Raw genomic sequence first — 47228 nt, 5'->3', positions numbered from 1 at the left:
GAGAGGGGAGTGGGAGGGGTGGGGGGGGGGTGGGGGGAGCGGGGGGGGGGGTTGGGGGAGGGGGGGACGACCTGCCGGGGGGGGGGCCCCCCCCCCCCCCGGCCCCCCCCCCCCCCCCCACCCCGCGGAACCCGCCGCCCCGGCGGGGGGCACCGGGCCGTCTGCCCCGCCGCCCGGGAAGCCCCCTTTCCGGGCAAGGGTGAAGATGGGGACAAGAGGTGGTAGACCACTCTCAGCGACAGAGAGGTCGGCCGTGGGCGGACACAAGGAGCAGGACGTTGCCCGGCAGGGGTTCGACGTGGCCGACGCCGCTCCCCTGCTGCTCGATCCGCGGGGCGTGGTGTCGGGCTGGACCGGTCAGGCCGAGCGGCTGCTGGGGCACTCCGTGGCCGAGGCGGTGGGCAGGAAGTTCGCCGAGCTGCTGACCCCGCGGGACGCCGAGCGGGTGCCGGACCTGGTCGAGCGGTGCCGGGAGGACGGCGGCTGGGCGGGACTGATGACGGCCCTGCGCCGGGACGGGCGGCCGGTCGCGGTCATGGTCCGGATCGTCCCGGCGGTGGAGCCGCGGGGTCGTTCGTCGCTGCTGGTGCTGCTGTCGGAGCTGGCCGGCGCTCCCGGCTGGGACATGAGCCGGACGGTGCTGGAGCAGATGGTCGCCGGGTCGCCGATCGGCATCGCGATCGTGGACACGGAGCTGCGTTTCGTGTGGTCCAACGCCGCGTTGGAGCAGTTCGGCGGCGGTCCGGCCGAGCGGCGCCTGGGGCTGCGGCTCGCGGACGTCCAGCCGGGCGTGGACGTCGAGTCCGTCGAGGCGCAGATGCGGCACGTGCTGGAGACCGGCGAACGCGTGGTCGGCCACGTGCACACCGGCCACGCCCGCTCGGCTCCGCTGCGCGAAGCCACGCACATGCTGTCGTTCACCCGGCTCGACGACGAGCACGGCCGCCCGATGGGCGTGTACTACACCGTCGTGGACATCACCGAGTGGCATCGCGCCCGGCAGCGCCTCGCCCTGCTCGACCGGGCCGGCCGGTGCATCGGCCGCACCCTGGACATCACGCGCACCGCGCAGGAACTGGCCGACGTCGCCGTGCCGGGGCTCGCGGAGTTCGTCGTCGTCGACCTGCTGGAGAGGGTGCTGCGGGGTGCCGAGCTGCCGCCCGGACCGTTCGCCGGGACCACCCGGGAGCCACTGCGCCGCGCGGGTCACCGGTCGCTGTACGAGGACCTGCCGCGGACGGCCGTGGAGACCGGCGGGGCGGTGGCCTACCTGGCCGGCTCACCTCCGCTGCGCTGCCTGGCCACGGGCCGGTCCTGGCGCCGGGAGCAGCTCGACCCGCTCGCCACGGGGTGGGTCGCAAGGCCACGGGGCGACCACGTCCCCACCTTCCTGGAGCTGGGCCTGCAGAGCGTGATGATCGTGCCGCTCCGGGCCCGGGGCGTCACCCTGGGCATCACCGGGTTCTTCCGGCGCCGCCGCGAGCGCCCCTTCGACGAGGACGACCTGAGCCTGGCCGAGGACCTCGTCTCCCGCGCCGCCGTCTGCGTGGACAACGCCCGGCGCTACACCCGCGAGCGGGACGCCGCGCTCGTGCTGCAGCGCAGTCTGCTCCCGCGCAGGCTGCCCGAACAGGACGCCGTCGAGGCGTCCGTGTGCTACCGCCCGGCCGACGAGCTGACCGGTCTGGGCGGCGACTGGTACGACCTCGTCCCGCTGTCCGGAGCCCGCGTCGCGCTCGTCGTCGGCGAGGTGCCCGGGCACGGCATCGACGCCGCCGCGGCCATGGGCCGGCTGCGGACCGCGGTGCGGACCCTGGCCGCGCTGGACCTGCCGCCCGAGGAGGTGCTCGCCCACCTCGACGACCTGGTGGGCCGGCCGGGGCGGGACGACGACGGCGAACCGGAGGCCGGGCCCACGGAGGGCCTGGCCCGGGGGGCCTGCTGCCTGTACGTGGTCTACGACCCGGTGGACGGCCGGTGCGCGGTGTCCGCCGCCGGTCATCCCCCGCCCGCGGTGGTGGCGCCCGACGGCACGGTCACCTTCGTGGAGCTCCCCCGGGGCCCGGCGCTCGGCGCGGGCGGCCCGCCGTTCGAGTCGGTGGAGCTGTCCCTGGCCGAGGGCAGCACGCTCGCCCTGTACACCGACGGCCTTCTGCTGCCCCCCACCAGGGACGGGACCGTCGACACCGACCGGGAGCGGCTGCGGCGCGCCCTGGAGGGGGAGCCGCCCTCGCGGGAGCCGGACTGCCGGGCCGTGGTGGAGAAGCTGGTCCCGACCCGTCCGCACGACGACGTGACCCTGCTGATGGCCCGCACCCGGCGCCTCGCCCCCGGACGAGTGGCGACCTGGGCCCTGCCGGCGGATCCGGCCGTCGTGGCCGAGGCCCGCAGGTCCGCCCTGCGGCAGCTGACCCGCTGGGGGCTGGACGAGCTGGCCTTCACCACCGAGCTGGTCGTCAGCGAACTCGTCACCAACGCCATCCGGCACGCCGGCGGCCCCGTCCGGCTCCGGCTGATCCGCGAGCGCTCACTGGTGTGCGAGGTGTTCGACGGCGGCATGACGACGCCCCACGTGCGGCACCCCCGTGCGACGGACGAGGGCGGACGCGGGCTGCTGCTGGTCTCCCAGATCGCCCGGCGGTGGGGCACCCGTTTCGTTCCCGAGGGGAAGATCATCTGGGCCGAGCAGTCACTGGACGCGCCGGACCTGTGACGCCGGCGGGCGCGGCACCGCGCCCCTCGGGCGCCGCGGCTCCCGCGCCGCGGCGTCGGAACCCCCGGGCGGTCCGGGCCGCTCAGGCGCCCGGGCGTTCCCCGTCGAGGCGGCGCACCCGGTCCACGTTCCGCAGGTCCTCCGCGTCGTCGCTGGGCGCACCGGCGAACCAGGCGTCGAGGATCTCCTTCAGCAGCGGCTCCGACGTCAGCCGCAGGCTGAGCGCCAGCACGTTGGCGTCGTTCCAGCGGCGCGCGCCGTCCGCCGTGACCGCGTCCGTGCACAGGGCGGCCCGGACGCCCGGCACCTTGTTCGCGGCGATCGAGGCGCCCGTGCCGGTCCAGCAGCACACCACCGCCTGGTCCGCCGTCCCGTCGGCGACCTCGCGGGCCGCCGCCTCGGAGCAGACCGCCCACCGCGGGTCGTCCCCGGGGCTCAGGGCACCGTGCGCGCGCACCTCGTGACCGCGCTCGCGCAGCTCGGCGAGGAGGACGCGGGCCACGGGTTCGTCCATGTCGGAGGAGACGGAGATCCGCATGCTCCGGAGCCTACTCGGCCGGACGGCGGCGGGGCACCTCACGGGGGCGTTCCCGGTGCGGTGCGATCCGGTCACGTCCGCCGACCGGGTTGCCGCCGGGCGGTGACCGGCAGCAGGCTGGGGTGGCGGTCCTCCCCGGCCGCGCCGTCCCCCCGCGGGCCCTGCCGCCGACGGGTGGTCAGCCGTCCGGCGCGGCCGCGTCCGGTCGCGTCGGGCAGGGTGCCGGGCGGCTCCGCCCGGACCTGGACCGGCACCCCCACGACGTGCCGGCCGACCTGCTGGAACACGGCGGCCCCGCCCGTCCGCCGGAGTCGAGGAGCGTGCGCTTGTTCTACTACCTTCTCAAGTACGTGCTGCTGGGCCCGCTGCTGAGGCTGCTCTTCCGGCCCCGGACGGAGGGCCTGCGGCACGTGCCGTCGTCCGGCGCCGCCATCATCGCGGGGAACCACCTGTCGTTCTCGGACCACTTCCTGATGCCGGCCGTGCTCAAGCGGCGCATCACCTTCCTCGCGAAGGCCGAGTACTTCACCGGCCCCGGCCTCAAGGGCCGGCTGACGGCCTTCTTCTTCCGCAGCGCGGGGCAGATCCCGGTCGACCGCTCCGGCAAGGAGGCCGGCCGGGCCGCCATCCGGGAGGGCCTCGGAGTGCTCGGCAGGGGTGAACTGCTCGGCATCTACCCGGAGGGCACGCGGTCGCACGACGGCCGCCTCTACAAGGGCAAGGTCGGCGTCGCGGTGATGGCCCTCGAGGCGGGCGTCCCGGTGGTCCCCTGCGCGATGATCGGCACCTTCGAGGCGCAGCCGCCCGGCAGGACCGTCCCCCGCGTCCGCCCCGTGGTCATCCGCTTCGGCGAGCCCCTCGACTTCTCGCGCTACGCCGGCATGGAGGGCGAGAAGGCGGTCCTGCGCGCCGTCACCGACGAGATCATGTACGCCATCCTCACCCTGTCCGAGCAGGAGTACGTCGACCGGTACGCGGCCGTCGTCAAGGCCGAGGAGGCGGCGCGCAGGGCGCAGGACAAGCGCCGGTTCCCGCGCCTGCCGCTGCGCTGACCGTCCCCGGGCGCACCGGCGCCGGGTGACCCGGAGCCCTCCGGCCGCCCGGTGCCCCGGCGAAGGCGGCCGCCGGCCGGGACGGGCAGCGCGCGGCCCCGGTGCCGCGGAGGCCGTCCGGAGAGGGAGTGACCCCGGGCCGCGGGCGGTCCGGGGTCCGGGGCCGCCCTCGGCCGGTTCCCCCTGGAGGTGCACGGCGCAGCCGTCGCGGTCGCCCCGTGCGGCGTTCCGGAGGCGTTCGGCCGTGCCGCGGTCCGGGGCTACGGGCCGTCCGGCCGCCGGTGCTCCGCGGCGATGCCGAACCGCTGCCGTTCGCGGGGAGCGGACGCCGTCTCGCGGACACCGGCGACCGTGCTGATCACCTGCTCCTGCGCGGGCTCCGCGGCCCCTTCGAGTTCTTCGAGCCGTCGCAGGTCGTCGGCGGACACGAGGGCGACGAGGGGCTTCCCGTGCCGGGTCACGACGACGCGTTCCCCGCCGTACACCACCCGGTTGATCAGGTCGGCGAGCTCAGCCCTGGCTTGCGTCACCGGAATCTCGTAGGCCATGGACCCATCATAACTTCATGTACCTCCTGTACATTTTTTACAGAAGCCGCAGCGACAGCGACGCGCGTGCCGGAAACGGCCGCGCCCTGCCACAGGAGGGGTTCACATGACCCGACCGTCCGCCCGTCACGTCCTGCCCGAGTTCACCCGGCGCACGGCGTCCGGGCACCGGACGACGGACCCGTACACCGAGCTGCTCCAGGCCCGGATCGTCCTGCTCGGCACCCGGATCGACGAGGCCTGCGCGAACGACGTGACGGTCCAGCTCCTGCACCTGGAGCACCAGAACCCGGACCGGGACGTCTCGCTCTACATCAACTCCCCGGGCGGCTCGTTCCACGCCATGGCGGCGATCCACGACACGCTGCGCTTCGTCTCCTGCGACGTGGAGACGGTCTGCCTCGGCCGGGCCGAGGGGGCCGCCGCGCTGCTGCTCGCCGCCGGCACCCCGGGCAAGCGGTGTGTCCTGCCGGGCTCCCGCCTGGTGCTCCGTCAGCCCGCCTCGCCCGGCCCGCTGGAGGGCCGGGCGAGCGACCTCGCGGTCCAGGCGGGGGAACTGGCCCGCGTCCGGTCCCGGATGGAGGACATGCTCGTCCGGTACACCGGCCGCACCCCGGAGCAGGTCCGGTCGGACATCGAGCGGGACACGGTCCTCGACGCACGGGCGGCGGTGGACCACGGCCTGGCGGACCGGATCGTGTCCGACCGCGAGGGCTCCCACCCCGCCGCCGGAGCGAGGTGAGCCCCCGGTGCTGCCGGAACTCCCCCCGCTGCCCGCCCTGACCCGGGCGGAGGCCGAGCTGATCGACCGTTACCTCGAGGTCGTCGACCTGCTCGGCCGCATCAACCCCGCCTCGGACGGTGACACCTACCGCGGGCTGCGCGCCGCACAGGCACTGGTCGGCAGGGCCGTCGCGCTGCGCGACGCGCTGACCGTGATGCACCGGCGCGGCGAGACCGAACTGCACTCCGCCACGCTGGCCCGGGCACTGCGGGTCCTGGACGGCGAACGGCGCACGGCCCGGCTCACCCTGCCGCGGTCCCCCGGCAGTTGACCCCGGACCGGTCCGGACGGCCGTCCCCGGCGGCGGCGCGTCCGGACCGGGGCCGGAACGGACCAAACGGCGTACCCCCATCCGGCGGAGATGAACCTGCTGTTCCCGGGCCGCCGAAGTTGCGCAACACGCGCGCCCGACGGGCGGAATGGGGCGCTCCGACGCTGGTCCGGGGCCCTTCGGCACCCTTGACAGCAATCCGAACAGGAGGGTGTCCACCCGAACGGGTGAGTGGTGAGTAACAACACAAATCCCCTGTCCCGTTGGGACTTCGGGCCTGCCGTGGGACAAGATCCGTGACTGACGACAAGACCCCGCCGCCGCGGCGGGGCGATCCGGGCGGACGCCGAGTCCTGCCGCCGCCCGGATGACCGGTCGACAAGGAGTGGATCGGCAGGAGTGGAGGACCCGAGCACGACGGGTCGCCGGAACACCTGTTCCGAGCAGCCCTTGGGGTGAAGCCGCACTCGTGCGGCCGGGCAACTTCGCCAGCCCGAATCCGACAGGTCATCCTTCACAGGCGGCTGACGAAGGGTTGCGCATGACCGCGCTCAATCGTGTCCCGTCTCTCATGGCCCGGGCCGGCACGGCCTCGGCCCTCACCCTGGCCGCCGTGGGCGGCTCGATCGTGGTCCCGGGTGCCGCCTCGGAGGCGGCAGCCGCGACCACGGCCACCAAGGCTCTGAACATCGCCGCTTCCAAGAAGGGATCGCCGTACCGGTGGGGCGCCACCGGACCGTACCGGTTCGACTGCTCCGGGCTCACCCTGTACGCGTTCAAGAAGGCGGGCAAGCAACTGCCGCGCACCGCCGCCCAGCAGTACAACAAGACGCGCCACATCTCCGCCAAGAACCGCAAGGCCGGGGACCTGGTGTTCTTCCACTCGGGCCGCAGCGTCTACCACGTCGGCATCTACGCCGGCGGCGGCAAGATCTGGCACGCCCCGAAGACCGGGGACGTGGTGCGCCTGCAGAAGATCTGGACCAGCAGCGTCTCGTACGGCCGGGTCAACTGACCCGCGGGGGCGGCGGCGTCCCCGACGCGCCGCCGCCCCCGCCGGGCGTGACACGGCCCGGCCCGTCGTCCGTCGCGGTACGGCCGGCACCGCCCCCGTACCGCACGGAACCGGGAGTCCGCGGCAACGGACCGGCCGCGCTTCGCCGGACCGTTCCGGGAACCGCGGGTCACCCGGACAGGCGCGCCCACCCTCTTGGCCTCCCGCTGCCGCTCGCCCCCACCCGCGCTTCGACGCGCCCGCCGCGCTTCGACCCGCCGCCCGCGCCACCACCCCGCTGCCGGCCGTGTTCGCCGCCGCGCCGCTCACCGCGCCCGCCGCGCCGCACCGTTCGCCGTTCCGGCAGGGCACCGAGCCGCACGTCGTGCGGGACCGCTTCCCGGCCGAAGCGGCCCCGACCGTCCGGGCGCGCCGGCGCACCGCCCGCCGTCCCCGCGCCGTGACGGCCCCTACGGCTCCTGCCGGCCCGCCGCCGTGGCCGGTTCCGCGGCGGGTTCCGCGGCGGCGGGCAGGGCCCACGGCAGTTCGACGGAGACGGTCTTGCCCCCCTCACGCGTGGGACGGATCCTGAGCCTCCCCCCGCATTCCGCGGTCAGACAGCGGATGATGACCAGTCCGCGGCCGTTGTCCTGCTGGACGGCGGCGGGCAGTCGCCTGGGGAGACGCGGGTGGCTGTCGGTGACACCGACGTGCAGCCGCCCGTCGCGCCGGAGGACCATGTCCACGGTGAAGGTGGGCGACTGCCCCAGGGTGTGCTGCACGGCGTTGGTGGCGAGTTCGGAGACGATCAGCCGGACGGTGTCGGACACGTCCGCGTCCGCGGGCATGCCCCACTCCGCCAGCACGTCCACCACATGGGCGCGGGCGGCGCGGACCGAGGCGGGATCGCTCGGCAGAGTGATGGATGCTTCCAGGTGGTCTGCCATGGCGATGTCGTCCCTTTCCCACGGGACCGCAGTCCGACACGGAGCGGATGGTTCGAGTACGGTCCCGCACTGGTGCTTCGCCGCCAGAGTGCCATCACCGCACGGCGCGGGACGGCGATCCACCGAGATATGCATATATCTGTCGCCCGAAGCGGTGAACCCTGCGACGGAAGACCGTATCCGGGCGGCCCGGGAGGAGTAGGGAGAGTCCATGCAGCACGGTCCCGCGGTGCGCCGCCGGAAACTGGGTGCCGAACTGCGCACGCTGCGCACTTCGGCGGGGTTCACCAGCGGCGAGGCGGCCCGGCTGGTGGGCTGGCACCAGTCGAAGGTGAGCCGGATCGAGACCGGCACGAGCGGAGCGAAACCGGCCGACGTCCGGTTACTGCTCGACGCCTACGGCGTGACCGATCCGCAGCTGCGGGAACTGCTGCTGGTGCTCTCGGGCTCCGGCGACGGCGACGGCCGGCACCACTGGTGGCACGCCTACCGCGGCGTACTGCCGCCGACCTACCGGGACTTCATCAGCCTGGAGTCCCAGGCGAGCGCGATGCGCACCCTGGAGACCACGGTGGTCCCCGGACTGCTGCAGACGCCGGAGTACGCGCGGGCGGTGACCCGGGCCGCGCTGGAGGGTGCCTCGGAGGAGCGGCTGGACGCCCTGGTGGAGGTGCGTCTGGCCCGGCAGGACGTGCTGCGGGCGGACCCCCCGCTGGAGTTGAGCGCGGTCCTGGACGAGGCGGTGCTGCGCCGGGAGGTCGGGGGCCCCGATGTGATGGCCCGTCAGCTGGAGCAGCTGGTCGAGGCGGCCCGGCTGCCCCAAGTGCGGCTGCAGGTCCTGCCGTTCGCCGCGGGGGCACACATCGGCGTCACCGGCCCTTTCGTTATTTTCTCATTTTCGCGCACTTCTGATCTTGACGTGGTGGTTCTCGACCACTTGACGAGTAGCTTCCATCTGGAGCGGAAAGAAGACCTCCGGGCCTACTCGGAGGCCTTCGAGGCCCTTTCGATCCACGCCCTTTCCCCCGAGGACTCGTTGGACTTCATCGCCGGTGCCGCCACCGGCGCGTAAGGAGGCACGATGACCGCACCGCCTCGGACCCCCCGCTCCGCTCCCGACCTGCACGGTGTGCGGTGGCTGCGCAGCAGCTACAGCACGGGCGCGAACAACTGCGTCGAGACGGCCCGGCCGGCCTCCGGCCCCCGGGCCGGACTGCTCGCCGTGCGCGACTCCAAGACCCCGGCCGGGCCCGTGCTGCTCTTCTCCCCCGGGAGTTGGACGGAGTTCGTGACCGCCGTCCGCTGACCGCCGGACGGCCGGCCGGACCGGACGGAACCCGGCCGATCCGGCCGACCCGACTCGTCACCCGGCCGACCGGCGATCCGACCGATCACCCTCCCACCGGGCGACGCACGGCCGTGCCACGCCGACTCATGGCCGCGTTGCGCCGATCACCCGTACAGCGCGTTCGATCTCCGCCCCGGACAGGTCCGCGCGGGCGGTCAGTCTGAGCCGTGAGATGCCGTCGGGCACGGAAGGAGGACGGAAGCAGCCCACGGACAGACCGGCCGCCCGGCAGTCGGCCGCCCACCGCACGGCCTGCTCCGGGGAGGGAGCGCGCACGGAGACGACCGCGGCGTGCGGCCGGACCGCCTCCAGGCCCGCGGCCGTCAGCCGGGCGTGCAGCTCGCGCGCCACCTCGCCCGCCCGGGCCGCGCGCCCGGGTTCGCGGCGCAGCAGCCGGAGCGCCGCGAGGGCCGCCCCCGCCGCCGCGGGGGCCAGCCCCGTGTCGAAGATGAACGTCCGTGCCGCGTTGACCAGGTGCTCGATCACCCGGGCCGGTCCGAGCACCGCCCCGCCCTGGCTGCCGAGCGACTTGGACAGCGTGACCGTCACGACGACGTCGTCGGCGCCCGCGAGTCCCGCCGCGTGCGGGGCACCCCGGCCGCCGTCGCCCAGCACGCCGAGGCCGTGGGCGTCGTCGAGCACCAGACCCGCGCCGTGCTCCCGGCACGCCTCGGCCAGCGCGGCGAGCGGGGCGGCGTCGCCGTCCACCGAGAACACCGTGTCGGACACCGCCACGGCGGGTCCGTCGTGCGCCCTCAGCGCCTTGCGCACCGCGTCGGGGTCGGCGTGCGCGGCGACCTGCGCCGTACCGCGGGCCAGTCGGCAGCCGTCGATGAGCGAGGCGTGGTTGCCCGCGTCGGAGACGATCAGGGAGCCGTGCGGGGCCAGCGCGGTGACCGCGGCGAGGTTAGCCGCGTAGCCGGAGGAGAAGACCAGGGCCGCCTCGAAGCCGCAGAAACCGGCCAGTTCGCGTTCCAGCTCGGCGTGGAGCTCGGTGGTGCCGGTGACGAGCCGTGAGCCGGTCGCGCCGCCGCCCCAGGTCCGCGCGGCCCGTGCCGCGCCCTCGGTGACCTCGGGGTGACGGGCCAGGCCCAGGTAGTCGTTGCTCGCCAGGTCGAGGAGGGGCGCGCCGGCCGCCCGCGGGCGCAGGGTCCGCACCAGTCCGGCGCGCCGGCGCAGCTCCGCCTGTTCGTCGAGCCAGCCGAACGCCATGGGTCCTCCGTGCTTCCGCGGTCGGTGCACCGACCCTAGCGGGACGGCCGCGGGGCCACGGTGTGGCCATGCCCACACCTCGAAGCGCCACTGTTGTACGAACCTTCCTTGGCCCGGCGGGCCGAGTAGGACAGGATCGTCTCCCATGGACCTGCTGAACACGCTGGTGGACAAGGGGCTGCGGCGCGAGACGCCGACCCGCGGGGAAGCACTGGCCGTCCTCGCGACGTCCGACGACGACCTGCTCGACGTGGTGGCCGCGGCCGGGAAGGTGCGGCGGCACTGGTTCGGCCGCCGGGTGAAACTCAACTACCTGGTCAACCTCAAGTCCGGCCTGTGCCCGGAGGACTGCTCCTACTGTTCCCAGCGGCTGGGCTCCAAGGCCGACATCCTCAAGTACACCTGGCTCAAGCCGGACGAGGCGTCGAAGGCCGCCGCCGCCGGACTGGCGGGCGGCGCGAAGCGGGTGTGCCTGGTGGCCAGCGGGCGCGGTCCGACCGACCGCGACGTGGACCGGGTGTCCGACACCATCAAGGCGATCAAGGAGCAGCACGAGGGCGTCGAGGTGTGCGCCTGTCTCGGGCTGCTCTCCGACGGCCAGGCGGAGCGGCTGCGCGAGGCGGGCGCGGACGCCTACAACCACAACCTCAACACCTCCGAGTCCACCTACGGGGATATCACCACCACGCACACCTACGCCGACCGCGTGGACACCGTGCGGAGGGCGCACGCGGCGGGCCTGTCCGCCTGCTCCGGGCTGATCGCCGGCATGGGCGAGAGCGACGAGGACCTGGTCGACGTGGTCTTCGCGCTGCGCGAGCTGGACCCGGACTCGGTCCCGGTCAACTTCCTGATCCCGTTCGAGGGCACCCCGCTCGCCGAGGAGTGGCACCTCACCCCGCAGCGGTGCCTGCGCATCCTGGCGATGGTGCGGTTCGTCTGCCCGGACGTCGAGGTGCGGATCGCGGGCGGCCGTGAGGTGCACCTGCGCACGATGCAGCCGCTCGCGCTCCACCTGGCCAACTCGATCTTCCTCGGCGACTACCTCACCAGTGAGGGCCAGGCGGGCAGGGCCGACCTGGAGATGATCGCCGACGCCGGGTTCGAGGTGGAGGGGACCGACCGGGTGACCCTGCCGGAACACCGCGCGGGCGGTGGGTGCGGCACGCACGAGGACGGCGGCCGCGGCGCGCACGAAGGCGGTGGCTGCGGGTCGCACGAGGGCGCCGGGGTGTGCGGTGCGGCGCCGGCGGGCGCGGGCTCCTGCGCGGGTGCGGCCGAGGAGACCGCGCGCCGGACCGAGGAGCCGCGCACCGACCTGGTCGCCGTCCGCCGCCGGGGCGCCGGAACGGATCTCGCGCCCAATGCCTGAGCTCTCCGTCGCCGAACTGCTGGAGCTCGACCGGCGGCACGTCTGGCATCCGTACGGGCCCATGCCGGGCCGCCGGGAACCGCTCGTCGTGGAGTCGGCGAGCGGGGTGCGGCTGCGGCTCGCCGACGGCTCGGGCGAGCTGGTCGACGCGATGGCGTCCTGGTGGTCGGCGATCCACGGCTACAACCACCCGGTGCTGAACGAGGCCGCCCGCGACCAGCTCGGCCGGATGAGCCACGTAATGTTCGGCGGGCTCACCCACGAGCCCGCCGTCCGGCTGGCGAAGCTCCTCGTCGACGTGTCGCCCGACGGCCTGGAGCACGTCTTCCTCGCCGACTCGGGATCGGTGTCGGTCGAGGTCGCGGTCAAGATGTGCCTGCAGTACTGGCGTTCGCTGGGCCGGCCGGGGAAACGGCGGCTGCTGACCTGGCGGGGCGGGTACCACGGCGACACCTGGCAGCCGATGTCCGTGTGCGACCCCGAGGGCGGGATGCACGAGCTGTGGACCGGGGTGCTGCCGCGCCAGGTGTTCGCCGACGCCCCGCCCGCCCTGTACGAGGAGGCCTACGCCGACCACCTGCGGGAGACGATCGAGCGGCACGCCGGGGAGCTGGCCGCGGTGATCGTGGAGCCGGTGGTGCAGGGCGCGGGCGGGATGCGGTTCCACTCCCCCGCGTACCTGCGGGTGCTGCGCGAGGCGTGCGACGCGCACGACGTGCTGCTGGTGTTCGACGAGATCGCGACCGGGTTCGGGCGCACGGGCGCCCTGTTCGCGGCGGAGCACGCGTCGGTGACGCCGGACGTGATGTGCGTGGGCAAGGCGCTGACCGGCGGTTACCTGACCATGGCGGCGACGCTGTGCACCGCGCGGGTGGCGCGGGGCATCGCGCGCGGCGAGGTGCCGGTGCTGGCGCACGGTCCGACGTTCATGGGCAATCCGCTGGCGGCGGCCGTGGCCTGCGCCTCCGTCGAACTGCTGCTCGGGCAGGACTGGGCCGCGGAGGTCAAGCGCATCGAGGCGGGCCTGCGGGACGGGCTGGCTCCGGCGGCGGAGCTGCCGGGGGTCCGGGACGTGCGGGTGCTGGGCGCCGTCGGCGTCGTGCAGCTCGACCGCGCCGTGGACCTGGACGCGGCCACCCGGGCCGCGGTGCGCGAGGGGGTGTGGCTGCGGCCGTTCCGGGACCTGATCTACACCATGCCGCCGTACGTCACGGGCGACGCGGACGTGGCGCTGATCGCGCGAGCGGTGTGTGCGGCCGCGGAGGAGGGATGACATGCCGGTACTGGTGATCACGGGCACGGGCACCGAGGTCGGCAAGACGGTGGTGACGGCCGCGGTCGCGGCGACGGCGCTGTCGGCCGGCCGGTCGGTGGCCGTGCTGAAGGCGGCCCAGACGGGCGTGGGCCCCGGCGAGCCCGGGGACGCCGAGGAGGTCGCCCGGCTCGCCGGCGCCGTGACGGCGGGCGAGATCGCCCGCTACCCGGATCCGCTGGCGCCGGCCACGGCCGCCCGCCGGGCCGGCCGGGCGCCGGTGCACCCGCACGACATCGCCGAGCGGGCCGCCAAACTGGCCACCGAGCACGATCTGGTGCTGGTGGAGGGCGCGGGAGGGCTGCTCGTGCGGTTCGACCCGGCCGGCGGGACGCTGGCGGACGCGGCGGGGCTGCTGGCGGCCCCGGTGCTGGTGGTGACGTCGGCGGGCCTCGGCACCCTCAACGCCACCGAGCTGACGGCCCGTGAGCTGCGCGGGCGCGGTCTCGACCTGGCGGGCCTGGTGATCGGCAGCTGGCCCGCGGAGCCCGATCTGGCCTCCCGCTGCAACCTGCTGGACCTGCCGGACGTGACCGGGGCGCCGCTGCTGGGCGCGGTGCCGGCCGGGTCGGCGGCCCTCTCCCCCGCCGCCTTCCGGGCCGCGGCACCGCGCCTGCTGGCGCCCCGGCTGGACGGGACGTGGGACGCGGAGGCGTTCCTGGTGCGGGAAGCACCCTGACGGCGGCGGGGACGCGGGCGGTCCCCGCGGGGGAGAATCGTGGTGAGGACCCTCCCGGGGAGGCCCCGTGTCCCCCCGGGGCCCCGGCCTCGCCCCCGTGAGCAGGGAGGTACCCGCATGTCCGCCGGCTCCGCGAAAGTGGTGCGGGATCCCGTGCACCACCCGCTGTTCGCCCGTTGCTACGCCCGGGCCAGTGCCGCCGCCGAGACCCGCATGGGCCTGGCCGGGATGCGCCGGCGCCTGCTCGGCGGGCTGTCCGGGCGGGTGATCGAGGTGGGCGCGGGCAACGGCCTGAACTTCGCGCACTACCCGGGCGCCGTCTCGGAGGTCGTCGCCGTCGAACCGGAGCGGATGCTGCGCGGGCGGGCCGTCGAGGCCGCCCTGCGCGCCCGGGTGCCGGTGGACGTGGCGCCGGGCGTGGCGGAGGCGCTGCCGGTCAGGAGCGAGGCGTTCGACGCGGCGGTGGTCTGCCTGGTGCTGTGCAGCGTGCGGGACGTGCCGCGGGCGCTCGCCGAGCTCAGGCGGGTGCTGCGGCCGGGCGGCGAACTGCGCTTCTTCGAGCACGGCCGGGGCGGCGGCCGGGTCATGACCCTCACCCAGCGCGCGCTGGACCGGACGGTGTGGCCGCCGCTGGCCGGCGGGTGCCATCTGGCCCGGGACCCGGTCGGCGCGCTGCGGGAGGCGGGGTTCGAACTCGGCCCCTACCGGCGGACGCTGCTGCCCGAGAACGGTCCGAAGCTGCCCCCGTCCTACTGCGTCACCGGCGTCGCGTGGCGCCCCGGGGCCGACGCGGCGGACGCCGGGCGCTGAGTCACCCGTGCCGGCGGCGGGACGCGGACCGGCGGCCGGAGGAGGGCGGCGGGCACGGGCGGGCGGGCCGTCGTGGGCGGGCCGTCGTGGGCGGGGGCGCGGGAGCCCGGCCGGAGACCGGGTCGCCGGCGCGCCCGGGGCCGGGGCCGGCTGCGGCACGGGCCCGTCCGGCTCTTCGCCGCAGACGGCCGCCCCCGCGGGAGCCGTCGCGCACCCGCGGTCCGCATCGTGGAATTCCGCGTCGCCGGCGCCCCCGCGTGCTGTGATCACCCCATGACCGAGCTGCGCGTACGGGCCGCCGCGCCCGAGGACCTCGACACCGTGCTGGCCTTCTGGAAGGTGGCCGCGGAGGGCACGAGCATCAGCGACGACCGGGCCGGCGTCGAACGGCTGGTCGCCCGCGACCCCGAGGCGTTGATCCTCGCCGAGGCCGGCGGGGAGACGGTCGGCACGGTGATCGCCGGCTTCGACGGCTGGCGCTGCCATCTGTACCGGCTGGCGGTGCACCCGGACCACCGGCGCCGGGGGATCGCCTCCGCCCTGCTGGCCGCCGCGGAGGAGCGGTTCGTACGGCTCGGCGGGCGGCGCGCGGACGCGATGGTGCTCCGGCGCAACGAGACCGCGCACCGCGCCTGGGGCGCCGCGGGGTACGCGCCGGAGGAACAGTGGCGCCGCTGGGTGAAGCCGCTCACCGGGTGATCCGCGGCCCGGCGGCACTTCTTGGGCGATTCTTTACCCCCGCCGGGCCACTCGGTGCTCCATGAGAGGTTGTGCGCGCCCGCCCCTGTGCGGGCCCCCCGGTCCGCGACACCGCGCGTCCGTCCCCCTCCTGTCCGACCATGGGAGGGGGTGACCCGATGACCGAAGTACTCCTCCTGCTGGTGGCGATCCTGCTCTCCCTCGCCTGCGGTGCCTTCGTCGCGGCCGAGTTCTCCCTCACCACGGTCGAGCGCGGCGAGCTGGAGCGCGCCGCCGAGCGCGGCGAGCGCGGGGCTCCGGGTGCGCTCGAAGCCGTACGGAACCTGACCTTCCAGCTCTCCGGGGCGCAGCTCGGCATCACGGTCACCAACCTGGTGGTCGGCATGCTCGCCGAACCGTCGATCGCGGCACTGATCGCGGGCCCGCTGGAGGGGGTCGGCGTCTCCGGCCCCGCGGCGCGCTCCCTCTCGCTGGTGATCGGCACGGCCCTGTCGACCGTGTTCCTGATGGTGGTCGGCGAGCTGGTGCCCAAGAACTGGGCGATCTCGTCGCCGCTGGCCGTCGCCAAGCGGGTGGGCAACGCGCAGCGCTGGTTCAGCGCCGTCTTCCGGCCGTTCATCACCCACCTGAACGGCACGGCCAACCGCATCGTGCGCCGCATCGGTCTGGAGCCCGCCGAGGAACTGGCGTCCGCACGCAGCCCCCAGGAGCTCGCGGCGCTGGCCCGGCACTCCGCGAAGGAGGGCGCGCTGGAGCCGGACACCGCCGAACTGTTCGTCCGCACGCTGAACCTCGCCGACCTCACGGCGGAGAACGTGATGACCCCGCGCGTCCAGGTCGTCGCCCTGGAGGTCCGGGCGACCTGCGAGGACGTGGCGAACGTGACCCGGGCGACCGGGCTGTCGCGGTTCCCCGTCTACCGCGACACCCTCGACTCGGTGGTCGGGACCGCGCACGTCAAGGACGTGCTGGCGGTGCCCGCGGAACGCCGGGCGCGGGTCCCGGTCTCCGAGATGATGCGCGAACCGCTCCTGGTGCCCGGGTCGCTCACCGTCGACCGGTTGCTGGACCGGCTGTCCGGGCGGCGCACCATGGCCGTGGTGATCGACGAGTACGGCGGCACGGCCGGCGTGGCCACGCTGGAGGACATCGTCGAGGAGGTCGTCGGCGAGGTCCGCGACGAGCACGATCCGCACGAGACTCCCGACCTCGTCCGGACGGGCACCGACGAGGACGGCCGCCCGCTCTTCTCCGCCGACGGCTCCGCCCGCCTGGACCAGCTCGCCCGGGTCGGCCTGCGCGCGCCGGAGGGGCCCTACGAGACCCTCGCCGGGCTCGTGGCGACCGTGCTCGGCCGCATCCCGGCCGCCGGCGACCTCCTCCGGGTCGCCGGCTGGCGGCTGGAGGTCCAGGACGCCACCGGTCACCGCGCGGCACGCGTCCTGCTGCACGCCCCTCCCGGGGACCGGCACTTCGCCGACCCGGGGGCGGACGGGGCGGCGCCCGCGGCGACGCGCACCCGGCCGGACGGGACGGCCGGCGGAACGACGGACGGGACGGCGGACGGGGAGGGGGCGCGGCGATGATCGTCGTGCAGTTGCTGATCGGCCTGGCGACCCTCGTCGCCAACGCCTTCTTCGTGGGCGCGGAGTTCGCGCTGATCTCGGTCCGCCGCAGCCAGGTCGAGCCGTACGCCGATCAGGGGGACCGGCGTGCCAGGAGCGTGCTGTGGGGGCTGGAGCACGTGTCCGCGCTGATGGCGGCCGCGCAGCTCGGCATCACCCTGTGCACCCTGGTCCTCGGCGTCGTCGCCGAGCCGGCCATCGCGCACCTGCTGGAACCGGTGTTCCACGCGGTGGGCGTCCCCCCGGGGGCGGGGCACGCGGTGTCCTTCGTGATCGCGCTGGCGCTCGCGACGTACCTGCACATGCTGCTCGGCGAGATGGTGCCGAAGAACGTCGCGCTCGCCGAGCCGGTGCGCAGCGCGCTGCTGCTGGGCCCGCCCCTGGTGGCGCTGTCCCGGGCGCTGCGTCCGGTGATCTTCACGGTCAACGCCTTCGCCAACGCCCTGCTGAGGCTGTTGCGGGTCGAGGCGCGCAACGAGGTCACCGCGTCCTTCTCGGACGCCGAGCTGGCCCAGTTCGTGAAGGACTCCGGCGAGGCCGGCCTGATCGACGACCGCGCGCGGGAGCGCCTGCACGACGCGCTGGAGCTGGGCCGCCGTCCGGTGCGGGACGTGGTGCTGCCCCTGGAGCGCCTGGTCTACGCACACGTGGGGATCACGCCCGAGCAGGTGGAGGAGCTGTCGGTCCGGTCCGGGTTCTCCCGCTTCCCCGTGGTGGACGAGGGGCGGCGGATCGTCGGCTACCTCCACGTGAAGGACGCCCTGGACGCCTCCTCGCGGAATCTGCCGTTCCGGACGCGGGACATGCGGCCCGTCGCACGGGTGCGGGAGAGCACGCCGCTGGACGACGTCCTGACGGCGATGCGGGGCAGCCGGACGCACCTGGCGGCCGTGCTCGGGGCGGACGGGCGGCTGGCCGGGCTGGTCACGATGGAGGACGTCCTGCGGGAGCTGTTCGGGCAGCGCGCCTGAGGGATCCGGGCGGAGGGGAAGCCGACCGACCGGCGGGTATGTGCACGGGATAGCATTCCTGTCGCCATGCAGACGAACCCCACCCACACCAGCCTGGTCGCGGTCGGCGACTCCTTCACCGAGGGCATGTCGGACCTCCTGCCCGACGGGACCTACCGGGGCTGGGCGGACCTCCTGGCCGCCCGGATGGCGGCCGTCACACCCGGTTTCCGCTACGCCAATCTCGCGGTGCGCGGCAAGCTGATCCAACAGATCGTCGACGAGCAGGTGGACGCGGCGGCGGCCATGAGCCCCGACGTGATCACCCTGGTCGGCGGGCTCAACGACACCCTGCGGCCCAAGTGCGACATGGGCCGGGTACGGGACCTGCTGACCGAGGCCGTGGAGCGGCTCGCCCCCAACTGCAAGCAGCTGGTGCTGATGCGCAGCCCGGGCCGCCAGGGCCCGGTCCTGGAGCGCTTCCGGCCGCGCATGGAGGCCCTGTTCGCCTGTGTCGACGACCTCGCCGAACGGCACGGCGCGCTGGTCGTCGACCTGTACGGGGCGCCCTCGCTCGCCGACCCCCGGCTGTGGGACGTGGACCGGCTGCACCTGACCGCGGAGGGCCACCGCAGGGTGGCGGAGGCGGTGTGGCAGACGCTCGGCTACCCGCCCGAGGACCCCGAGTGGCACCTGCCCCCGGAGGCGACGCTGCCGCCGCGCTGGGCGGCCCGGCGGATCGAGGACGTCCGGTTCGCCCGGCAGCACCTGCTGCCGTGGATCGGCCGCCGGCTCACCGGCCGCTCCTCGGGCGACGGCCGGCCGCCCAAGCGGCCCGAACTGCTGCCGTACGGGGACCGGTAGCGGTCCCGGTTCCCGGCCGGGCCGCCTGGAGCTTCCGACGAACCACCCGGTGGCGCCGGCCTGCACGAACCGCCAGTAGACTCCGTACACGTGACTGCTGCGCCCGCCAAGCCCCGTATCCCGAACGTCCTCGCCGGACGCTACGCCTCCGCCGAGCTCGCCACGCTCTGGTCCCCCGAGCAGAAGGTGAGGCTGGAGCGCCGGCTCTGGCTCGCCGTGCTGCAGGCCCAGAAGGACCTCGGGATCGAGGTGCCGGACGCGGCGATCGCCGACTACGAGCGGGTCCTCGACCAGGTCGACCTGGCCTCGATCGCCGAGCGCGAGAAGGTCACGCGGCACGACGTGAAGGCGCGGATCGAGGAGTTCAACGACCTCGCCGGGCACGAGCACGTGCACAAGGGGATGACCTCGCGCGACCTCACCGAGAACGTCGAGCAGCTGCAGATCCGGCTCTCGCTGGAGCTGGTGCGCGACCGCACCGTGGCCGTGCTGGCCCGGCTGGGGAAGCTGGCCGGCGAGTACGGCGAACTGGTCGTGGCCGGACGCTCGCACAACGTGGCCGCGCAGGCCACCACCCTCGGCAAGCGGTTCGCCACCGCCGCCGACGAACTGCTCGTCGCGTACGGCCGGGTGGAGGAGCTGCTGGGCCGCTACCCGCTGCGCGGCATCAAGGGCCCGGTGGGGACGGCGCAGGACATGCTGGACCTGCTGGGCGGGGACGCGGCGAAGCTGGCGGAGCTGGAGCGGCGGATCGCCGGGCACCTGGGCTTCTCGCAGGCGTTCACGAGCGTCGGCCAGGTCTACCCGCGCTCCCTGGACTACGAGGTCGTCACCGCGCTGGTGCAGCTGGCCGCCGCGCCGTCGTCGCTGGCGAGGACGATCCGGCTGATGGCCGGGCACGAGCTGGTCACCGAGGGCTTCAAGCCGGGCCAGGTCGGGTCCTCCGCGATGCCGCACAAGATGAACACCCGCTCCTGCGAGCGCGTCAACGGCCTGATGGTGGTCCTGCGCGGCTACGCGTCGATGACGGGCGAGCTGGCGGGCGACCAGTGGAACGAGGGCGACGTGTCCTGCTCGGTGGTGCGCCGGGTCGCGCTGCCGGACGCGTTCTTCGCGCTCGACGGCCTGCTGGAGACGTTCCTGACGGTGCTCGACGAGTTCGGCGCCTTCCCGGCGGTCGTGGCCCGGGAGCTGGACCGCTACCTGCCGTTCCTGGCCACCACCAAGGTGCTGATGGGCGCGGTGCGCGCGGGGGTCGGCCGCGAGGTCGCGCACGAGGCGATCAAGGAGAACGCCGTCGCCACGGCCCTGGCGATGCGCGAGCGGGGCGCCGAGCGCAACGACCTCCTCGACAAGCTCGCCGCCGACGAGCGGCTGCCGCTCGGCCGGGACGAGCTCCAGGCGCTGATGGCGGACAAGCTGTCCTTCACGGGCGCGGCGGGCGACCAGGTCGCCGCCGTCGTCGGCCGCGTCGACGAGATCGTGAAGCAGCACCCGGAGGCCGCCGGTTACACGCCGGGGGCGATCCTCTGAGGCGCTTCACCCAGGAGGAACTGGAGGCCGCCCGCGACCGTCTGGTGCCGGACGTGGTCGCGGACGGCCTGCACGTGCTGTTCTGCGGCATCAACCCGGGCCTGATGACGGCCGCGACGGGCCACCACTTCGCCCGCCCCGGCAACCGCTTCTGGCCGGCGCTGCACCGCTCCGGCTTCACCCCGAGGCCGCTGAAGCCGGCGGAGCAGGAGGAACTGCTGTCCCACGGGCTCGGCATCACCAACGTGGTGGCGCGGGCGACCGCGCGGGCCGATGAGCTGAGCGCCGAGGAGTACCGGGAGGGCGGACGGCTGCTCGCCCTGAAGGTGGCCCGGCTCCGCCCGCGGTGGCTGGCGGTCCTGGGGGTCACCGCGTACCGGACCGCGTTCGACGACCGCGGGGCGAAGGTGGGACCCCAGGAGCGGACGATCGGCGGCACGCGGGTGTGGGTGCTGCCCAACCCCAGCGGGCTGAACGCGCACTGGACGCCAGCGGCCCTGGCCGAGGAGTTCGCACGGCTGCGGGAGGCCGCGGAGCGGTAGGCGCCGGACCGTGCGCGCGGGCGGCGCGCCGGGCCCGCGGCCCGAGCGCCCTCCCCTCTCCGCCGATCCCGGCGGGCCGTGCGCGGGGTTCAGGAGCCGTGCGCGGGCTTCGGGGACCACTCGCGGGGTCTCCGAGGACCGTCCGCGGGGTCCGAGGGCCGTCCGCGGGATCCGGGAGCCGGCGCCTCGCAGGCCGCGGCCGGTCCCCGGCACCGTCGCGCGGCGGCCCGGCCCCCGCAGCCGGCGTCCGGCTCCCGGTCAGGCGTCCCGGCGGCGCAGGCTCCACGCACCCGCCAGCAGCGCGGCGGCCGTCCACAGCGCGGTCACCGCGAGCCCCGACCAGGGACCCAGCGGGCCCTCGTGGGTCCGCTGGAGGACCAGCTGTCCGGCCCGGTCGGGCAGGAAGTCGACGACGGGGCCGGCCGCGTCGCCGATCACGAAGGACACGACGACGATGAACGGGATCAGCACGGACAGCGTGGCCACGCCGCTGCGCAGCAGCGTCGTGAGGCCCGCGGCGAACAGCGCCATCAGCATGAGGTAGACGCCGCAGCCCACGACCCCGCGCACCTGCTCGCCCCCGGTGAGGCCGTCCGCCAGGGAACCCAGCCCCGTGCGGGCCGCGAGGAGCGCGGCGAGGGCGGTCAGCAGCCCGGCGACGAACGCCGGTACGGCGATCGCCACCACCTTGGCGGCGAACCAGTGGCCGCGCCGCGGGACCGCCGCCAGCGAGACCCGCAGGGCGCCGCCCTGGAACTCCGACGACACGGCCATGGTGCCGAAGGAGATCGCGGCGATCTGGCCCAGCATGACGCCGGACAGGGAGATGTACAGCGGGTCGAAGTCGTCCGGCGTCTTTGAGACGCCGGCGAGCGCGGAGAACGCCGTGGTCACGGCGAACAGCGCCAGGAGGGTTCCGGGGAGCGCGCGGAGCGTGCGGATCTTCAGCCACTCGGACCGGAGGACGGGGGCGAACTGCATGGTCAGGCCTCCTGGCGCTGTGCGGCGAACTCGGTCTCGGCCGCGGTCAGGTCCAGATAGGCCTGTTCCAGCGTGCCCTCGTCCGCCGCGAGTTCGAGGATCGGCACCCCCGCGGCGGAGGCGAGGCGTCCGATGTCGTCCACCCGCGCGTCCGGCACGGTCCAGTGCCCGTCCGGGTGCTCCACCATGGCGTGGCCCTCCCGGGCGAGCGCCTCCTTGAGGGCGGTGGGGTCGCAGGTGCGGACGCGGACGGCGGGCCGCACGCGTGCGCGGATGAACTCCCGCACCGGGGTGTCGGCCAGCAGCCGGCCCCGTCCGAGGACGACGAGGTGGTCGGCGAAGGAGGCGGTCTCGTTCATCAGGTGGCTGGAGACCAGGACGGTCCGTCCCTCGTCCGCGAGGCGGCGCAGCAGGGTGCGGATCCACACGATGCCCTCCGGGTCCAGGCCGTTGGAGGGCTCGTCGAGCACGACCACCTCCGGGTCGCCGAGCAGCGCGGCGGCGATGCCCAGCCGCTGGCGCATGCCCAGGGAGTACGTCCGCACCCGGCGGCGGCCCGCCGCGCCCAGGCCGGTCTCCTCCAGCACCTCGTCGACCCGGCGGTCCGGGAGGCGGTTGCTCGCCGCCAGGACGCGCAGGTGGTCGCGGCCGGTGCGGGAGCCGTGCGCGGCCTGCGCGTCGAGCAGGGCGCCGACCCGGCGCAGGGGCTCGGGGAGGGTGGCGTAGGCACGTCCGCCGACGGTGGCGGAGCCGGAGGTCGGGCGGTCGAGGCCGAGCACCAGGCGCAGGGTGGTGGACTTGCCGGCGCCGTTGGGGCCGAGGAAGCCGGTGACCCGGCCGGGCAGGACGCGGAAGGTGAGGTCGTCGACGGCCCGCCGGGTGCCGTACTCCTTGGTGAGGTTCTGGACGTCGATGCTGGTCATGGGCACCAGCGTGGCCGCGGACCGGGAGCCGGCACCTCCCCCGGGCGGGGAGAGACTCTCCCCCGTGCGGGGGAGGCCGGGCGCCGGCGGCGGCTGACAGGATGACGCGATGACCACCGTCCTGCGTCCGCTCCTGCGCGGGGTGACGTACACCCGCATCCTGCACCTGTGGGTGACCGCGCTGCCGTTCAGCATCTGGATCTTCATCTACCCGGCGGTACCGTGGGCGCCCCTGCTCGTGCTGATCCCGCTGGGGCTGGTCCCGGCGGTGCGCAGGGGCGAGGGGATACAGGCCCGGCTGCTGCTGGCGGGTGACGAGCGGGGGGCGGAGTTCTCCGAGGAGCCGTCGGCGACCTGGCGGGACCGGTGGCGGACCGTGCTGTGGCTGGCGGCACGGGTGGGGCTGGCGATGGTGACGGGGGTCCTCACCACCTGGCTGCCGCTCCTGGCCTACGGCTCGGGCGAGATGGCCGCGGGACACGCGCCGGGGGGCATCCCCCTGCTGGAGGACGCGTCGCCGCACTGGGCCTACGCGCTGCTGATCCCGGTCTTCCTGGTCCTGCTGTACGGGGTGGTGGTGGGGCTCGGGGAACTGGTCACCGCCGTCGCGCGCCGTCTGCTCGGCCCCTCCCCCGCCGAGCGCCTGGCCGCCCTGGAGGTCCGGACCGAACAGCTCCTGGAGCGCACCCGCATCGCGCGCGAGCTGCACGACTCCATCGGCCACGCCCTGACGGTCGCCGTCGTGCAGGCCGGCGCCGCGCGGACGGCGGGCGACCCCGCCTTCACCGACCGGGCGCTGGCCGCCGTCGAGGAGACCGGCCGGGCCGCCCTGGAGGACCTGGAGCGGGTCCTCGGCGTCCTGCGCGAGGCGCAGCAACCCGTGAGCAGTCGGCCCACGCTGGCGGACGCGGACCGCCTGCTGGAGTCCGCCCGGGCCTCCGGGACGAAGGTCGACTCCGAGGTGACCGGCCCGGTGGGCGCCGTGCCCGGCCCGGTCTCCCGCGAGGGCTACCGCATCCTCCAGGAGGCGCTGACCAACGCGCTGCGGCACGCGGGGCCGGTCCCCGTGCGGGTCCGGATCCGCGTCGCCGACGCCACCCTGCTCCTGGAGGTCCGCAACCCGCTGCCCGGGGAGGTGCCCGGCCCCGGGCGCGGCAGCGGGCTGCGCGGCATACGGGAGCGCGCCGCGCTCCTCGGGGGCCGCGCGCGGACCGGACCGGACGGGGGCGACTGGGCGGTGCGGGTCGAACTGCCGCTGACCGGGGCCGAGATGGGTTGATCTAGGCTGGCCGGATGCCGGTCACCGTCCTGCTCGTCGACGACGAGCCCCTCGTGCGCGCGGGGTTGCGCGCCGTTCTGGAAGCGCAGCCCGACATCGAGGTGGTCGGGGAGGCGGCCGACGGGGCGGCGGTGATCCCGCTGGTGCGGAAGCTGCGGCCGGACGTGGTCGCCATGGACGTGCGCATGCCGCTGCTGGACGGGATCGAGGCCACGCGCGCGCTGCTGCGGACGGTCGGGGAGCCGCCGAAGATCCTCGTGGTGACGACGTTCGAGAACGACGAGTACGTGTACGAGGCGCTGCGCGCCGGGGCCGACGGGTTCCTGCTGAAGCGGGCGCGGCCGGCGGAGATCGTGCACGCGGTGCGGCTGGTCGCCGAGGGCGAGTCGCTGCTGTTCCCCGCCTCGGTGCGCCGGCTCGCGGCCGAGTACGGCGACGAGGGCGGCAACCGCGCGGCGCGGGACGTGCTGGAGCGGGCGCGGCTGACCGAGCGCGAGGCGGAGGTGCTGCGGCTGATGGCCCGGGGGCTGTCGAACGCGGAGATCGCCGCCCGGCTGGTGGTGGGCACGGAGACGGTGAAGTCGCACGTGAGCGCCGTGCTGGCGAAGCTCGGGGCGCGCGACCGCACACAGGCGGTGATCGCGGCGTACGAGTCGGGGTTCGTGGCGCCGGGATGAGCCGCGCCGCGGGGCGGAGCACGGGGGTCCCGCCCGGAGGTCGCCGGGGCGCGCCGTGCCGAGTACCATCCGGCCCACACGCGCACGAGCTGGGAGGACGGACGGTGGCTCGGCTGACCGGCGGGGACCCCTCGCTGCTGCGGAGGATCAACTCCGCGGTGGTGCTGCACGCGTTGCGGGCCGCGGACTGCGCGACGCTGACCGAGATCACCCGGGTGACGGGCCTGTCCCGGCCGACCGTCGAGGGTGTCGTGGAAGGGCTCATCGAGGCGGGCCTCGTCGTCGAGAAGGCGGCCGAGGAGGGGGCCGCGCGGCGGCAGGGGCGGCCGGCGCGGCGGTTCCGGTTCCGCGCGGAGGCCGGGCACCTGCTGGGCCTGGAGATCGGCGCGCACCGGGTGGCCGCGCTGCTGGCCGACCTGGACGGCCGGGTGATCGGCGCCCAGTCCAAGGACGTCGACGAGACGGTGGAGGCCGACGAGCGGCTGGAGCGACTGCGCGCCACCGTCGCCGAGTTGTTGCGCCGGGCCGGTGTCGCGCGCGGCTCCCTGCGGGCCGTGGGCGTGGGCACGCCGGGGATCGTCGAGGCCGACGGGAGGGTGCGGCTGAGCACGGCGCTGCCCGGATGGACGGGGCTGGGCCTCGGGGAGCGCCTGCGCCGGTCCTTCAAGTGCCCGGTGCTGGTGGAGAACGACGCCAACGCGGCCGTCGTCGCCGAGCACTGGAAGGGCGCCGCCGAGGAGACCGGCGACGTGGTGTTCGTGCTGGCCGGGCTGAGCCCGGGAGCCGGTTCGCTGATCGGCGGGCGCCTGCACCGGGGGTACGGCGGGGCGGCCGGCGAGATCGGGGCGCTGCACCTGCTGGGCCGGGAGGCGACCCCGGAGCGGCTGCTGTCCACCACGGACGAGCCGCTGCACCCGCTCGACGAGCAGGCGGTCGCCGAGGTCTTCGCCCGGGCCCGCGAGGGCGACCGGCGGGCGCTCGCGGCGGTGGACCGCTTCATCCGGCGGCTCGTGCACGACGTGGCGGCGCTGGTGCTGGCCCTCGACCCGGAAGTGGTGGTGATCGGCGGCTGGGCCGCCGGTCTGGACGGAGTCCTGGAGCCGCTGCGCCGCGAACTGGCCCGCTACTGCCTGCGCCCCCCGAAGGTCGCCCTGTCCCTCCTCGGGGAGGCGGCGGTGGCGACGGGCGCGCTGCGGCTCGCCCTGGACCACGTGGAGGAGCAGCTCTTCGCGGTGGAGGGCACGGTGACGGCGCGTCGGTGAGGAGCCGGTGCGCCGGCCCCGTGGCGCCCGGGAACAGGGCGGGTCCGGGTGGCCCGGCTCTCAGGAGGCGGCGCGCTCGGGTCCGTGGTGGATCTCCACGCCGCCGAAGTCGCCGAAGGTCAGCCGGCAGGTGTCCGCGCGGTAGGTGGCCACGGAGAGCGCGGCGGTGCCGCCCCGGACGACGAAGCGGGTGGTGACGACGAGGACGGGCGCGCCCGGCAGGCGGTCCAGTTCCCTGGCGTCGTCCGCGCCGGCGGAGCCGAGCTCCACGGCGTTCTCGTGCCGCTCCAGTTCCAGGCGCTGCAGTTCGCGCAGCACCGCACGCGCGCGCGGCGCGCCGGAGGGCGCGTCGATGCCGGAGAGGTCGGGCACCGAGCCGGCCGGGACGTAGAGCAGCTCGGCCGCGACGGGCTGCCCCTGCGACACGCGGGAGCGGCGCACGATGTGCACGGGCTCCTCACGGCCGGTCGCCAGGGCCTCGGCGACGGCCGCGGGCGGCACCTCGAGCAGGCAGTCGAGGGGCTGCCAGGCGTCGTCCGGCCCGCCCGGCCAGGCGTGCTGTGCCGTGCCGACGGACACGCCCATGCGCGGCGGCGCGACGGTCGTGCCCACGCCGCGGCGGCGCTGCAGCCTGCCCTCCAGTTCGAGCTGCTCCAGCGCCTGCCGGAGCGTGGCCCGGGCGACGCCGAAACGGGCGGCGAGGTCGCGCTCGTTGGGCAGGATCTCGCCCACGGAGAACTCCGAGTCCAGCGCCTCGCTGAGCACGGTCCTGAGGTGCCAGTACTTCGGTTCCGGCACCGTTTCCAGCTGCGTGGTCCCCACCCTGTCCTCCACGATCGCCGTGTCCGGCGGCGTTTTAGCGCCCTTGTTTATTAAAGGTTGTTTCACTTGTCAGCGACGATAGGGCGCGCCCCACCCTTGGTCAATACCAATCGCCGGCCCGTCGGCGCGCGGCGTGATCGCGCGGCCACGAAGCGTCCGGGGCGCGCGGGGTCTCCCGCCGCGGCCGGGGCCCCGGTGCGCGGACGTCAGGCCACCGGGCGGCGGGCCGGGTGCCGCCCGGCGACGTCGCGGCGCCGGGCGGGGCGGCCTCCCGGCGGGACACGCGCGGAGCAGGGGGCTACCCGTGGGTAGCAATCGCTGACAAGCTGTCCACGACGTCGGGCGGCGTCCCGTCCCGCGAGTCCCAGAACGAGTCCCAGACGAGGAGCACTCCCATGTCCGCGACCGTCTCCTTCGAGGTTCCCTCCCCCCTCGGCCCGCAGACCGTGACCCTGTCCTACGCGCGCGCGGGCCGCGGCGAGCCGCTGCTCCTGCTGCACGGCGTCGGGCACCACCGGCAGGCCTGGGACCCGGTGGTGGACATCCTGGCGACCGAGCGCGAGGTGGTCGCCGTGGACCTGCCCGGCTTCGGCGCCTCCCCGGCGCTGCCCGACGGCCTCGTCCACGACCTGCCGACCATGAGCACCGCGCTCGGCGCCCTGTGCGGGGCGCTGGGACTGGACCGGCCGCACGCCGCCGGCAACTCGCTCGGCGGTCTGCTGGCCCTGGAGATGGGGCGCGAGAAGCTCGTACGGTCCGTCACCGCGCTGTCCCCGGCCGGTTTCTGGACCCCGGCCGAGCGCCGGTACGCCTTCGCGGTGCTGCTCGGCATGCGGCGGGTCGCGGAGCGGATGCCGCTGTCGCTGGTCCGGCGCCTCGCCCGCTCGGCAGCCGGCCGGGCGGCGCTGACCAGCGCCATCTACGCCCGTCCGGGACGGCGTTCGCCCGAGGCCGTGGTCGCCGAGACGCTCGCGCTCGCCGGTGCCGCCGGCTTCGCCGAGACCCTCCGCGCGGGCGCCGCCGTGCGGTTCACCGACGACGTGCCCGACCTCCCCGTGACCATCGCCTGGGGCGCCCGGGACCGGCTGCTCGTCCCCCGGCAGGGCGTCCGCGCCAAGCAGGTCGTCCCCCGGGCCCGGCTGGTCCGGCTGCCCGGCTGCGGCCACGTCCCGATGAACGACGACCCGGCGCTGGTCGCGCGCGTCCTCCTCGACGGCAGCCGCTGAAGGCCGCACGGCGGCTCCAGGAGGCGGCCGGAGCGCGCCGCGCGCACCGCCGCCGGGGACGGCTCCGCCTCCCGGGCCCGGCAGCCGCTCCCGCCCGCCGCCCTCGCACCGGCACCCGCGCGGCGGCTCCCCGCTCCCACGACCGGGTGTTCACCCGGGGTTCGCGTGCGGGCCGCGTCGCCCGCGTAGGTGTGGCAGCACACACTGACCGGATCCCGTCCCCGGAGGCGCATCCATGTCCCACCGTCCGCTCCCCGGCCGCCGCGCGGTCCTGCGCGGCTCCCTCGCGGCCCCGGCCGCCCTGGCCCTGCCCACCGTGCTCGGCGCGGCGCCCGCCTTCGCCCGGTCCGGTCGCCCGCAGGCCGCCTGGGGCGTGCAGACGGGCGACGTGACCCGTGACTCCGGGCTGGTGTGGGTGCGTTCCGACCGTCCGGCCCGGATGATCGTCGAGACGTCGGCGACCGAGTCGTTCCGCCGTCCGCGCAGGTGGCACGGCCCGCTGCTCGGCCCGGGCACGGACTTCACCGGCACCACCCGGCTGCACGGGCTGCCGCCCGGCGAGCAGATCCACTACCGCGTGCTGCTCGCCGACCCCGACGACCCGCGCCGCACCGGACAGCCGGTCACCGGCACGTTCCGCACGGTGCCGGCGAGGCGGCGCGACGGCGTGCGGTTCGTGTGGTCGGGCGACCTGGCCGGGCAGGGCTGGGGCATCAACCCCGACCTCGGCGGCTACCGCATCTTCGACGCGATGGCACGGCTCGACCCGGACTTCTTCCTGTTCAGCGGCGACACCGTCTACGCCGACGGCCCCCTCGCCGCCACCGCCGCCCTGCCGGACGGCGGCACCTGGCGCAACGTCACCACCGAGGAGAAGGCCAAGGTCGCCGAGACCCTCGCCGAGTTCCGGGGCAACTTCCGCTACAACCTGCTCGACGAGAACCTGCGCCGGTTCAACGCCCGGGTGCCGTCCGTCGTGCAGTGGGACGACCACGAGGTGCGCAACAACTGGTACCCCGGCCAGCGGATCGCGGACACCGACGCCCGGTACACGGAGAAGAGCGTCGACGTGCTGGCGGCCCGGGCGCGGCGCGCGTTCGGCGAGTACTTCCCGGTGTCCACGCTGCGGCCGGGCGCCCGGGAGGGGCGGATCTACCGGGTCCTGCGGCAGGGACCGCTGCTCGACGTGTTCGTGCTGGACATGCGGACGCACCGGGGCGCCAACTCCCCCGGTGACCAGACCGCCGACCCGCAGGGCATCCTCGGGCGCGAGCAACTGGAGTGGCTCAAGCGGGAACTGGCGCGGTCGCGGGCGGTGTGGAAGGTGATCGCCGCCGACATGCCGATCGGTCTCGTGGTGCCCGACACCACCGAGGGACGGCAGAACGTCGAGGCGGTGGCCCAGGGCGACCCCGGGGCGCCGCTGGGGCGGGAGCTGCAGATCGCGGAACTGCTGCGGTTCGTCAAGCACCGGCGGATCACCGGCACGGTGTGGCTGACGGCCGACGTGCACCACACCTCGGCCCAGCACTACCAGCCCTCGCGGGCCGCGTTCGGCGACTTCGAGCCGTTCTGGGAGTTCGTCTCCGGCCCGCTGAACGCGGGCGCCTTCCCGGCCAGCGCGCTCGACGGCACCTTCGGTCCGGAGCGGGTGTTCGTGAAGGCGCCCACCGCGTCCAACGTCTCACCGGCGGGCGGCTACCAGTTCTTCGGCGAGGTCGACATCGACGGCGACAGCGGCGTGCTGACGGTGCGGCTGCGGGAGCAGGACGGCACCGTGCTGTACACCAAGGGACTGCAGCCGGGCCTGGTCGGACAGTGACGCGGCACCAACCGGCCAACGGTATGACAAAAACAGACATAGGGAGTCTTTACTCGCCAGTCACAGTGCGTTCGTGATCACGAAACACGATTCCTTCACAGTGGCGGTATGAGCCGAGACATGTCCGAAGTGACCCGCACCCGCCACGGACGCGCCCCGCACCGCCGGTGGGCCCCGGCCGGCCTCGCCGAGCTGTGCGCGGCGTTCCGCACCCGGTGGACACGCCGCCACGGCCACGCACCGCCGGCCCCCGATACCGGCACCGCCCGGCCGCCCTCCGCGGGGGCCGGGGAGAGCGCCCTGTGGCGGATGCGGACGACGGTGAGGGACGAACCGGGGTCGCTGGCCGCGCTGTGCACGGCGCTGGCCGGGCGGCACGTCGACATCCTGAGCCTGCAGACGCACCCGCTGGGCGAGGCCACGGTGGACGAGTTCCTGCTGCGGGTCCCGGCCGGCCTGACCGGGGCCGACCTCACGGGGGCGGTGGCGGACGCCGGGGGCGCGGACACCTGGATCGAGCGGGCCGACGCCCACGACCTGGTGGACGTCCCGACCCGGGTGCTGGGGCTGGCCGCCCGCACCGCCCGGGACGCTTCCGAACTGCCGCTGGTGCTGCGTCAGTTGCTGGGGCGGTGCACGATCCGTTCGCTGCCCGCCGCAGCGGCCGGGGCGCGCGGGGGGACGCCGGCCGTGCCGGCGGAGGGGAGCCTGGAGGGCACCGTGCTGCGGCTGCGCGCCCCGGAGGGCGGGCTGATCACCGTGGAGCGGCCCCATCCGCCGTTCACCCCGACCGAGTTCGCCCGGGCCCGGGCACTGGTGGACCTGGACGCCCGGCTCGGCCCGAGGATCCCGCGCGGCCGGGACGTGCTCACGCTCCCCGAGGGCGGCGACATCTCCGTGCGCCGGGCGGACACCGGCGACCTCCCGGCGGCGCGGGCGATGCACGAGCGGTGCTCGGAGCGGACCCTGCGCCTGCGGTACCACGGGCCGGTCGGCGACGCGGACCGCTACCTGGAGCACCTGCTCGGTCCGCGCTTCGGGCGGACGCTCGCCGCGCAGACGGCCTCCGGCCGCCTCGTCGGCCTCGGCCACCTGCTGTGGGACGGCGACGAGACCGAGGTGGCGCTGATCGTGGAGGACGCCTGGCAGCACCGGGGCGTCGGCGGCGAACTCCTCGCCCGGCTGGTCGCCCTGGCCGCCGAGGCCGGCTGCGCCACCGTGTACGCCGTGACGCAGGCGTCCAACACCGGCATGGTCGCCGCGATGCGCGGCCTCGGCCTCCCGCTCGACTACCAGGTCGAGGAGGGCACCCTGGTCATCACGGCCCGCCTGGACGCCGAGCCGTCCGCGGGCCGCCTCCTCGAGCTCCGCGGCCCGCGGACGGGGACCGGCCGGCCGTAGTCCCCGGTACGGCGCCCCCGGTCCGCCCGGCGGGTTCCGCCGGGCGGACCGGGGAGCACGCCCTACCTCAGCCCCCGCGCCCGTTCCTCCGGGCGGGCCGTCGCGCCGGCCCGCTCCCCCAGGGCCCCGTCCAGGTCGGCCCACAGGTCCTCGACGTCCTCCAGGCCGACCGAGAGCCGCAGCAGCCGGTCGCTCACCCCGGCGTCCCTGCGGTCACCGGCGTCGACGATGCGGTGGCTGATGGACGCCGGGTGCTGGATGAGGGAGTCCACGCTGCCGAGGCTCACCGCCGGGGTGATCAGCCGTACGCCGCCGATCACCTCGTGCGGGTCGCCGTGCACCTCGAAGGAGACCATCGCCCCGCCGACCCGGGGGTAGTGCACCCGGGCCACGCGCGGGTCGGCGGCGAGCCGGCGGGCGAGTTCGGCGGCGCTCGCGGAGGCCGCCCGGACCCGCACCGGCAGGGTCGACAGGCCCCGCAGCAGCAGGTAGCCGGCCAGCGGGTGCAGGACGCCGCCCGTGGCGAAGCGCACCTGGCGCAGCCGTCCGGCGAACTCCTCGTCGCAGGCCACGACGCCCGCCAGCACGTCCCCGTGCCCGCCGAGGTACTTGGTCGCGCTGTGCAGCACCAGCCGCGCCCCGTGCTCGGCCGGACGCTGGAGCACCGGGGTGGCGAAGGTGTTGTCGACGAGCAGCGGCACGGATCCGCAGGCGTGGGCGACGGCCCGCAGGTCGATCTCGGCGAGCGTGGGGTTGGCCGGGGACTCGACCAGCACCAGACCGGTGTCCGGGCGCAGCGCGTCGGCGACCCCGGCCGGGTCGGTCCAGGTCACCTCGGAGCCGAGCAGCCCGGCGGTCAGCAGGTGGTCGCTGCACCCGTACAGGGGCCGCACCGCCACGACGTGGCGCAGGCCCAGGGAGCCGCGGGCCAGCAGGACGGCGCTGAGCGCGGCCATGCCGCTGGCGAAGGCGACCGCCGCCTCGGTGCCCTCGAGGCGGGCCAGGGCGGTCTCGAAGCGGGCGACGGTCGGGTTGCCGAGCCGCCCGTAGACCGGCGGGCCCTCCGGCTCGGCCCCGGTGGCGGCGAAGGCGTCGATCCGGTCGGCCTCGCCGCGGCTGTCGTACGAGGGGTAGGTGGTGGACAGGTCGATCGGCGGGGCGTGCAGCCCCTGCCCGGCGAGGTCGTCCCGGCCGGCGTGCACGGCCTCGGTGTCGAGTGCTCTGTCGGTGGCGCGCGTGTCCAGGTCCATGGACGGAAGGGTGAACACCGGCCGGGGCACCGGAGCGGATTCCCGTGCTACGTTCGGTCCGTGGCCGAATCCGTCGTACTGGATCCGGTGGACCTCCATCTGCTGCGGCTGTTGCAGAACGACGCCCGGGCGACGTACCGGGACCTCGCCGCGCAGGTCGGGGTCGCACCGTCCACCTGCCTGGACCGGGTGGCCCGGCTGCGCCGGTCCGGCGTGATCCTCGGGCACCGGCTGAAGCTGGATCCGGCCAAGTTGGGGCGGGGTCTGCAGGCACTGCTGTCGGTGCAGGTCAGGCCGCACCGGCGGGAGCTGGTGGGGCCCTTCGTGGAGCGGATCAGGGCGTTGCCCGAGTCGCTGACCGTGTTCCACCTGACCGGCCCGGACGACTACCTCGTGCACGTGGCGGTCGCGGACATGGCGGATCTGCAGCGGCTGGTGCTCGACGAGTTCACGGCGCGGCGGGAAGTGGCGCGGGTGGAGACCCGGCTGATCTTCCAGCAGTGGGACTGCGGACCGCTGCTGCCGCCTTCGCCCTCGGCGCAAAGCGGGTGACGTGCTGCGGGGCGCGTACCAGGATGGTCCGCATGTCTGAGACCCACAGCGCGCTGCCCCGTCAGGTCGCCGACTCCTACGTCGACGAGCTGATCGCCCTCGACCCGGTCAGCGGAACCTACCTCGGCGTGGAGGAGAGCTCCTCCCGCCTGCCCGACTTCTCCCCCGCCGGCCAGGAGGCGCTCGCCGGGCTCCAGCGGGCCGTGCTCGCGCGGCTCGACGAGGCCGAGCGCCTCCCCGGCGCGGACAGCGCCGTCGAACGCCGCTGCGCCCGTCTGCTGCGCGAGCGGCTCACCGCCGAACTGGCCGTGCACGAGGCCGAGGAGGGCCTGCGCGCGGTCGGCAACATGAGCACGCCGGCGCACGCGGTGCGCGAGGTGTTCACGGTGACGCCGACGCGGACGGAGGAGGACTGGGCGCGGGTCGCCGAGCGGCTGCGCGCGGTGCCGGCCGCGCTGGCCGGCTACCGGGAGTCCCTCGCGCTGGGCCTGGAGCGCAAGCTGCACGCGGCCCCGCGTCCGACGGCCACCTTCATCGGGCAGCTCACCGAGTGGGCGGACACCGGCGGGGGCCGCGGCTGGTTCGAGGACTTCGCCGCGTCCGGCCCCGGGGCACTGCGCGCGGAGCTGGACGGGGCGGCCCGCGCGGCCACCGCCGCCGTGGCGGAGCTGCGGGACTGGATGCGCGACGTGTACGCGCCGGCGGTCGAGGGCGCGCCGGACACCGTGGGCCGGGAGCGCTACGCCCGCTGGGCCCGCTACTTCAACGGCATCGACCTCGACCTGGACGAGGCGTACGCGTACGGCTGGTCGGAGTACCACCGGCTGCTCGGCGAGATGCGGGAGGAGGCCGGGAAGATCCTGCCGGGCGCCGGGACGCCGTGGGCGGCGCTGGCGCACCTCGACGAGCACGGCCGGCACATCGAGGGCGTCGACGAGGTCCGCGACTGGCTCCAGGGGGTGATGGACCGGGCGATCGAGGCCCTGGACGGCACCCACTTCGACCTCGCCGAGCGGGTGCGGAGGGTGGAGTCGCGGATCGCCCCGCCGGGGAGCGCGGCGGCGCCGTACTACACGCCCCCGTCGGAGGACTTCTCCCGCCCGGGCTGCACCTGGCTGCCCACCATGGGCCTGACCCGCTTCCCGGTCTACGACCTGGTCTCCACCTGGTACCACGAGGGCGTCCCGGGCCACCACCTCCAGCTGGCGCAGTGGGTGCACGTGGCCGCGGACCTCTCCCGCTACCAGGCCTCCGTGGGCATGGTCAGCGCCAACGCCGAGGGCTGGGCCCTGTACGCGGAGCGGCTGATGGACGAGCTCGGGTTCCTCGCCGACGCCGAGGAGCGGCTGGGCTACCTGGACGCGCAGATGATGCGGGCGCTGCGGGTCATCGTCGACATCGGCATGCACCTGGAGCTGGAGATCCCCGCGGACTCGCCCTTCCACCCGGGCGAGCGCTGGACGCCGGAGCTGGCGCAGGAGTTCTTCGGGGCGCACAGCAGCCGCCCGGCGGACTTCGTGGAGAGCGAGATGACCCGCTACCTGTCGATCCCGGGCCAGGCGATCGGCTACAAGCTCGGCGAGCGGGCCTGGCTGCTGGGCCGGGAGAACGCCCGCGAGCGGCACGGCGACGCCTTCGACCTCAAGGCCTGGCACATGGCGGCCCTGTCCCTGGGCTCGCTGGGCCTGGACGACCTGGTGGAGGAGCTGTCGGCGCTGTGATCCGGCCGGGGGCCCGGGCCGGCGGCCTCAGCGCCGGAAGCCCCCTTCCGAGTCGATGACCTGACCGGTGATCCAGGCCGCCTCGTCCGTGGCCAGCCACGCGATGAGGCGGGCGGGGTCGTCGGGCATCCCCCAGCGCCCGGCGGGGAAGCGCGCGGCGACGGCGTCGTAGGCCTCCCCGGTCAGGTAGTCCGTGTCGACCGGGCCCGGGTTGACGGTGTTCACGGTGACCGCGTGCTCGGCGAGCGCGGTCGCCAGGGAGCGGGTGACCGAGGCGAGGGCGCCCTTCTGGAGGGCGTAGGCGATCTCGTGGGGCATGCCGCCGGCGATGTCCTGCCCGGAGGTCATCATCACCACGCGCCCGCCCGGGGTGCCCGGCGCCAGGGCGGCGCGGTGGCGGGCGTGGGCCTGGACGAGCAGCAGCACCGAGCGGGTGTCGACGGCCCAGTGGGCGTCCAGCATGCCCGCGTCGACCTCGTCGAGGCTGCCGTCGGAGCCGCTGAGGGCGTGGTTGGCGACGAGGACGTCGAGCCGCCCGCCGAGCGCCGCGGCGGCCCGGGCGTGCAGTTCGGCGGGGGCGTCCGGGTCGGCGAGGTCGCCCGGTCCGGCGGCCACCCGCGCGTCGGGGTCGCCCAGGGCCTCGCGCACGGAGGCGGTCACCTCCTCGATCCGGTCGGCGCCCCAGGGCATGGCGGCGTCGTGCGGCACGTGGTGGTGCAGGTAGACGCTCGCGCCGTGCGCGGCGAGGCGCCGGGCCACGGCGTGTCCGATGCCGCCGCGCCTGCTGGCCCCGGTGACCAGCGCGGTCCGGCCGCGCAGGGGCAGGGGGTCACGGCGGAGCGCTTCGGGAGCGGGGTGCGGGAGTTTCGGCATGATCCCCCATGGTGGCGGGCGCGCGGACCGGGCGCACGCGTTTTTCCGCGGGGCCCGCGCGCCCGTCAGCGGGCCCCGCGCTGCCGCAGCACCGACCCCGAGCGGCCCTTGACGACCTCCAGCTGTGCGTGGATCCGCCGCCGCAGATCGGCGACGTGGCTGACGATGCCCACGCTGCGGTCGCGTTCGCGCAGGGAGTCCAGGACGTCCAGGACCTCGTCGAGGGTCTGGTCGTCGAGGCTGCCGAAGCCCTCGTCGATGAAGAGGGTGTCCAGCCGGACCCCGCCCGCCTCGTCGGTGACGACGTCGGCGAGACCGAGCGCGAGGGCGAGCGAGGCGAAGAACGTCTCACCGCCCGAGAGGGTCGCCGTGTCGCGCTCCCGGCCGGTCCAGGCGTCCACGACGTGCAGGCCGAGTCCGCTGCGGCCGCGCCCGGTGCGGTCGTCGGAGTGGACGAGGGTGTAGCGGCCGGACGACATGCGGTGCAGCCGTGCGGTCGCGGCGGCGGCGACCTGCTCCAGGCGTGCCGCCAGGACGTACGACTCCAGGCGCATCCTGTGCTCGTTGTCGGCCGAGGTGCCCGCGGTGAGACCGGCCATGCGGGCCACGCGGTCGTGCTCCTCGCGCAGCGGCCCCAGCCGGCGCACCGAGGCGGCGATCCGGGCGGAGAGCCGGTCGAGCTCGGCGCAGCGGCGGGCGGCGGCGTCGCGCGCGGAGGCCGCCTCGCGCACCCGGCGGGCCGCCTCCTCGGCGGCCCGCCGCGCACGGGCGGGGTCCGCGGGCGGCTGCCGGGCGGCGGCCGCGGTCTCCGGCTCGGCGAGCACCGCGCGCACGGCGGCCTCCTCGTGCTGCCGGGCGTCCAGGCGCCGCTGCAGCGCGCGGTGGGCGTCCTCGTCCAGGAGGGCGTCGGCCGCGGCCTGCGGGGTGTCGAAGCCCGCGCGGTAGGCGGCGTCGGCGAGCCGGGCGTCGGCCTCCTTGAGCCGCCGGGCGGCCTCCTCGGCGGCGCGGGCGGCGCTGGCCGCGTCCGTGAGCCGCGCGACGTCCCGCTCCAGCTGCGCGGCGCGCGCGGCCACACTGGCCGCGGTCCCCCGCGCCCGGTCCAGTTCCTCCTCCAGGGCGGCCTTCTCCCGGTCCAGCCGGTCGCGCCGGCCCACCCGGGCGGCGGCCCGGACCGCCGCCTCCCGCTGGGCGGCGACCCGCAGCCCGTGCTCGTGCTCCGCCCGCCGCAGCTCCTCCTGGACCGGGTGCAGGACCGAGGCGGCGGCCCTGGCCTCGGCGTACCGGCTCTCCAACTCCTCGACCGCGCGGGCGAGCCGTTCGGTGGGCGTGTCACCGGCCTCCGCGCCGGCGGCGGCCAGTGCCTCGCGCAGGGCGCCGAGGCGCCGCTCGTCCTCGGCGTGCTGTTCCTCCGCCCGCCGGCAGTCGGCCAGGGCGCGCTCCTCCGCCTCGCGGCCGACGTGTCCGTCGACCTTGCGGGCGGGGGCGGGGTGTTCGGTGGCGCCGCAGACCGCGCAGGGCGCGCCGTCGGTGAGGCCCGCGGCCAGCTCGGCGGCGATGCCGTTCAGCCGCTGCTCCTTGAGGTCGAGCCAGTGGGTGCGGGCCCGCACCGCCTGTTCGGCCGAGGCGAGCGCCCTGCGCCGGGCGTCCTCGGTGTCGGCGGCGAGCCGGTCCCGCTGCCGGGCCGCGAGGAGCCGCTGCCGCGCGGGGTCGCGCTGCACGGCGAGCTGTTCGGCCCGGGTCGTGGCCTGCTGTGCGGCGTCGATGCGGGCCTGGAGGCCGGCCCGGGTCCTCTCCCAGTCCGCGAGCCAGGTCTCCGCGTCGTGCAGCACCTCCTCGTCGGCGTGCTCCTGGCGTTCCAGTCCGGCTCGTTCCTCGAGGAGGTCCGCCAGCCTCCGCTCGGCCCGGCGGGCCGACTCCAGCCCGCCCAGTTCCTCGGTGGCCCGGCGCGCGGCGGCCGCCAGCCCGGCCGCCCCCTCGCCGGCGAAGGGCACCGGGAGCAGGGCGCGCGCCCGTGCCTCGGCCTCGGCCGCCCGGCGGTGCTCCGCGTCGGCGGCGTCCCGCAGTTCCAGGGCGGGGGCGACCGTCTCGGCCTTGCGGGCCCGCTCCCGGCGCGCCTGCGCCTCCCGGTGCTCCTCGGCCCCTTCCCTCAGCCGTGCCGCCCGCTCCCGCGCCTCGGCGAACCGCCTCTGCAGCCGGTCCCGTTCGCGCGCGTCGTCCAGGGCCCGGTCGGCGGCGGCCTGGGCGGCCTCGGCGGCGGCGAGGCGGCAGCGGGCGACGGTGAGCTGTTCGCGCGCGGTGCTGCGGGCCACGGCGGCCGCGCTCAGCACGGCCTCGGCCAGTCCCGGCTCGCCCGGGGCCAGTCCGGGCAGTTCCATGGCGTCGCCCGCGGCCTGCTGCATGCGGTGCGCGTCGGCCAGCAGGGCGGTGTCGCCGTCGCGCACCTGCGACTCGGTGGCGCGCCGTCGTTCGGCGAGGCGCTTCTCGACGTCGGCGAAGCGGCGGGTGTCGAAGAGGCGGCCGAGCAGCCTGCCGCGCGCCTCGGCGTCGGCGCGCAGGAAGCGTGCGAAGTCGCCCTGGGGCAGCAGGACGACCTGGCAGAACTGCTCCCGGCTCATGCCGAGGAGCTGGGTGACCTCCTCGCCGATCTCCTGGTGCGAGCGGCTGAGGTCCTTCCAGCTCCCGGCTGCCGCGTCGTACTCGCGCAGCCAGGTCTGCGCCTTGTCGAGCGTGGTGCCCGTGCCGCGCTTCTTCGGCCGCTCCCAGGGCGGTTGCCGGGTGATCTCCAGCCGGCGTCCGGCGACGGTGAGTTCGAGGGTGACCGAGGTGCGGGTCCCCGGTGCGGCGTGGTCGCTGCGCAGGGCCGTGCCCTGACCGCTCTGCCGGGCCCCGGGGACGGAGCCGTACAGGGCGTAGCAGACGGCGTCCAGCACCGAGGTCTTCCCGGCGCCGGTGGGGCCGTGCAGCAGGAAGAGCCCGGCGGCGGACAGTTCGTCGAAGTCGACGCTCTGGAGGCCTCCGAAGGGCCCGAAGGCGGTGATGTCCAGCCGGTGCAGCCTCACCGGGCCACCTCCCGCACCGTCTCGTCCGCGCGGACCGCGTCGAAGGCCTCCCGCAGGACGGCGCGTTCGTGCTCGTCGGGGCCCGCCCCGCGCACGTGGGCCACGAAGTCCTCGGCGATCTGCCGGTCGCTGCGGCCGGCCAGACGGCGGGCGTAGGACACCTCGGGGTCGTCCGCCGGCCGGTCGGGGGCGAAGACGAGGCTGAGGGTGTGCGGGAAGCGCTCGGTCAGCCGGGCCATGGGGTCGGCCGGGCGGACCGGGTCGGTGAGCGTCGCCTCGACCCACGCCTCCTCGTGCCGCGCCAGGGCGGGGTCGGCGAGCAGTTCCTCCAGGGTGCCGCGGATCCGGGCCAGGGCGCGCGGCACCGGGCAGTCGACGCGCTCCGCGGTGACGGTCCCGTCGGCGGCCAGGTCCACCAGCCACATGCTCTTGCGGTGGTCCGCCTCCGAGAAGGAGTACGGCAGCGGTGAGCCGGAGTAGCGCACCCGCTCGGTGAGGGTCTGGCAGCCGTGCAGGTGCCCGAGCGCCACGTAGTCGACGCCGTCGAACACCCCGGCGGGGACGGCGGCCACTCCCCCGACGGTGATGTCCCGTTCGCTGTCGCTGGGACGGCCGCCGGTGACGAAGGCGTGCGCGAGGACGACGGAGCGGGTGCCGGGCGCGCGGGCGGCGAGGTCGGCGCGGACCCGGTCCATGGCGGCGGCGAGCACCGCCTCGTGGCCGGCCTTCTCCACTCGGAACTCGTCCTTCACCAGGGCGGGTTCGAGGTACGGCAGTCCGTAGAAGGCGACCTCGCCGTGGGCGTCGGACAGCACCACGGGCGTGCCGCACGCGGACGGTTCGGTGCGCAGGTGGATGCCCGCGCGCCCGATGAGCCCGGCGCCGACGCCGAGCCGGCGGGCCGAGTCGTGGTTGCCGGAGATCATCACCGTCGGCACGCCGAGGGCGGCGAGGCGGTGCAGGGCGTCGTCGAACAGCTCGACCGCGGCGAGCGGCGGCACCGCGCGGTCGTACACGTCCCCCGACACGACCACCGCGTCCACCCCGCGTTCGCGCACGGTGGCGACCAGGTGGTCGACGAACGCGGCTTGGGCGCCGAGCATGCCGACCCGGTGGAACGTCCGGCCCAGGTGCCAGTCGGACGTGTGCAGAAATCTCATGAAGCCGCCCCGACCCGCACGTCCACCCCTACCGCACCTCTGAGACCAGCAAGAACCAGCACGGGCTCGCCGTCGGCCCACGCCACGCTAACGCATGCGGTCCCCTGGTCCACCACTCGCCTCGGATCACCCCGTGACGGCAGGACGTCCCGGGGTCCGGCACGGCGCCGCCCGCCGCGGCGGGCGGGCAGCGGCGGAGCGGCACGTTCCCCCGGGGCGCCGGGCACGAGGTCGTCCGGCGCCCCAAGCGCCCCGCCGCCCACCGGCCGGACTGCCGGGCCCGGGCCGGACCCGTCCCGGGACGGTCGGTGGGAGCCCGGGGCGGGCCGCCTTCGGACCGCGCGGATCGGCGAGCCGTGTCACGTGTCCCAGGACGCCCACCGGGCACTCGGCGCACCGGGGAGGGAACGCCGGGGAAGAAGGCGGCCCCGGATACGGAATGCCGAAGGAGGACGCATGCAGCTGTCATTCCTGCAACCGCTCTTCGACCGTCCCGGCCCGTGGGCGACCGTGTACTTCGACCCGGCGCAGAACGACGAGTCCGGGGCCAAGCGGCGCGAGCTGTCCGTGGCGGACGCCTGCCGGACGCTGGAGGAGGAGGGCGCCGACGCCGCCACCGTCCAGGCGATGCGCGAGGCGCTGACGCGCGTCACCCCCGCCGAGGATCCGGCGGGGCGGGTCTTCTTCGCCACGGAGGGCGAGGTGGTGCTCAGCCACCGTCTTTCCCGGCCGCCGCAGCGGCAGATCGTCCGCTGGGACCGGCTGCCGCGGCTGACGCCGCTGCTGGAGCTGGCCGGTCAGGACCCCGTCTGTCTCGTGGCGTACATCGACCGGACCGGCGCCGACTTCGAGCTCCGCGGCCCGGCCGGCCCGCAGGACGCGGGGCAGGTCGAGGGGCGGCAGCACCCCGTTCACCGCACGGCATCGGCCCAGTGGAACGAGCGGCACTTCGAGCTCAAGGTCGAGAACACCTGGGAGCACAACGCCGGCGAGATCGCCGAGGCGCTGGTCGCGGCGTACGAGGAGAGCGGCGCCGAGCTGGTCGTGCTGGTGGGCGACCCGCGCGAGCGGCCGGCCGTCCACGAACGGCTTCCCGAGGAGGTCCGCAAGGTGGCGGTCGAGACCGAGCGCGGCGGCCGTGCCGCCGGCTCCTCCTCCGCCGCGCTGGAGGAGGCCATCGAGCAGGCCCGCCGGCAGCACGTGCGCCGTCGCGTCGAGGAGGTGCTCGAACGCTTCCGCGCCGGACGGGTGGGCACCGACCGGCCCACGGACGCCGTGGAAGGCGTTCCGGCCCTCGTCGAAGCCGCCCGGGAGCACCGCATCGACACCCTGCTGATCCGGCTCGACGGGCCGGAACTGGCGCGTGAGACGTGGGTGGGCGCCGATCCCGGCCAGCTGGCGGTGCGCCGCACCGACGCGCAGACGCTGGGGGAGCGCGACCCCGTCCCGGTGCGCGCGGACGACGCGCTCCTGAGGTCGGCCGCCGTCACCGCCGCGGACGTACTGATCGTCCCTCCTGACGAGGAGGACGACCACGACCTCCCGACGGGCGGCCTCGGCGCACTGCTGCGCTGGACGTACGAACCGGGGTGATGTCGCGCGACGAGGCGGTTTGGGCGGTTCCGGGCGAGAGACCCGGCCCCTTGTCCGAGGGGCGCCCGCGACCCGCGGGCGCACTGGCGCAGAAAGGACGTCCTCATGTCCGAGGAGAACACGGAGGCGCAGGTGGCACGGCACGACGCACTGCCGCTGCCGGACTACGACCATCTCCCGCTGGGCAGTCTCCAGCACCGTATCCGCACGCTCGACGAGGCAGGTCTGCGCGAGGTGCTCGCCTACGAGGAGGCACACGCCGACCGCCTTCCCGTGGTGCAGGCCCTCCGCGCACGGCTCCAGGAGTTGCGCGAGGGCGCACAGCCGTCGGGGGGCTCGCCCCTCGCGCCGGCCCCCGAGCACGCGCCCCCGGCCGACACCGGGTCCTCGGTGTCGCCGGTCACGTCGGGCCCGGCGATGAACCCGCCGTCCCACGGCGCACCCGAGAACCCGGCGCAGCCCCGCTCGACGGGCTGACGCACCGCACGGCGCCCGCGGCCGGGCCCTCCCGCAGGAGCGCCGGGGCACCGGTGCGGGCGTTGATCACCGCCGGTCGGACGGTGTGCGGGGCGACGGCCGGTGACGGCCGGCCGTCACGCGTCCCCGTACGCCTCCCCGCCGAGCTCGAACCCGGCCGTGCCCGCGGTCGTGTCGGCGAGCCAGGCGCGGAAGGCGGCCACGTCGGCGTCCGGGAGGCCGATCTCGATCGTGACCCTCTCCCCGTAGTGCACGTCCCGCACCTCGCGGCCGGTGGCGCGCAGGTCGTTGTGGACCTTGCCGGCCCGCTGGTGGTCGACGGTCACCGTGGCCAGCCGGAAGCGGCGCCGGGTGATCGTGCCGAGGGTGTCCAGGGCCTCGCCGACGGCACCGCCGTACGCGCGGATGAGACCGCCGGCGCCGAGCTTGACGCCGCCGTAGTAGCGGGTGACGACGGCGACCACGTACCGCATGTCGCGGCGGAGCAGCATCTGGAGCATGGGCACGCCCGCGGTGCCGCCGGGCTCGCCGTCGTCGCTGGCCTTCTGGACCGAGGCGTCGGCACCGATGACGTACGCCCAGCAGTTGTGGGTGGCGTCGGCGTGCTCCTTGCGCACGGCGGCGACGAAGTCCTGCGCCTCCTGCTCGGTGGCCGCCGGGGCGAGGGCGCACAGGAAGCGGGATCGGTTGATCTCGATCTCGTGCACGCCCGCGCACGCGACGGTGCGGTACTCGTCCTGCATCCGGCCAGCCTATGCGCCGCCGTACGGGCCGGCCGCCCCGGTCACCGCTCCCGCCCCGGGGCGCCCGGTCACGCCGGGGACCCCAGGTCGCGGACGAGGTCGAGGCCGAGCAGCCGGTCCGCGTAGGCGTAGGTCTCGAAGCGGGCGCCGTCCGCCAGGTCCGGGGCGGTCCCCACCGCGTGCAGGACGCGGAGCACGCCGGCCGCGTCCAGATCGTCCTCCCACGCGGTGCGCAGGTCCGCGCGCACCTGCTCGGGGACGGGGCGCGAGGGCCGGCGCGCCCAGGCGGCGACCGCGCGGCGCCAGTGGGCGAGGGTGCCGCCGGCGTCGTCCAGGGCGGTCGCACCGACCCGCAGGGGGGTGCTCCGGGGGTGCGCGAGCAGGACGAGGCGCAGCACGGCGGGGTCGGTGTCGCCGGGCGGGACGGGCGCCTCCCAGCGGACGGGGGCCACGGCGACGCGCACTCCGTCGGGTGCCGCGCCGCCCCCGCCCACCACGTGCAGGACCTGCGCCTCGCCCGGGCCGGTGCCCGCGTCCCGGCCGTCCTCGAAGGGCCGGACGCCGAGTGCCGCGCCCGCCGCGCGCAGCTCCGCCCGGTGCCGCCCGCCGGTGAGCAGCGCCCACACCGGGGTGCCGCCGAGCTCCAGGGCGCGCGCGAGCAGATCGGCGACGAGCAGCACCCGCAGGTCCGTCGGGTCGCACCCGTGCGCGTGGGCCTGGACCCGGGTCAGGCCCCGCCGGGCGGGGGCGGCGGCCACGAGTTCGCCGGTCCGGTCGTCGGTGATGCGCAGCACGAGGCGAGCGTAGGCGCGCGAGCGGTCGTGCGCGGGCATCTCGCGCGTTTCCGGGTCGCCGTGGCGGATCCGGGCCCGCCGGCGCCCCGGCCGCCGGGCGGGAATCACCGCGCGCCCCGGGGCGTTGCCCGGGCGACAAGCATGTTCACGACGTTCCGGGAGGCGACGGTGTACGGCGACGAGGCAACGGTCCGCAGGATCCTCACCGAACTCGGCGACACCTGGGCCGTGGTGGGCCTGTCGTCGAACCGGCAGCGCGCGGCGTACGGCGTCGCCCAGGTGCTGCAGCGCTTCGGCAAGCGCGTGGTGCCGGTGCACCCGAAGGCCGAGACGGTGCACGGCGAGCGGGGCTACGCCTCGCTCGCGGACGTCCCCTTCGCCGTGGACGTCGTGGACGTGTTCGTCAACAGCGACCTGGCCGGGGCCGTCGCGGACGAGGCGGTGGCCGAGGGCGCCGCGGCGGTGTGGTTCCAGCTCGGCGTCGTCGACGAGGCGGCCTACGAGCGCACCCGCGCGGCGGGCCTGGAGATGGTCATGGACCGCTGCCCGGCGATCGAGATACCGCGGCTGCGCTGACGCCGGGGAAGTCCCGTACGGCGCCGCGTCCTCGCGGCGCCGCGTCCTCGCGGCGCCGTGCCGCCGCGGCGGACCGGGCCGCCCTCCCGTCCGGCTCCCCTTCCGCGCCACGGCCCCCGGTGGCGGTCGCGGGTGCCGGGCCCACCGTGGGATCCCGCTCCGGCGGGGGCGGCACCGGCCTCCCCGCCGGGAGCCGACGACGCCGGGAGCCGACGAGGGGTCACCACCGCTCCCCTCCCCGTCCGTTGCCGGTGGCGGGGCCGGTGCGCGAGCGCGGCCGTGCGCGGCCGAGCGCTCCTCAGGCGGTCCCCAGCCCTTCCAGGACGACCGCTCCCGGGAGCTCCGCGAACGCCTTGCCCGGCACCAGCAGCTTGCCCCGGCGCCGGCCGCTGCCGACGAGCACGTACGGCAGGTCGACGACGGTCGCGTCCACCAGCACCGGCCAGTCCGCGGGCAGCCCGATCGGGGTGATGCCGCCGTACTCCATGCCGGTCTCCCCCGTCGCCGTGTCCATCGGGGCGAAGGACGCCTTGCGGGCACCGAGGTGGCGGCGCACGACCCCGTTGACGTCGGCCCGGGCGGTGGACGGCACGACGCACGCGGCGAGCCTGCTCTCCCCGCCGCGCCGGCCCGCGACCACCACGCAGTTCGCCGACCGCTCCAGCAGGTCCCGGCCGTAGTGCTCCACGAAGACGGCGGTGTCGGCCCAGCGCGGGTCGGTGTCGACGTAGAGGATGCGGTCGGCGGGGACGCTTCCGCTCCAGCCGCGGACGGCGGCGGCCACCGCGGGGATGAGCTCGTCGAGGCAGTCGGGGGCGGGCGTGGCGTGGTCGAAGTCTCCGATGGGTGCGCGCATGACCGCACCGTAACAGCGGTCCGGCGGTCGTCTCGGGGCCGTCTCAGCGCACGGGCGGCACCGAGACGGCCATGATCATCTCCATCGGCACGTCGCCCCGGTTGCCGTAGGTGTGCGGGACGTCGGCCGTGAAGGAGGCGCTCGCGCCGGCCGGCACGCGGTGTTCCGCTCCGTCGACGGTGAGCGTCAGCTCCCCGGACGTGACGTGGACGAGTTCGACCGTGCCGGCGGGGTGCGGGTCGGAGTCGCTGCCCTCCCCCGGCATGAGACGCCAGTCCCACATCTCCAGCGGGCCGGGGGCCTCGGCGCCCGCGAGCAGCCGGTTGTGGCTGCCCGCCGCGGTGTGCCAGAGCCGCACGGCCCGGTCGGCGGGGACGATGCGGACCTGAGGGCCCCGCTCGTAGTCGAGCAGGGTGGTGATGCTGACGCCGAGCGCGTCGCCGATCTTGACGACCGTGCCGATGCTCGGGTTGGTGCGGGCCTGCTCGACCTGGATGAGCATGCCGCGGCTGACCCCGGCCCGTGCCGCCAGCGCGTCCAGGGTGAAGCCGCGCTCGGTGCGCCAGCGCCTGACGTTGCGCGCCAGGGACCGGGTCAGCAGGTCGAGGTCCGACACGTCCCGCCCTTTCCCTTCCATGCGATGGACGACGAGGTTCAGTTCGTTCGACTACGGCGTGGTGCACCCGATCGTTCACCGCACTGTACTGCGGGGCTCGGCGCGGTCGCGGTCCCGCAGTCCGTCGCGGTGGGCGTGCCCGGCGTGGTCGTGCCGGCCGGGGCGGGGCCCGGCCCTCGCGGGGCCCGGTACGGCCGGCGGCGGCTGGACGGGACGAGGGGGCGTCCCCTCAGCCCCCGGGCTCCGCTTCGGCGAGCCGGGCCGCGGCGTCCCCGTCCAGTTCCGCGAGCCGCGCGACGCCCTCCTCGTCCAGTTCCGACAGCGCCCGCAACTGCTCCGGGGTGACGCCCTCCGGGATCGGTACGGGCGCCGGGGTGCGCAGCGGCGGCTGCCAGCCGTCGGCGGGGGTCCAGCGGCGCACGACACGGGCCGGGGCGCCCGCGACCACGGTGTGGTCGGGCACCTCGCCCCGGACCACCGCGCCCGCGGCCACCACCACGTTCCGTCCGATCCGCGCCCCCGGCAGGATCACCGCGCCGGTGCCGATCCAGCACCCGGGGCCGATCCGCACCGGCTCCATCCGCGGCCACTGCTTGCCGATGGGCTCGTGCGGGTCGTCGTAGGAGTGGTTGGTGGAGGTGACGTAGACGTACGGCCCGAAGTAGCAGTCGCTGCCGATGGTGACGGCCGTGTCGGCGATGACGTGGCTGCCGCGGCCCAGGACGACCCCGTCGCCTATGCGCAGGATCGGCTCGGGCCCGAGGTCGAGGCCGGGCATCAGGCCGGCGGTGAGGGTGACCTGTTCGCCCACGATGCAGTGGGCGCCGACGTGGATCCAGGGTTCGCCGAAGATCGTGCCGAGCGGGAAGGCGAGCCTGGTCCCCGTGCCCAGGGAGCCGAAGCGGAAGCGGCCGGGGCGCTCGGCGGTCACCGAGCCCGTGCGCTGCACCCAGGCCCAGCCCGCGTGGACCGCGCGCTGCGCGAGGCGTCGCGGCCAGGACGAGAACGTGTTCTTGCTCTTCGGCACCCGCTCACCGTAGTCGGCGGGCGCGGCCCCGGTGGGCGGATGCCCCTGTGATCTTCACCCCACGGCGGTGGCGTACGGTGCCCCCATTCACCCCACGAGGAGGCGACGATGACGCACCGGGCGCTGATCACCGGCATCGGAGGCAGGGAGCCGCGTGTGGACCGGGAGGCCTTCGTGGCGCCCACGGCCGCGGTGATCGGGGACGTGACGCTGCGCGCGGGGGCGAGCGTCTGGTACGGAGCCGTCCTGCGCGGGGACGTCGAGCGGATCTTTGTCGGCGCGGACAGCAACGTCCAGGACAACTGCACGCTCCACGCCGACCCCGGTTTCCCCGTGACCGTGGGCGAGCGCGTCTCCGTCGGGCACAACGCCGTGGTGCACGGCGCGACCGTCGGGGACGACTGCCTGATCGGCATGGGGGCCACGGTGCTCAACGGCGCGGTGATCGGCGCGGGTTCCCTGGTGGCCGCGCAGGCGCTGGTGCCGCAGGGCATGGAGGTGCCGCCGGGGTCGCTCGTCGCGGGGGTGCCGGCGAAGGTGCGGCGGGAGCTGACCGAGGAGGAGCGCGCGGGGCTGACGCTCAACGGCACGATGTACGCGGAGCTGGCGAAGGCCCACCGCGACGCGCACGGCGGGCCCTAGGGTCTTTCGTCCGGCTCGGGGCCCGCGAGGGCGGGCCGGGCAGGAAGAAAGGCACCAAGGGACCCGGCCCTCACCCGCTTCCGCCTCAACCGGCGCCACCAGG

At 75.6% G+C, this 47228-nt stretch carries 46 protein-coding genes and 1 riboswitch; of the genes, 29 read left to right on the top strand and 17 right to left on the bottom strand.

The genetic code is table 11. The features are described from left to right. The first annotated feature begins 253 nt into the window (after positions 1 to 253). Positions 254 to 2713 carry a SpoIIE family protein phosphatase gene (locus tag ACZ56B_RS11145; protein WP_468788567.1) on the top strand — a complete coding sequence of 820 codons (2460 nt, stop codon included), beginning with the start codon at positions 254 to 256 and terminating at the stop codon, positions 2711 to 2713. Between the two features lie 82 nt (positions 2714 to 2795). On the opposite strand, the gene ACZ56B_RS11140 is transcribed toward ACZ56B_RS11145, so the two are convergent. Both ACZ56B_RS11140 and ACZ56B_RS11135 read right to left on the bottom strand, forming a co-directional pair. Continuing rightward, a complete protein-coding gene (locus ACZ56B_RS11140) occupies positions 2796 to 3251 on the bottom strand; it encodes an RpiB/LacA/LacB family sugar-phosphate isomerase (protein WP_468788565.1) in 456 nt (151 codons plus the stop codon). 71 nt (positions 3252 to 3322) lie between these two features. Further along, on the bottom strand, positions 3323 to 3538 hold the full coding sequence (locus ACZ56B_RS11135) for a hypothetical protein (RefSeq protein WP_468788563.1): 216 nt from the start codon (positions 3536 to 3538) through the stop codon (positions 3323 to 3325). A gap of 39 nt (positions 3539 to 3577) precedes the next feature. Between ACZ56B_RS11135 and ACZ56B_RS11130 the strand changes: the two genes are divergently transcribed. Next, positions 3578 to 4303 (top strand): lysophospholipid acyltransferase family protein, encoded by a 726-nt coding sequence (locus tag ACZ56B_RS11130; protein ID WP_468788561.1) that lies wholly within the window; start codon positions 3578 to 3580, stop codon positions 4301 to 4303. A gap of 260 nt (positions 4304 to 4563) precedes the next feature. Here ACZ56B_RS11130 and ACZ56B_RS11125 read toward each other — a convergent pair whose 3' ends face one another. Continuing rightward, a complete protein-coding gene (locus tag ACZ56B_RS11125) occupies positions 4564 to 4851 on the bottom strand; it encodes a type II toxin-antitoxin system Phd/YefM family antitoxin (protein ID WP_468788559.1) in 288 nt (95 codons plus the stop codon). A gap of 106 nt (positions 4852 to 4957) precedes the next feature. Here ACZ56B_RS11125 and ACZ56B_RS11120 point away from each other — a divergent pair, with 106 nt between their 5' ends. From ACZ56B_RS11120 to ACZ56B_RS11110, 3 genes are all read left to right on the top strand, one after another. Further along, positions 4958 to 5593 (top strand): ATP-dependent Clp protease proteolytic subunit, encoded by a 636-nt coding sequence (locus tag ACZ56B_RS11120; RefSeq protein WP_468788557.1) that lies wholly within the window; start codon positions 4958 to 4960, stop codon positions 5591 to 5593. A 7-nt stretch (positions 5594 to 5600) separates the two neighbouring features. Beyond that, positions 5601 to 5906 (top strand): hypothetical protein, encoded by a 306-nt coding sequence (locus ACZ56B_RS11115; protein ID WP_468788555.1) that lies wholly within the window; start codon positions 5601 to 5603, stop codon positions 5904 to 5906. Positions 5907 to 6256: 350 nt separating this feature from the next. Then, a riboswitch (cyclic di-AMP (ydaO/yuaA leader) is annotated at positions 6257 to 6444 on the top strand. Between the two features lie 3 nt (positions 6445 to 6447). Then, entirely contained in the window at positions 6448 to 6921 is a 474-nt protein-coding gene (locus tag ACZ56B_RS11110) for a C40 family peptidase (RefSeq protein WP_468788553.1), read from the top strand. A 449-nt stretch (positions 6922 to 7370) separates the two neighbouring features. On the opposite strand, the gene ACZ56B_RS11105 is transcribed toward ACZ56B_RS11110, so the two are convergent. Then, complete coding sequence (locus ACZ56B_RS11105; protein WP_468788551.1) at positions 7371 to 7847, bottom strand: ATP-binding protein; 477 nt, start codon at positions 7845 to 7847, stop codon at positions 7371 to 7373. Positions 7848 to 8058: 211 nt separating this feature from the next. Between ACZ56B_RS11105 and ACZ56B_RS11100 the strand changes: the two genes are divergently transcribed. Beyond that, positions 8059 to 8919, top strand: coding sequence for a helix-turn-helix domain-containing protein (locus tag ACZ56B_RS11100; RefSeq protein ID WP_468788549.1), 861 nt, complete (start codon positions 8059 to 8061; stop codon positions 8917 to 8919). Between the two features lie 9 nt (positions 8920 to 8928). After that, positions 8929 to 9153 carry a DUF397 domain-containing protein gene (locus ACZ56B_RS11095; protein ID WP_468788547.1) on the top strand — a complete coding sequence of 75 codons (225 nt, stop codon included), beginning with the start codon at positions 8929 to 8931 and terminating at the stop codon, positions 9151 to 9153. 126 nt (positions 9154 to 9279) lie between these two features. Here the strand turns inward: ACZ56B_RS11095 and ACZ56B_RS11090 are convergent, their stop codons facing one another. After that, positions 9280 to 10407 carry an 8-amino-7-oxononanoate synthase gene (locus ACZ56B_RS11090; RefSeq protein WP_468788545.1) on the bottom strand — a complete coding sequence of 376 codons (1128 nt, stop codon included), beginning with the start codon at positions 10405 to 10407 and terminating at the stop codon, positions 9280 to 9282. Between the two features lie 145 nt (positions 10408 to 10552). Between ACZ56B_RS11090 and bioB the strand changes: the two genes are divergently transcribed. The 10 genes from bioB to mug all read left to right on the top strand — a co-directional run bounded on the left by bioB (position 10553) and on the right by mug (position 20793). After that, the gene (bioB, locus tag ACZ56B_RS11085; RefSeq protein WP_468788543.1) at positions 10553 to 11779 is read left to right on the top strand and encodes a biotin synthase BioB; all 1227 of its coding nucleotides are present in this window, start codon (positions 10553 to 10555) and stop codon (positions 11777 to 11779) included. Beyond that, entirely contained in the window at positions 11772 to 13052 is a 1281-nt protein-coding gene (locus ACZ56B_RS11080) for an adenosylmethionine--8-amino-7-oxononanoate transaminase (protein WP_468788541.1), read from the top strand. The genes bioB and ACZ56B_RS11080 overlap by 8 nt, the downstream gene beginning before the upstream one ends. A gap of 1 nt (position 13053) precedes the next feature. Continuing rightward, entirely contained in the window at positions 13054 to 13770 is a 717-nt protein-coding gene (gene bioD / locus ACZ56B_RS11075; protein WP_468788539.1) for a dethiobiotin synthase, read from the top strand. 117 nt (positions 13771 to 13887) lie between these two features. Next, the gene (locus ACZ56B_RS11070; protein ID WP_468788537.1) at positions 13888 to 14580 is read left to right on the top strand and encodes a class I SAM-dependent methyltransferase; all 693 of its coding nucleotides are present in this window, start codon (positions 13888 to 13890) and stop codon (positions 14578 to 14580) included. 273 nt (positions 14581 to 14853) lie between these two features. Then, complete coding sequence (locus tag ACZ56B_RS11065; protein ID WP_468788535.1) at positions 14854 to 15279, top strand: GNAT family N-acetyltransferase; 426 nt, start codon at positions 14854 to 14856, stop codon at positions 15277 to 15279. Positions 15280 to 15437: 158 nt separating this feature from the next. Beyond that, positions 15438 to 16865, top strand: coding sequence for a hemolysin family protein (locus tag ACZ56B_RS11060; protein WP_468788533.1), 1428 nt, complete (start codon positions 15438 to 15440; stop codon positions 16863 to 16865). Then, the gene (locus tag ACZ56B_RS11055) at positions 16862 to 17875 is read left to right on the top strand and encodes a hemolysin family protein (protein ID WP_468788531.1); all 1014 of its coding nucleotides are present in this window, start codon (positions 16862 to 16864) and stop codon (positions 17873 to 17875) included. The genes ACZ56B_RS11060 and ACZ56B_RS11055 overlap by 4 nt, the downstream gene beginning before the upstream one ends. Positions 17876 to 17941: 66 nt before the next feature. Continuing rightward, positions 17942 to 18718 carry an SGNH/GDSL hydrolase family protein gene (locus ACZ56B_RS11050; protein ID WP_468788529.1) on the top strand — a complete coding sequence of 259 codons (777 nt, stop codon included), beginning with the start codon at positions 17942 to 17944 and terminating at the stop codon, positions 18716 to 18718. A gap of 90 nt (positions 18719 to 18808) precedes the next feature. Further along, on the top strand, positions 18809 to 20251 hold the full coding sequence (gene purB, locus ACZ56B_RS11045; protein WP_468788527.1) for an adenylosuccinate lyase: 1443 nt from the start codon (positions 18809 to 18811) through the stop codon (positions 20249 to 20251). A 44-nt stretch (positions 20252 to 20295) separates the two neighbouring features. Next, on the top strand, positions 20296 to 20793 hold the full coding sequence (gene mug, locus ACZ56B_RS11040) for a G/U mismatch-specific DNA glycosylase (protein ID WP_468788525.1): 498 nt from the start codon (positions 20296 to 20298) through the stop codon (positions 20791 to 20793). Between the two features lie 258 nt (positions 20794 to 21051). Here the strand turns inward: mug and ACZ56B_RS11035 are convergent, their stop codons facing one another. Further along, positions 21052 to 21774 (bottom strand): ABC transporter permease, encoded by a 723-nt coding sequence (locus ACZ56B_RS11035; protein WP_468788523.1) that lies wholly within the window; start codon positions 21772 to 21774, stop codon positions 21052 to 21054. A gap of 2 nt (positions 21775 to 21776) precedes the next feature. Beyond that, positions 21777 to 22697 carry an ABC transporter ATP-binding protein gene (locus ACZ56B_RS11030; RefSeq protein WP_468788521.1) on the bottom strand — a complete coding sequence of 307 codons (921 nt, stop codon included), beginning with the start codon at positions 22695 to 22697 and terminating at the stop codon, positions 21777 to 21779. Between the two features lie 109 nt (positions 22698 to 22806). On the opposite strand from ACZ56B_RS11030, the gene ACZ56B_RS11025 reads away from it, so the two are divergent. From ACZ56B_RS11025 to ACZ56B_RS11015, 3 genes are all read left to right on the top strand, one after another. Further along, complete coding sequence (locus tag ACZ56B_RS11025) at positions 22807 to 23976, top strand: sensor histidine kinase (RefSeq protein WP_468788519.1); 1170 nt, start codon at positions 22807 to 22809, stop codon at positions 23974 to 23976. 14 nt (positions 23977 to 23990) lie between these two features. After that, positions 23991 to 24653, top strand: a complete 663-nt coding sequence (locus tag ACZ56B_RS11020; protein ID WP_468788517.1) for a response regulator transcription factor — start codon at positions 23991 to 23993, stop codon at positions 24651 to 24653. A gap of 104 nt (positions 24654 to 24757) precedes the next feature. After that, the gene (locus ACZ56B_RS11015; RefSeq protein WP_468788515.1) at positions 24758 to 25915 is read left to right on the top strand and encodes an ROK family transcriptional regulator; all 1158 of its coding nucleotides are present in this window, start codon (positions 24758 to 24760) and stop codon (positions 25913 to 25915) included. Between the two features lie 60 nt (positions 25916 to 25975). On the opposite strand, the gene ACZ56B_RS11010 is transcribed toward ACZ56B_RS11015, so the two are convergent. Then, the gene (locus tag ACZ56B_RS11010) at positions 25976 to 26737 is read right to left on the bottom strand and encodes a GntR family transcriptional regulator (protein ID WP_468788513.1); all 762 of its coding nucleotides are present in this window, start codon (positions 26735 to 26737) and stop codon (positions 25976 to 25978) included. Positions 26738 to 27132: 395 nt separating this feature from the next. On the opposite strand from ACZ56B_RS11010, the gene ACZ56B_RS11005 reads away from it, so the two are divergent. From ACZ56B_RS11005 to ACZ56B_RS10995, 3 genes are all read left to right on the top strand, one after another. Then, a complete protein-coding gene (locus ACZ56B_RS11005; protein ID WP_468788511.1) occupies positions 27133 to 27963 on the top strand; it encodes an alpha/beta fold hydrolase in 831 nt (276 codons plus the stop codon). Between the two features lie 235 nt (positions 27964 to 28198). Further along, entirely contained in the window at positions 28199 to 29785 is a 1587-nt protein-coding gene (locus ACZ56B_RS11000; RefSeq protein ID WP_468788509.1) for an alkaline phosphatase D family protein, read from the top strand. 120 nt (positions 29786 to 29905) lie between these two features. Next, the gene (locus ACZ56B_RS10995; RefSeq protein WP_468788507.1) at positions 29906 to 31186 is read left to right on the top strand and encodes a GNAT family N-acetyltransferase; all 1281 of its coding nucleotides are present in this window, start codon (positions 29906 to 29908) and stop codon (positions 31184 to 31186) included. 62 nt (positions 31187 to 31248) lie between these two features. Here the strand turns inward: ACZ56B_RS10995 and ACZ56B_RS10990 are convergent, their stop codons facing one another. Continuing rightward, positions 31249 to 32436 (bottom strand): trans-sulfuration enzyme family protein, encoded by a 1188-nt coding sequence (locus ACZ56B_RS10990; protein WP_468788505.1) that lies wholly within the window; start codon positions 32434 to 32436, stop codon positions 31249 to 31251. 60 nt (positions 32437 to 32496) lie between these two features. Between ACZ56B_RS10990 and ACZ56B_RS10985 the strand changes: the two genes are divergently transcribed. Next, positions 32497 to 32988 (top strand): Lrp/AsnC family transcriptional regulator, encoded by a 492-nt coding sequence (locus ACZ56B_RS10985; protein WP_468788503.1) that lies wholly within the window; start codon positions 32497 to 32499, stop codon positions 32986 to 32988. 32 nt (positions 32989 to 33020) lie between these two features. Continuing rightward, complete coding sequence (locus ACZ56B_RS10980) at positions 33021 to 34709, top strand: DUF885 domain-containing protein (RefSeq protein WP_468788501.1); 1689 nt, start codon at positions 33021 to 33023, stop codon at positions 34707 to 34709. Positions 34710 to 34736: 27 nt separating this feature from the next. On the opposite strand, the gene ACZ56B_RS10975 is transcribed toward ACZ56B_RS10980, so the two are convergent. The 3 genes from ACZ56B_RS10975 to ACZ56B_RS10965 form a co-directional block, all read right to left on the bottom strand. Then, complete coding sequence (locus tag ACZ56B_RS10975) at positions 34737 to 35582, bottom strand: SDR family oxidoreductase (protein WP_468788499.1); 846 nt, start codon at positions 35580 to 35582, stop codon at positions 34737 to 34739. Between the two features lie 65 nt (positions 35583 to 35647). Further along, entirely contained in the window at positions 35648 to 38641 is a 2994-nt protein-coding gene (locus ACZ56B_RS10970; protein ID WP_468788497.1) for an AAA family ATPase, read from the bottom strand. Further along, the gene (locus tag ACZ56B_RS10965) at positions 38638 to 39801 is read right to left on the bottom strand and encodes an exonuclease SbcCD subunit D (RefSeq protein WP_468788495.1); all 1164 of its coding nucleotides are present in this window, start codon (positions 39799 to 39801) and stop codon (positions 38638 to 38640) included. The genes ACZ56B_RS10970 and ACZ56B_RS10965 overlap by 4 nt, the downstream gene beginning before the upstream one ends. Before the next feature lie 456 nt (positions 39802 to 40257). On the opposite strand from ACZ56B_RS10965, the gene ACZ56B_RS10960 reads away from it, so the two are divergent. After that, entirely contained in the window at positions 40258 to 41394 is a 1137-nt protein-coding gene (locus ACZ56B_RS10960) for a baeRF2 domain-containing protein (RefSeq protein ID WP_468788493.1), read from the top strand. 105 nt (positions 41395 to 41499) lie between these two features. After that, the gene (locus ACZ56B_RS10955) at positions 41500 to 41871 is read left to right on the top strand and encodes a DUF8129 domain-containing protein (RefSeq protein WP_468788491.1); all 372 of its coding nucleotides are present in this window, start codon (positions 41500 to 41502) and stop codon (positions 41869 to 41871) included. Between the two features lie 116 nt (positions 41872 to 41987). Here the strand turns inward: ACZ56B_RS10955 and ACZ56B_RS10950 are convergent, their stop codons facing one another. Continuing rightward, on the bottom strand, positions 41988 to 42614 hold the full coding sequence (locus ACZ56B_RS10950; protein WP_468788489.1) for a YigZ family protein: 627 nt from the start codon (positions 42612 to 42614) through the stop codon (positions 41988 to 41990). A gap of 68 nt (positions 42615 to 42682) precedes the next feature. Beyond that, entirely contained in the window at positions 42683 to 43447 is a 765-nt protein-coding gene (locus ACZ56B_RS10945) for a hypothetical protein (protein ID WP_468788487.1), read from the bottom strand. A gap of 129 nt (positions 43448 to 43576) precedes the next feature. Between ACZ56B_RS10945 and ACZ56B_RS10940 the strand changes: the two genes are divergently transcribed. Beyond that, a complete protein-coding gene (locus ACZ56B_RS10940) occupies positions 43577 to 43984 on the top strand; it encodes a CoA-binding protein (RefSeq protein ID WP_468788676.1) in 408 nt (135 codons plus the stop codon). Positions 43985 to 44282: 298 nt separating this feature from the next. Here ACZ56B_RS10940 and ACZ56B_RS10935 read toward each other — a convergent pair whose 3' ends face one another. The 3 genes from ACZ56B_RS10935 to ACZ56B_RS10925 all read right to left on the bottom strand — a co-directional run bounded on the left by ACZ56B_RS10935 (position 44283) and on the right by ACZ56B_RS10925 (position 46483). Further along, the gene (locus ACZ56B_RS10935; protein ID WP_468788485.1) at positions 44283 to 44840 is read right to left on the bottom strand and encodes a YbaK/EbsC family protein; all 558 of its coding nucleotides are present in this window, start codon (positions 44838 to 44840) and stop codon (positions 44283 to 44285) included. A 43-nt stretch (positions 44841 to 44883) separates the two neighbouring features. Further along, on the bottom strand, positions 44884 to 45456 hold the full coding sequence (locus ACZ56B_RS10930) for a helix-turn-helix domain-containing protein (RefSeq protein ID WP_468788483.1): 573 nt from the start codon (positions 45454 to 45456) through the stop codon (positions 44884 to 44886). A 229-nt stretch (positions 45457 to 45685) separates the two neighbouring features. After that, on the bottom strand, positions 45686 to 46483 hold the full coding sequence (locus tag ACZ56B_RS10925) for an acyltransferase (protein ID WP_468788481.1): 798 nt from the start codon (positions 46481 to 46483) through the stop codon (positions 45686 to 45688). 108 nt (positions 46484 to 46591) lie between these two features. Between ACZ56B_RS10925 and ACZ56B_RS10920 the strand changes: the two genes are divergently transcribed. Then, complete coding sequence (locus ACZ56B_RS10920; RefSeq protein ID WP_468788479.1) at positions 46592 to 47125, top strand: gamma carbonic anhydrase family protein; 534 nt, start codon at positions 46592 to 46594, stop codon at positions 47123 to 47125. The last annotated feature ends 103 nt before the right edge of the window (positions 47126 to 47228 follow it).

It is taken from the genome of Streptomyces sp. NPDC034670 (assembly GCF_055574875.1).
This window is presented reverse-complemented; position numbering and strand designations above follow the sequence as displayed.

Coding starts and splice junctions, on each gene's coding strand:
- ACZ56B_RS10935 (WP_468788485.1), bottom strand. CDS start 44,840: ATGCGCGCACCCATCGGAGACTTCGACCACGCCACGCCCGCCCCCGAC.
- ACZ56B_RS11105 (WP_468788551.1), bottom strand. CDS start 7,847: ATGGCAGACCACCTGGAAGCATCCATCACTCTGCCGAGCGATCCCGCC.
- ACZ56B_RS10920 (WP_468788479.1), top strand. CDS start 46,592: ATGACGCACCGGGCGCTGATCACCGGCATCGGAGGCAGGGAGCCGCGT.
- ACZ56B_RS11065 (WP_468788535.1), top strand. CDS start 14,854: ATGACCGAGCTGCGCGTACGGGCCGCCGCGCCCGAGGACCTCGACACC.
- ACZ56B_RS10995 (WP_468788507.1), top strand. CDS start 29,906: ATGTCCGAAGTGACCCGCACCCGCCACGGACGCGCCCCGCACCGCCGG.
- ACZ56B_RS10945 (WP_468788487.1), bottom strand. CDS start 43,447: ATGCCCGCGCACGACCGCTCGCGCGCCTACGCTCGCCTCGTGCTGCGC.
- ACZ56B_RS11035 (WP_468788523.1), bottom strand. CDS start 21,774: ATGCAGTTCGCCCCCGTCCTCCGGTCCGAGTGGCTGAAGATCCGCACG.
- ACZ56B_RS11070 (WP_468788537.1), top strand. CDS start 13,888: ATGTCCGCCGGCTCCGCGAAAGTGGTGCGGGATCCCGTGCACCACCCG.
- ACZ56B_RS11005 (WP_468788511.1), top strand. CDS start 27,133: ATGTCCGCGACCGTCTCCTTCGAGGTTCCCTCCCCCCTCGGCCCGCAG.
- bioD (WP_468788539.1), top strand. CDS start 13,054: ATGCCGGTACTGGTGATCACGGGCACGGGCACCGAGGTCGGCAAGACG.
- bioB (WP_468788543.1), top strand. CDS start 10,553: ATGGACCTGCTGAACACGCTGGTGGACAAGGGGCTGCGGCGCGAGACG.
- ACZ56B_RS11125 (WP_468788559.1), bottom strand. CDS start 4,851: ATGGCCTACGAGATTCCGGTGACGCAAGCCAGGGCTGAGCTCGCCGAC.
- ACZ56B_RS11080 (WP_468788541.1), top strand. CDS start 11,772: ATGCCTGAGCTCTCCGTCGCCGAACTGCTGGAGCTCGACCGGCGGCAC.
- ACZ56B_RS11100 (WP_468788549.1), top strand. CDS start 8,059: ATGCAGCACGGTCCCGCGGTGCGCCGCCGGAAACTGGGTGCCGAACTG.
- ACZ56B_RS11095 (WP_468788547.1), top strand. CDS start 8,929: ATGACCGCACCGCCTCGGACCCCCCGCTCCGCTCCCGACCTGCACGGT.
- ACZ56B_RS10975 (WP_468788499.1), bottom strand. CDS start 35,582: ATGCCGAAACTCCCGCACCCCGCTCCCGAAGCGCTCCGCCGTGACCCC.
- ACZ56B_RS10990 (WP_468788505.1), bottom strand. CDS start 32,436: ATGGACCTGGACACGCGCGCCACCGACAGAGCACTCGACACCGAGGCC.
- ACZ56B_RS10965 (WP_468788495.1), bottom strand. CDS start 39,801: ATGAGATTTCTGCACACGTCCGACTGGCACCTGGGCCGGACGTTCCAC.
- ACZ56B_RS11110 (WP_468788553.1), top strand. CDS start 6,448: ATGACCGCGCTCAATCGTGTCCCGTCTCTCATGGCCCGGGCCGGCACG.
- ACZ56B_RS11060 (WP_468788533.1), top strand. CDS start 15,438: ATGACCGAAGTACTCCTCCTGCTGGTGGCGATCCTGCTCTCCCTCGCC.
- ACZ56B_RS10960 (WP_468788493.1), top strand. CDS start 40,258: ATGCAGCTGTCATTCCTGCAACCGCTCTTCGACCGTCCCGGCCCGTGG.
- ACZ56B_RS11000 (WP_468788509.1), top strand. CDS start 28,199: ATGTCCCACCGTCCGCTCCCCGGCCGCCGCGCGGTCCTGCGCGGCTCC.
- ACZ56B_RS11120 (WP_468788557.1), top strand. CDS start 4,958: ATGACCCGACCGTCCGCCCGTCACGTCCTGCCCGAGTTCACCCGGCGC.
- ACZ56B_RS10950 (WP_468788489.1), bottom strand. CDS start 42,614: ATGCAGGACGAGTACCGCACCGTCGCGTGCGCGGGCGTGCACGAGATC.
- ACZ56B_RS11140 (WP_468788565.1), bottom strand. CDS start 3,251: ATGCGGATCTCCGTCTCCTCCGACATGGACGAACCCGTGGCCCGCGTC.
- ACZ56B_RS11030 (WP_468788521.1), bottom strand. CDS start 22,697: ATGACCAGCATCGACGTCCAGAACCTCACCAAGGAGTACGGCACCCGG.
- ACZ56B_RS11025 (WP_468788519.1), top strand. CDS start 22,807: ATGACCACCGTCCTGCGTCCGCTCCTGCGCGGGGTGACGTACACCCGC.
- ACZ56B_RS11050 (WP_468788529.1), top strand. CDS start 17,942: ATGCAGACGAACCCCACCCACACCAGCCTGGTCGCGGTCGGCGACTCC.
- ACZ56B_RS11090 (WP_468788545.1), bottom strand. CDS start 10,407: ATGGCGTTCGGCTGGCTCGACGAACAGGCGGAGCTGCGCCGGCGCGCC.
- ACZ56B_RS11020 (WP_468788517.1), top strand. CDS start 23,991: ATGCCGGTCACCGTCCTGCTCGTCGACGACGAGCCCCTCGTGCGCGCG.
- ACZ56B_RS10980 (WP_468788501.1), top strand. CDS start 33,021: ATGTCTGAGACCCACAGCGCGCTGCCCCGTCAGGTCGCCGACTCCTAC.
- ACZ56B_RS10955 (WP_468788491.1), top strand. CDS start 41,500: ATGTCCGAGGAGAACACGGAGGCGCAGGTGGCACGGCACGACGCACTG.
- ACZ56B_RS11055 (WP_468788531.1), top strand. CDS start 16,862: ATGATCGTCGTGCAGTTGCTGATCGGCCTGGCGACCCTCGTCGCCAAC.